At 47.7% G+C, this 57,671-nt stretch carries 42 protein-coding genes and 1 other annotated feature (2 of these 43 cut by a window edge); of the genes, 8 read left to right on the top strand and 34 right to left on the bottom strand.

Going from position 1 to position 57,671, the window contains the following annotated elements; translation table 11 throughout:
- The 5 genes from MKY97_RS13220 to MKY97_RS13200 form a co-directional block, all read right to left on the bottom strand.
- Positions 1 to 686: the 5' portion of a carbohydrate ABC transporter permease gene (locus MKY97_RS13220; RefSeq protein ID WP_342555861.1), read on the bottom strand. The gene continues 97 nt to the left of window position 1, outside the view; only the first 686 of its 783 coding nucleotides appear in the window; it begins with the start codon at positions 684 to 686; its stop codon lies beyond the left edge, outside the window.
- A gap of 162 nt (positions 687 to 848) precedes the next feature.
- Entirely contained in the window at positions 849 to 1,748 is a 900-nt protein-coding gene (locus MKY97_RS13215) for a sugar ABC transporter permease (protein WP_342555860.1), read from the bottom strand.
- A gap of 93 nt (positions 1,749 to 1,841) precedes the next feature.
- Positions 1,842 to 3,224, bottom strand: a complete 1,383-nt coding sequence (locus MKY97_RS13210) for an extracellular solute-binding protein (RefSeq protein WP_342555859.1) — start codon at positions 3,222 to 3,224, stop codon at positions 1,842 to 1,844.
- Positions 3,225 to 3,347: 123 nt separating this feature from the next.
- The gene (locus MKY97_RS13205) at positions 3,348 to 4,979 is read right to left on the bottom strand and encodes a response regulator (protein ID WP_342555858.1); all 1,632 of its coding nucleotides are present in this window, start codon (positions 4,977 to 4,979) and stop codon (positions 3,348 to 3,350) included.
- Entirely contained in the window at positions 4,942 to 6,744 is a 1,803-nt protein-coding gene (locus MKY97_RS13200) for a sensor histidine kinase (protein ID WP_342555857.1), read from the bottom strand. Before MKY97_RS13200 ends, MKY97_RS13205 begins: the two co-directional genes overlap by 38 nt.
- A gap of 544 nt (positions 6,745 to 7,288) precedes the next feature.
- Here MKY97_RS13200 and MKY97_RS13195 point away from each other — a divergent pair.
- Positions 7,289 to 7,480: a transposase gene (locus MKY97_RS13195; protein WP_342556321.1), complete on the top strand. Its 192-nt coding sequence runs from the start codon at positions 7,289 to 7,291 to the stop codon at positions 7,478 to 7,480.
- Positions 7,481 to 7,691: 211 nt separating this feature from the next.
- Here MKY97_RS13195 and MKY97_RS13190 read toward each other — a convergent pair whose 3' ends face one another.
- Positions 7,692 to 8,447 carry an SDR family NAD(P)-dependent oxidoreductase gene (locus MKY97_RS13190; protein ID WP_342555856.1) on the bottom strand — a complete coding sequence of 252 codons (756 nt, stop codon included), beginning with the start codon at positions 8,445 to 8,447 and terminating at the stop codon, positions 7,692 to 7,694.
- 378 nt (positions 8,448 to 8,825) lie between these two features.
- A complete protein-coding gene (locus MKY97_RS13185) occupies positions 8,826 to 9,296 on the bottom strand; it encodes a DUF6376 family protein (protein WP_342555855.1) in 471 nt (156 codons plus the stop codon).
- A gap of 141 nt (positions 9,297 to 9,437) precedes the next feature.
- On the opposite strand from MKY97_RS13185, the gene MKY97_RS13180 reads away from it, so the two are divergent.
- Positions 9,438 to 10,406, top strand: a complete 969-nt coding sequence (locus MKY97_RS13180; protein ID WP_342555854.1) for a bile acid:sodium symporter family protein — start codon at positions 9,438 to 9,440, stop codon at positions 10,404 to 10,406.
- 189 nt (positions 10,407 to 10,595) lie between these two features.
- Here MKY97_RS13180 and asd read toward each other — a convergent pair whose 3' ends face one another.
- From asd to MKY97_RS13160, 4 genes are all read right to left on the bottom strand, one after another.
- A complete protein-coding gene (asd, locus tag MKY97_RS13175; protein ID WP_342555853.1) occupies positions 10,596 to 11,681 on the bottom strand; it encodes an aspartate-semialdehyde dehydrogenase in 1,086 nt (361 codons plus the stop codon).
- 189 nt (positions 11,682 to 11,870) lie between these two features.
- Positions 11,871 to 12,231 (bottom strand) — a binding site (T-box leader).
- A 187-nt stretch (positions 12,232 to 12,418) separates the two neighbouring features.
- Positions 12,419 to 12,718, bottom strand: coding sequence for a hypothetical protein (locus tag MKY97_RS13170; protein WP_342555852.1), 300 nt, complete (start codon positions 12,716 to 12,718; stop codon positions 12,419 to 12,421).
- 131 nt (positions 12,719 to 12,849) lie between these two features.
- Positions 12,850 to 14,700, bottom strand: coding sequence for an ATP-binding cassette domain-containing protein (locus tag MKY97_RS13165; protein WP_342555851.1), 1,851 nt, complete (start codon positions 14,698 to 14,700; stop codon positions 12,850 to 12,852).
- Entirely contained in the window at positions 14,697 to 15,485 is a 789-nt protein-coding gene (locus MKY97_RS13160) for an ATP-binding cassette domain-containing protein (protein WP_342555850.1), read from the bottom strand. Before MKY97_RS13160 ends, MKY97_RS13165 begins: the two co-directional genes overlap by 4 nt.
- A 183-nt stretch (positions 15,486 to 15,668) precedes the next feature.
- Here MKY97_RS13160 and MKY97_RS13155 point away from each other — a divergent pair, with 183 nt between their 5' ends.
- Positions 15,669 to 16,259, top strand: coding sequence for a biotin transporter BioY (locus MKY97_RS13155; protein WP_342555849.1), 591 nt, complete (start codon positions 15,669 to 15,671; stop codon positions 16,257 to 16,259).
- A 118-nt stretch (positions 16,260 to 16,377) separates the two neighbouring features.
- Here the strand turns inward: MKY97_RS13155 and MKY97_RS13150 are convergent, their stop codons facing one another.
- From MKY97_RS13150 to MKY97_RS13135, 4 genes are all read right to left on the bottom strand, one after another.
- Positions 16,378 to 18,312, bottom strand: coding sequence for a beta-glucoside-specific PTS transporter subunit IIABC (locus MKY97_RS13150; protein ID WP_342555848.1), 1,935 nt, complete (start codon positions 18,310 to 18,312; stop codon positions 16,378 to 16,380).
- A gap of 266 nt (positions 18,313 to 18,578) precedes the next feature.
- A complete protein-coding gene (locus MKY97_RS13145; RefSeq protein ID WP_342555847.1) occupies positions 18,579 to 19,409 on the bottom strand; it encodes a PRD domain-containing protein in 831 nt (276 codons plus the stop codon).
- Between the two features lie 293 nt (positions 19,410 to 19,702).
- Positions 19,703 to 21,145, bottom strand: a complete 1,443-nt coding sequence (locus tag MKY97_RS13140; RefSeq protein ID WP_342555846.1) for a 6-phospho-beta-glucosidase — start codon at positions 21,143 to 21,145, stop codon at positions 19,703 to 19,705.
- A gap of 289 nt (positions 21,146 to 21,434) precedes the next feature.
- Complete coding sequence (locus MKY97_RS13135; protein ID WP_342555845.1) at positions 21,435 to 22,262, bottom strand: amidohydrolase family protein; 828 nt, start codon at positions 22,260 to 22,262, stop codon at positions 21,435 to 21,437.
- A gap of 176 nt (positions 22,263 to 22,438) precedes the next feature.
- Between MKY97_RS13135 and MKY97_RS13130 the strand changes: the two genes are divergently transcribed.
- The gene (locus tag MKY97_RS13130) at positions 22,439 to 23,335 is read left to right on the top strand and encodes a manganese catalase family protein (protein WP_342555844.1); all 897 of its coding nucleotides are present in this window, start codon (positions 22,439 to 22,441) and stop codon (positions 23,333 to 23,335) included.
- A gap of 215 nt (positions 23,336 to 23,550) precedes the next feature.
- On the opposite strand, the gene MKY97_RS13125 is transcribed toward MKY97_RS13130, so the two are convergent.
- From MKY97_RS13125 to MKY97_RS13055, 15 genes are all read right to left on the bottom strand, one after another.
- Positions 23,551 to 25,524: a sucrose-specific PTS transporter subunit IIBC gene (locus tag MKY97_RS13125; RefSeq protein WP_342555843.1), complete on the bottom strand. Its 1,974-nt coding sequence runs from the start codon at positions 25,522 to 25,524 to the stop codon at positions 23,551 to 23,553.
- 26 nt (positions 25,525 to 25,550) lie between these two features.
- Positions 25,551 to 27,026 (bottom strand): sucrose-6-phosphate hydrolase, encoded by a 1,476-nt coding sequence (locus MKY97_RS13120; protein ID WP_342555842.1) that lies wholly within the window; start codon positions 27,024 to 27,026, stop codon positions 25,551 to 25,553.
- A 175-nt stretch (positions 27,027 to 27,201) separates the two neighbouring features.
- Positions 27,202 to 28,185 (bottom strand): LacI family DNA-binding transcriptional regulator, encoded by a 984-nt coding sequence (locus MKY97_RS13115; protein ID WP_342555841.1) that lies wholly within the window; start codon positions 28,183 to 28,185, stop codon positions 27,202 to 27,204.
- Positions 28,186 to 28,447: 262 nt separating this feature from the next.
- Complete coding sequence (locus MKY97_RS13110; protein ID WP_342555840.1) at positions 28,448 to 30,121, bottom strand: ribonuclease J; 1,674 nt, start codon at positions 30,119 to 30,121, stop codon at positions 28,448 to 28,450.
- A 316-nt stretch (positions 30,122 to 30,437) separates the two neighbouring features.
- Positions 30,438 to 31,697, bottom strand: a complete 1,260-nt coding sequence (gene rhaA / locus MKY97_RS13105; protein WP_342555839.1) for an L-rhamnose isomerase — start codon at positions 31,695 to 31,697, stop codon at positions 30,438 to 30,440.
- Positions 31,698 to 31,711: 14 nt separating this feature from the next.
- A complete protein-coding gene (locus tag MKY97_RS13100) occupies positions 31,712 to 33,781 on the bottom strand; it encodes a bifunctional aldolase/short-chain dehydrogenase (RefSeq protein WP_342555838.1) in 2,070 nt (689 codons plus the stop codon).
- Between the two features lie 208 nt (positions 33,782 to 33,989).
- Positions 33,990 to 34,700 carry a trehalose operon repressor gene (treR, locus tag MKY97_RS13095; RefSeq protein WP_342555837.1) on the bottom strand — a complete coding sequence of 237 codons (711 nt, stop codon included), beginning with the start codon at positions 34,698 to 34,700 and terminating at the stop codon, positions 33,990 to 33,992.
- A gap of 198 nt (positions 34,701 to 34,898) precedes the next feature.
- Positions 34,899 to 35,921: an SDR family oxidoreductase gene (locus MKY97_RS13090; RefSeq protein WP_342555836.1), complete on the bottom strand. Its 1,023-nt coding sequence runs from the start codon at positions 35,919 to 35,921 to the stop codon at positions 34,899 to 34,901.
- A gap of 139 nt (positions 35,922 to 36,060) precedes the next feature.
- Positions 36,061 to 36,486, bottom strand: a complete 426-nt coding sequence (locus tag MKY97_RS13085; protein ID WP_342555835.1) for a cupredoxin domain-containing protein — start codon at positions 36,484 to 36,486, stop codon at positions 36,061 to 36,063.
- Positions 36,487 to 36,694: 208 nt separating this feature from the next.
- The gene (locus MKY97_RS13080; protein ID WP_342555834.1) at positions 36,695 to 37,651 is read right to left on the bottom strand and encodes a DMT family transporter; all 957 of its coding nucleotides are present in this window, start codon (positions 37,649 to 37,651) and stop codon (positions 36,695 to 36,697) included.
- Between the two features lie 304 nt (positions 37,652 to 37,955).
- Positions 37,956 to 40,166, bottom strand: coding sequence for a DEAD/DEAH box helicase (locus tag MKY97_RS13075; RefSeq protein ID WP_342555833.1), 2,211 nt, complete (start codon positions 40,164 to 40,166; stop codon positions 37,956 to 37,958).
- Positions 40,163 to 41,536 carry an ATP-binding protein gene (locus tag MKY97_RS13070; RefSeq protein ID WP_342555832.1) on the bottom strand — a complete coding sequence of 458 codons (1,374 nt, stop codon included), beginning with the start codon at positions 41,534 to 41,536 and terminating at the stop codon, positions 40,163 to 40,165. Before MKY97_RS13070 ends, MKY97_RS13075 begins: the two co-directional genes overlap by 4 nt.
- 4 nt (positions 41,537 to 41,540) lie before the next feature.
- Positions 41,541 to 43,106 carry a TerB N-terminal domain-containing protein gene (locus MKY97_RS13065; protein WP_342555831.1) on the bottom strand — a complete coding sequence of 522 codons (1,566 nt, stop codon included), beginning with the start codon at positions 43,104 to 43,106 and terminating at the stop codon, positions 41,541 to 41,543.
- A 215-nt stretch (positions 43,107 to 43,321) separates the two neighbouring features.
- Positions 43,322 to 45,862, bottom strand: a complete 2,541-nt coding sequence (locus MKY97_RS13060; protein ID WP_342555830.1) for a diguanylate cyclase — start codon at positions 45,860 to 45,862, stop codon at positions 43,322 to 43,324.
- A gap of 146 nt (positions 45,863 to 46,008) precedes the next feature.
- Positions 46,009 to 46,599: a biliverdin-producing heme oxygenase gene (locus tag MKY97_RS13055; RefSeq protein WP_342555829.1), complete on the bottom strand. Its 591-nt coding sequence runs from the start codon at positions 46,597 to 46,599 to the stop codon at positions 46,009 to 46,011.
- Between the two features lie 466 nt (positions 46,600 to 47,065).
- Between MKY97_RS13055 and MKY97_RS13050 the strand changes: the two genes are divergently transcribed.
- The 4 genes from MKY97_RS13050 to MKY97_RS13035 all read left to right on the top strand — a co-directional run bounded on the left by MKY97_RS13050 (position 47,066) and on the right by MKY97_RS13035 (position 50,823).
- The gene (locus MKY97_RS13050; RefSeq protein WP_342555828.1) at positions 47,066 to 47,890 is read left to right on the top strand and encodes a Nif3-like dinuclear metal center hexameric protein; all 825 of its coding nucleotides are present in this window, start codon (positions 47,066 to 47,068) and stop codon (positions 47,888 to 47,890) included.
- 1,201 nt (positions 47,891 to 49,091) lie between these two features.
- Positions 49,092 to 49,517, top strand: a complete 426-nt coding sequence (locus tag MKY97_RS13045) for a DMT family transporter (RefSeq protein WP_342555827.1) — start codon at positions 49,092 to 49,094, stop codon at positions 49,515 to 49,517.
- A gap of 94 nt (positions 49,518 to 49,611) precedes the next feature.
- Positions 49,612 to 50,310: a cyclic nucleotide-binding domain-containing protein gene (locus MKY97_RS13040; RefSeq protein ID WP_342555826.1), complete on the top strand. Its 699-nt coding sequence runs from the start codon at positions 49,612 to 49,614 to the stop codon at positions 50,308 to 50,310.
- A gap of 18 nt (positions 50,311 to 50,328) precedes the next feature.
- Positions 50,329 to 50,823 (top strand): DMT family transporter, encoded by a 495-nt coding sequence (locus tag MKY97_RS13035; protein ID WP_342556320.1) that lies wholly within the window; start codon positions 50,329 to 50,331, stop codon positions 50,821 to 50,823.
- Between the two features lie 152 nt (positions 50,824 to 50,975).
- Here the strand turns inward: MKY97_RS13035 and MKY97_RS13030 are convergent, their stop codons facing one another.
- The 4 genes from MKY97_RS13030 to MKY97_RS13015 form a co-directional block, all read right to left on the bottom strand.
- Positions 50,976 to 51,692 carry a YebC/PmpR family DNA-binding transcriptional regulator gene (locus tag MKY97_RS13030; protein WP_145403727.1) on the bottom strand — a complete coding sequence of 239 codons (717 nt, stop codon included), beginning with the start codon at positions 51,690 to 51,692 and terminating at the stop codon, positions 50,976 to 50,978.
- Positions 51,693 to 51,876: 184 nt separating this feature from the next.
- A complete protein-coding gene (gene cysI / locus MKY97_RS13025; RefSeq protein ID WP_342555825.1) occupies positions 51,877 to 53,598 on the bottom strand; it encodes an assimilatory sulfite reductase (NADPH) hemoprotein subunit in 1,722 nt (573 codons plus the stop codon).
- 53 nt (positions 53,599 to 53,651) lie between these two features.
- On the bottom strand, positions 53,652 to 55,490 hold the full coding sequence (locus MKY97_RS13020) for an assimilatory sulfite reductase (NADPH) flavoprotein subunit (RefSeq protein WP_342556319.1): 1,839 nt from the start codon (positions 55,488 to 55,490) through the stop codon (positions 53,652 to 53,654).
- Positions 55,491 to 55,929: 439 nt separating this feature from the next.
- Positions 55,930 to 57,671, bottom strand: partial view of a fibronectin type III domain-containing protein gene (locus tag MKY97_RS13015; protein ID WP_342555824.1) — the 3' portion only. The gene runs 1,654 nt beyond the window's last position; the window shows 1,742 of its 3,396 coding nt (coding positions 1,655–3,396); its start codon lies off the right edge, out of view — the gene reads right to left on this strand; its stop codon occupies positions 55,930 to 55,932.

Below are 57,671 nucleotides of genomic sequence, written 5' to 3'. Positions count from 1 at the left end.
ATCATGTAGTGGGTCTGGGAAGCTGCGGATATTCCGTAACGCAGGCTGGCCAGGCCGACAGTGAGCACTTGAAGATTCGGCTGGCTCATCGTGAAGACGAGCGGTAGGATATACTCGTTCCAGGCATGCCGGAAGGTGAACAACCCGGCTACCCCAAGACCCGGAGCCAGCAGAGGTAGGACAATCCGCGAATAGATCCACAGCCGGGAACAGCCGTCAATCATGGCCGCTTCATCCAATTCTCTCGGGATACCCCGCATGAAGCTGACCAGTATAAAGTAGGTTGAAGCGTGCCCGCTGACAAGGATGATGATTACTGCCCACAGCGACGTTTGTAAATTCAGGCCCACCATGAGCTCAAATTGCGGACGCAGTACCACGGCGCCGATGGAAATGAACATCGTGGAGGCTTGCAGGCCCACGTAGAACTTTTTGCCGATAAAATCCATTCGGTCAACCGCATAGGCCGAAAGCGATGCGACAAGAAGTGTGCCAATTGTTGCGAAGACCGAAACGAACACACTGTTCCAGGTATATCTGGAGAAGTTCGCCAGCTTCCAAACATCCGCATAGTTTGAGGGATGCCACGCCTTCGGCAGAAATGTCGCGCCAGCGGTTAATTCGGCATTCGATTTAAACGATCCAAGAAAGGCAATCACAATCGGAAACAGAATCAATACCGCCATGATTACCAGGAACCCCCATAATGCGACTTGGGCCAGTATCGAGACCAGGGAACGGGAAGTTACGGCAGACGTTTCCGATTGTCGAAGCTTTATGGTTTTAGTAGTCATTTGTATACCTCCAATTACACCGCGCACTGTTATAGTAGCTAGCAGCCAAATACATTAATGGACTCGATTCAAGCTTTTCGATAACCTGAAGTAAAACAGAGTTACTGCACCGACGATTAGAGCCGTTGTGAATCCTACCGCACTTCCGTAACCAAGCTGTTGCTCCACAGAATTGCTCGACGTAGAGATCGGGAAAAAGAGCTTGTAGACATACATGAACATAACCTCAGTTTTTCCGATCGGGCCACCTTCAGTAAGTACCATAATACTCTCATAGCCCTTCAAGGAGTTGATAATGGCAAGCATAATGACCATCTGAAGCACTGGACCCAGCATCGGAATCGTCATATAGATGAACTTCTGCCAAGCATTTGCACCATCCAGCGAAGCACTCTCATATATGTCATCCGGGATGCTCTGCAATCCGGCGATTAACAGCAGCATATAGTTGCCTATCGCGCCCCAGGCCGCAATCAGGATCACGGTCAGCATGGCTTTATCGACGCCGAGCCAATCGATATTCCGTTCCACAATTCCGAAACGTACGAGTAATTGATTAAGCACACCGTTGTACGAGTTGAAAACAGTAAAAAATACGACTGACATAACCGAAGCACTTATGATGGTTGGCAGAAAATAAACCGACCTCAAAAAGCCTTTACCTCGAATCCCCCGGTTCAAAATAACCGCCAGGATTAGCGCAAGCGGCAGCGTAATTACCAGTTTGCCGCCCGCATAGACGAATGTATTGACAACTGAGTTCCAATACGCTTCGTCCGACAACAGCCGGACGAAGTTATCGAGCCCGACGAAACGCTCCGTACCGTAACCTTTGTAATCGTAAAACATATATCGCATAGCCCAGACGATCGGATACACGCTAAATATCAACGTAAGCACCAGACTGGGCAGCGAGAACCAGAAACCCGGGAGCTTCTGCTGCAGCTTTCTCACAGGCTTTGCCTCCTAACACGATTCATTTTCGCCATGGCGTTAGCTTTGAACAAATTGGAGCCGCCTGCTTTCCCCCGACCGGCCCCGCATCAATTATTGAGCGAAAGCGCCACCAAGTTTCGCCGGATCAAAGTCCGGATCAGCTTCAATCTTCACGTCCCCAGTCTCGATCGCTTTATCTAGCGCCGCATTGTAGCGCTTATTCAAAGATTCGACGTCCTTGTCCAGATCGCCGCCCTGGAGCATGTACTTAAAGAATGTTTCCTGATAGCCAGATCCCTCTACATTTACCGTTGGCTTGATGGGCCATACGCCGTCATTCTTGTTAGGCAAGAAGCCTTCAATACCTTTGAGATCCGGCTGCTTCGCCTTGTCGATAATGCTGGACACCATCGAGATGCCATAGCCCTGTTCATGATAGTCCTGCAGGATCTGATCTCCGTACATATAATTGATAAATTTCCAGGCAGCGTCTTTTTTGTCGGAAGCCGCGCTAATCGCCAGCCACTGTCCGCCCAGGAAGCCCGAGGCCCCTTTCACTGTGCCGTCGATCGTCGGAGCAGGTGCCGCAGCCCAATCGATCTTGGCAGGGAATTGTGTCTTGTAAACGCCCGGTTCGGAAGAGTAGGATAGATACATGCCGATCTTGCCTTCCGCGAATTGTGCACGCAGCGGGTCAATATCCAGTGCTTCCATTCCCGGGATAGTGCTTCCGTCGTCGTACATCTGCTTGAAAGCCTTGGCGATTTCCTTAAAGCCGGCGAAATCGTAGCGGGCTGTCTTGAAGTCGAAACCGAAGCCGCCGAAGCCGCTCATTTCTGCGATCACTCTCGCCGAACGATCCCAGGCACTGTTTGGACTCTTAAAAGGCAGCGCAAAACCATATGCACCAATATCCTTCCCGGCTTCCGTCAGCAGCTTTGCGTCTTCTACCATCTCCGCGAGCGATGTCGGCGGGTTCTGAATACCCGCCTTTTCAAAGAGATCCTTGTTATAGATAAGGCGCATCGTATTTCCGTAGTTTGGAAGACTGTACATTTTGCCGTCAAATTGATTCAAGTCGGCCATGGCCATAAACTCCTGTTTCTGTTCTTCCGTCAAATACTTGTCGATCGGGGCCATGTAGCCTTTTTTGTAGTACATCTGAATCGTGCCTTCTTTGACCCGGAATACATCGGGAGCCTGATTAGCCGTAAAGGATAAATCGAGCGCTTGCGCGTAATCATCCGCTTTCACCACATACTCAACTTCGATATTGTCCTTATTGGTGGCATTGAATTCATCGATCTTTTGCTTGATATAATCCGAGTCATGACGATCAACTGTCCAATACGAAATCTTCGTCTTCTCCTCGGACCCAGCTCCCGCACTCTGAGATGGCTGATCTGAACTCGCCCCATTGGAAGCGCTGCTGCTGCAGGCGGTAAGGCCAACCAATAATACCAACCCCAGGAACATTGCCATACTTTTCTTCATATGAGATAACCTCCTCTTATTCTTGCGCCCCTATGTGATTTCTAGGTGTCTGCTATTATTGTAAATAAATAAAGGGACGCTCAACATGGGGCAAAACAAAGATAAAGGGCAGAAATTCGCCCTTTATCTCTGTCCCATGTAAACATCCCTAAATTCGGAGGGGGTCTGCCCCGTCACTCGTTTGAACACGTCGCTGAAGTAACGCCTATGCTCATAGCCAAGCGACAGCGCAATTTCCTGCACTTGATAATTCTCGATCAGCAGCAGCTTGGCCCGCTCAATCCGCTCATTCGTCACAAATTGGTTGAAGGTTAGACCTGTATGCTTTTTGAACTGACTGGCAAAGTAGCCCCCGCTCAGACTCACCTGTCTGGCGCAATACTCGACCGTAAGGTCCAGATGCAGATGGGCCCGGATATACTCCGTCGACCGATAGATCAGCCTCTCGGTATCGCTCGTCCGCTCCCGTTCGATCCAGTCGCAGCCTGCGCTGCACATGTCCTTAAGCAGCTGTTGAAAATACTTAATGGTTAACTCTCCCTGGCCGTCCCGGCCTCGAATCGCCTGATGGAATGGCTGCATGACTGTTTGCGGTACCCACTCGTACAGGGCACGCAGAACAACAAACGCCAGTTCAAAATACAAGCTTCTGAGGTACATGGGACCCGGCAGCGGGTGGATCCGGTGCATATCGTTAAAGATGTGCTCCAGCACACTCAAAGACTGCTCTATGTTTCCCGAGCGCAATGCAAGGAGCAGCTTCTGCTCCAGTTCTACCGCGTATCGCGGATAAACCTCCCCCTGCTGTGGGGTATTCAGATCATCAAAGACCGTGTTTCCCTCCTCATGAATATGACTAGCAAGCGCTCTCATCGCCGACTTGTATGACTCAGGAAGCTCATGAAGCTCGCTAACAGCCTTCCCGATACCAATCGAAATTGAGAACTTGGTGCCGGACGCGATGTTGGCACAGCATTCCTCGGCAAGCTGCCTTAGCTCCATCAGCTCCGCACAGCGTATAATACCTGCATAGCAGTTCGGGCCATCTCGGCAGACAAGTCCTTGATTTCCCTGGCCGATGGTATCCATGAGAATCTGCTGCAACGTATATCGGGAAACTTCGATATCATGGTGAGGCTGCGACAGGTACTGGAAGCTATCGCTCTCGATGAGGAAAACGGTGAGCAGTTCCGGCTTGTCTCCCGCCTGCATTTCCTCCCAATACCGCTTGGCATCCTCCGGCTTAGTCTCATGTCTGAGCAGTCTGCCCATATATTCCTGACGGAGCAGCGGTAGGCTCTCATCCACCTTGCGTTCCATACACTGAATCTGCAGCTTCCGTTCAATTTCTCGCTCAAGCAACGCCTTGGCGTCGAGCACAGCCTTCGTAATATCCTGAATGGAGAAAGGCTTCTTCACGAAGTCGAACGCCCCAAGCCGAATAGCCTGTTTGGCATATTCAAAGTCCGTATAAGCGCTCAGAATGATAATCTTGCAATGCGGGTGAATCTCCAGAATCCTGCGCGTCATCTCCAAGCCATCCATTTTGGGCATCCGGATATCGGTAATGATAATATCCGGACGTGTCTGTTCGATGAGCCTGATGCCTTCGTCCCCATTTTTCGCAGTACCTGTGACCTTAATGCTGTAACGATCCCATGGAATCTTTGCGGCGATCACCTCTACGGTACTTGGGATGTCATCAATCACACACAGCTCATACAGCGCGGGTACCGTCCGGTCCAATGTAGCCATCAGTCATCTCCTCCTTGTGCATCGAGATCATTAATTCCACTCTGCAGCCCTGGCCCTGCTTGCTGACGAATTGAACGGATGCAACCTGTCCATAATACAGCCGAAGCCTGTCCTTGATGTTGCGTAATGCGTACCCTTTATGAGACATCGGCGGCTCCGGCAGCAATGGCCTCTGTCTCTCCGAATCCATACCGACCCCATTGTCCTCTACCGCGATGCGCAGCATATCTCTATCACTAGAATGACCTAACTCGATCAGAATGAATCCACCCTCCTCGATATCCCGGAAGCCGTGCAGAATCGTGTTCTCCACTAACGGCTGCAGCGTCAGCTTCGGGATGGAGTACGACAGGATTGTCTCATCCTCCACATCAATCCGGAATTCAAAGCGTCCCTCGTAGCATTGTTGCTGCAGCATCAGATAGTAGCGGACATGAGACAATTCATCCTCTATCCGTACAATATCCCGGCCCTGGCTGAGTCCAAGCTGGAACATCGAGGACAACGCCAGAATCATCTCATTCACATCATCGTTATTTCCAAGAATCGACTTGCAGTAGATCGTATTTAGCGTATTGTACAGGAAATGCGGCTCCATCTGGGCTGACAAGGCCTTGATCTCTGCCCTACGCTTCTCCTCTTCGCGATCCTTGACTTCCTTGATCAGCTTTTTAATCTCGTCCAGCATGAAATTGAACCGCATGCCGACCTGCGACACCTCATCCTTGTATTTACTGTGAAACCTTACATTCAGATCGTTGTTCTCTACCCGTGCCATCAGCTTCTGCAGACGGCCGAGCGGACGCAACAGGAGCTTGGTGATTACATTTGAAGTTAAAAGAACGAGAAACATAGAACCAAGGATGAGGAGAAGCGTCGTCCACTTGATCCATTCAACCTGTTTTAGCACCTCCCGCTTCGATTGCATATCGTACAACAGCCAATTCTTGCCCATCTCAAGCCGGGCGTAATTGACCAAATATTCATCACGGTTCAACTCGCTGACGAAGTTCCCCTTCTTGTCAGCAGTGAATTGGGTAAGAAAATCCGAGGAATTCCCTGTAGAACCCGAGGTATATGAAGCGCTTCCAAATACCGAATTGCCCCTGTCATCAATTAAGGAGAATCCTGTAGGGCGGCTAATCTCGCTGACAATTAAATTCAGCAAATCCTTCACCTTGATATTGACCACGATGTACACGTTATCCAGCGGTGAAGAGCCGGAACCATCCAGCACCAAAGAAATGACCTGATCATTACCGTAAAATAAACGATCTTCATGTCCTGTAACCCAGATATCGCGATTGCTCGCCTGGATCTGCCTGTATATATCAGATTCATAAAAAGAGTATTCGCTATGCCGCATGTAATTAGTGGGATAAAAATCGCCGATTGGCGTAACCAGGAGGATCGACTGAATAAAGTTGTCATTGAACTTGAGTTGTGCCAAAATCGGCTGGAGGGCAGTAAGACGGGCATAGTAGCGTCTTGAATCATTGGAAGATACATCTCGAAGGATGGCTTGATAGGCATCGCTCATCTTTAGCGACAAGATCGACAGGACGATCTTCTTCAGTTTCTCGTCAAGAACCTGAGCCGACTTGTTGATCGTATCCTGGCGCAGCTGAAGCGCATTCTGTTCAACAACCCGGGAGGAAATAGTATACGAAATCCATCCGGTCGCGGCAATAGCCATAGTCATAAGTGTTACGAAAGAGTACCATATCCGTTGCTTGAAGGATAACCGATGAAGCAACCTGTTCATATCCCATTCCCCCGTATTTGATTTCTGATGTCGCTATGAACGAGCCAGCTTGTTACGAATTATAGCATTATTATAGTTGACATAAAAAAACCTGTATAGAACGAAATATTCAAGCGTCAGACCCGTGAAGTATATTAAAGAGACCGGTCAGTCGGTGGGGGTAGGTTGAGTTAAAACTTACCCTATTAAATCCATTAATCCCCCCCATTCATCGCCCCGCAAATCGGGCTGTAGGCCCGGTCTTCAATTGATACATCTTTGAATGCTGACTTGGCATGCACTCCCTCAGCTCGTCCTGTAACATTAAAACCGAAAAAACAATTAACACACCAGCATCAACTAAGTTCTGACGATATAATTATCTATAAGAGTGAGGGGTTGAGTTGTTGAATTATAGATGTGCGACGACTACTGAATACATAATCACCGTCTACAACTTTTTCATATGACGGATCGTCAAACGAAAGCGGAAGTTCCTCTACTCACTAACAGATAAAAAAGTTGACGAAAAAAGTTCTTCCGTCCAACTTGCAGCCAGTGCCCACTGAAAGCCACATGCACCAAGGCAAAAGGCGACCGGGAGATTGCGATCAGCCTGACCTGCATGCGGCAAAAAAAGGAGATGAGGGAACACCAGTGCAGTGAGGAAGGATATATGCTTTCCGTTCGGCGCATGATCGAGCCTGAAATCGTGTTTGGACAGATCAAAAAAATCGGGGATTTCGAAGATTCCTGATTCGTGGCTTGCAAAAAGTAAGCCTGGAGGTCGGGTGGCTTTGTCTTGCCCACAATCCGCTCAAAAAAGCAACAATGGCAGAAAAACGTAAACGGGACCAAGCAGGATAAACCTCTGCTTGGTCCCGTTTGGACGGATCGGTGTTAATTCTCTGCACCTATGTTCGTTTTTAAAGGCTTTTGAGACAGCCCCTTTTTATATTTTGACGCATTTATTTTGTTTTGAAGCTGAGAAAACCATCATCAACCGCCACCGTTGTGCCATTCATTGCGCTCGCAGCATCACTGAACAAAAACGTAACTACACTTGCCACTTTTTCCGGCTGGATCAACTCTCCGCGCATATGTTGAGTGGCCAATGCATCCTTCATGGCTTTGTCATTCCCCAGAATCGGAGTTTCAATGAAGCCAGGCGCAACCCCGAGAACACGAATGCCGTGCTCAGCCAATTCGAGTGCACCCGATTTGGACATCATCACTACTGCTGCTTTCGCCGCATTGTAGTTGAAGCTGCCGACAGCTGCCACGCTTCCATAGATCGAAGCTGTATTAACAATCGTGCCTTGCACGTTTAATTCAACCATTTTCTTCGCACCGTAATACATGCCGTAGTATACGCTATGTTGATCCACATCAATAACCTTGTGATAGGATTCCGGGTCCATTTCCAGAAACGGCTTTACAAGACCGATACCGGCATTGTTGAAAATACCGCTGAATGTTCCATATTTTTCGACAGTCCAGTCAATCAAAGCTTTAATCTCATCCCCTTTGGACACATCGACTTTATAAGCTCCGGCTTTGCCACCCGCTGCTTCAATCTCAGTCGCAACCTGGTTGGCTCCCTCTTCGTTAAAATCCGCGACAACGATCGCTGCTCCCTGTGCGGACAGCTGCAGTGCTGTTTCTTTTCCGATTCCGCTTGCTCCACCTGTGATAACAATGACTTTTCCCGCATGCTCGGACATAACGCAGATCTCCTTCGCTGAATAGATTTGGTGCTAGGTAAATAAAAGTTAGTTACTATAATTTAAACACAACATAATCATACTAATCTGGTACTCTTTTGTCAAACCGGTGGGATTAGCAGATGTCTGCATGAAATGTTATTGAATCGTTACAGCAGCCTGCCATCCATTTGAGGAGTAATCTATTGAATGAATGAACGTAACAATTCAATTAAATGCGTGTAACGCACGATATGTAGTTTTTCTTATTTAGGATTAAATATGCAAAAAGACGAGCAGTCTTGTCAAAGAGTACCCGTCTTATGAATCCCTTGCTTTTTAATTCTTCAATTCTTCTCAAGGAAACGGAAGGCTGCACTTATTATATAAATTAAACGATTATTCCTGCTGCAAACCACTCAGCGGGTCCTTCAAACTGTTGATGTTGTTGATCAATTCAGGAATTCCGGTTTGCTCCCAATTCTCTGCAGTAATGCCCTGCTCAGCAATCGTTGTCTCGAATTGATTAACGACCTCTGTCAGCTGGTTGTTATAACCAACCAGATTCTCATGGATATTTTCTCCGATCGCAGGTGCACTCATCTCGGAAAACGCTGCAGCTTCCGCCTGAATCTGATCGATTTTCTCTTGAATCTGACCCGTCAGATCCGGGTTATTGACTGCGTCCGCTGCGAGCTGCTGCAGCTCGTTTCCAGCACTCGATACTTGTTCGATATAATCCGTCGCACCGCTTACGTAATTCAAACTTTGATTCGCCTGCTCTACAATAGAACAAGCCGACAACAGCAGCAGACTGGATGCCATCATTACTGGCAGCATAATCTTGTGAGTTCTTTTTCGCCTGGGCATGATCATCTCCCTTTCTTCATTCAGAATAATGATTCATTATTTTATGATACTTGTTCTTAAAGCGAGATTGCAAATCAGCCTGCATGCCCGCGCATTACGATGTATAATAGGAGAATCACACAATAAAGGGATGTCACCATTATGCTTCAGGCCTTAAATCAACGCTTGAACCGCATTATGCCACTGATCACCCCCGTCAGTATTATCATTGGTGTTTTATGCGGCAGTTTTTTATCATCTTACACGTACTTGTCGCCTTGGCTATTTGCCTTCATGACTTTTGCGGGCAGTATTAGTCTGAGCGTACGAGACTTTGTTAATGTCTTAAAAAAGCCTTTTCCGCTGTTTGTTTGCCTTCTGATCTTACATTTGGCAATGCCTCTTATTGCGCTGGGCATGGGTCATCTCGTGTTTCCAACCGATTCTTATACCATCACAGGACTTGTTCTCGCTGCGGTGATTCCAACAGGCATTAGCAGTTTTATATGGGTAAGTATCTACCGGGGGAATATTGCGCTTACGCTTTCCATTATTTTAATCGATACCTTGCTGGCTCCTTTTGTTGTGCCAGGCGTGTTATCCCTGCTTGTTGGCACAAGCGTCACACTCGATACGGCAGCTATGATGAGCAGTCTGTTCTGGATGATTGTTTTCCCTTCTCTGCTGGGTATGCTCCTTAATGAATGGACTAAAGGCGGCATCGTGCCTGTATGGGGGCCTCGGCTTAATCCCTTGTCCAAACTGTTTATGGCTTCGGTTGTTGCCATTAATGGTTCAGTTGTCGCCCCTTATCTAGCCGATTTCAATTGGCGACTGGCTGGGCTGGCGGTCATTATTGTATTTCTGGCCTCCTTCGGCTACGCACTCAGTTATTTCATTGCAAAATGGCTAGGCTGGAATGAAGCCGATCAGGTGGCTCTTGTCTTTAACGGGGGCATGCGTAACATTAGCGCAGGTGCCGTTCTTGCGGTTACCTATTTTCCACCGCCTGTTGCGGTTCCGGTTGTCCTAGGTATGGTATTTCAGCAAATGCTCGCGTCCCTCTCAGGGTACTTGCTCGGCAAGCGTTCACAGCTCCTGCGTAATTCAGATAAAACATCGGCAGCATGACAACTGGGTGCAGATTTCCGAGCAGCTTGGCCACTTCCTGATCATCCAAGTTCATAAACAAACTCCCGCCCGTATCCAGTGCAGCCAACCCACTAACAGGCAAAAAACGCCGACAAAATGTCGGCGTTTCTCATGCTGATGCTTCACTGCAGCTGTAATATACGTTTAAATTTATTTCGGTTATTTCGGTTATTTCGGTTGAATGTACCCTTCGGCTTTGAGCAGTTCGGCAATCAGGACAGCTCCACCTGCTGCTCCGCGCAGTGTATTGTGGGACAGTCCCACGAATTTGTAGTCATACAGGGTGTCTTCACGCAAACGACCAGTGGATACGCCCATGCCGCGCTCGATATCACGATCCAGCTTCGTCTGTGGTCTGTTCTCTTCTTCAAAGTACGTAATAAACTGTTTCGGAGCACTAGGCAGCGCCAGCTCCTGCGGACGGCCTTTGAACTGCAGCCAGCGTTCAAGAATTTCATCTTTGCTCGGTTTTTTCTCAAAATTCACAAATACCGTTGCCAGATGTCCATCCGTAACCGGTACACGGATACATTGCGTCGTAATGAGTGGTGCGGATGCTTTAACGATCTGGTTGTTCTCTACACTCCCCCAGATGCGAAGCGGTTCCTGCTCACTTTTTTCTTCCTCTCCGCCAATGTACGGGATAACGTTATCGAGCATCTCTGGCCAGTCCGTGAAGTTTTTACCTGCTCCAGAGATCGCTTGATATGTTGAGGCAACAACCTGTGTCGGGTTAAACTCACGCAGAGCATGCAGTGCTGGCACATAACTCTGAATGGAGCAGTTTGGTTTGACAGCGATGAATCCTGTCGCTGTACCCAGACGTTTTCTCTGAGCTTCGATGACAGCCAGGTGACCCGGATTAATCTCAGGCACTACCATCGGCACGTCAGCGGTCCAGCGGTGAGCGGAGTTGTTCGATACGACAGGTGTACCCGTTTTGGCGTAAGCCTCTTCAAGTGCCTGAATTTCATTCTTTTTCATATCTACAGCACAGAAAATAAAATCAACCTGACTCGCAAAAGCTTCAACCTGAGATGCATCCTGCACTACAATGTTTTTCACCGGCTCAGGAATCGGAACTGCCAGCTTCCATCGTCCCTGCACGGATTCTTCGTACGTTTTGCCTGCCGAATTGGCACTTGCTGAAATTGCTGTTACTTCAAACCAAGGATGCTGATCCAGCAGGTCTACAAAGCGCTGACCCACCATTCCTGTTCCTCCGACAATACCGACTTTTAATTTTGCTGACATGGAATCATCATTTCCTTTCGATTTAAGTTAGATCATCTGTTTTGTGTCTTGGTTCTGTCTTTGTTTTGTCATCGTACATGGGATTCTGGAAGCTTACATTCCCCTTATCATTCACACTATTCAAGCTGTTTCAAAGCGTGTAAGTCACAGCTCTGAAAAAACCAAAAAATCCCATCCCCAAGACATTGTCTCAGGGACGAGATTGAACACTCGTGGTACCACCCAGATTCGCAAATATGTCACCATATTCACCTCTTCGAGTATGTGAAGGATGACCAAGCTGTCTTGTATAAGTTGAGATCATTATCATTTACACGAGTACTCCGTGGTTGTGTAAAATAAAAGTTCAACTAATCGAGATGCTGTCTTCATCCGTTTTATACTCCAGCTCTATAACAGGAGCTCCTGTCACAACATCCTCCAGCGTAGCCGGATTCCGATGTGCTGCTCAGAGTCTTTCTTCGATAAAAGTTTCTCTGCCCTTTTTCAGCTACCGGGGCTCTCTGATGAAAGAATGATTTTTATCTACTCGTCTCGTCAATGCATTTGATATTGCGACTATAATATCAAAATTTCGGTACGGAAGTAAACAACTTTTTTCAAAATTGCTGTGCCAGCGAACGCATTCATCCATTATTTGTCCATCCAATGATAACCAATACGCTTCAAAACTAAACAGCCCCTGTCCGAGAGGATCTCGTCAGAGGCTTTATTAAGGCGGAAGTAAAGAAACTTCATTACATTTTGCCAGGGTACTGGGGCTCGTGCACGTCATCGGGTATCGTTTCATCAAAGACATCCTGTCCAGGGTAGTCCCGAACCTCACCCTCATGCAGCTCATGATTCTCATAATCAAAACGGTGCGCAGTCCTCTGATCCACCCGCCACGGGGAGCTTTTCCCAAGTGACTCGGACAGCAAAGACGAACCGTAAGGGCCTTCCGGAAACTCTTCAAGCGTAATGTCATTTCGCTGCGACTCTACGGTGGACACGTCGGTATACTCCCGTCTGTCTTCCTGCAAAAACTTTTCCTCCATCACTCGTCCCTCCTGATCGTCATGAGATGATCAATGCATCATTAAGGTGAGCGTTTCAGGATGATTTTATGCATTTTCCTTGGAAAACACTGCGTTTCATCTGCCGATTCTTCCTTGAATCTGCACCTTTATCAGCGCGATCCCCACCAGCGCACCGATACAAGCAGAGCAAAAACAAATAGGCCCATGATGCCAATCCGGGTATCCCGCCTGCTCCATGCCAGAAGAGAGGAACGAACACCAAATGCGGCGTTCTCTCTTACTTTTCGCATCTCCATCGCAATCGTCATATCTTCCGCACGCTGGAACAGAGCCATGAGCAGCGGAATAACCATCGGTCCCAGATCGCGTATACGTACTGAATTAGGTTTCAAAGCCGCTTTTCCCCGAGCCCGGACGATCAGTGAGAATCGCTGCCATTCGCTCCAGAGCAGCGGGATAAACCGGAAAATGAGTGATACAGCAAGGGCAAACGAGGTGATCGGCAGCCTGATTTTCTGACCATAAGACAGCACCCAGTTCAGCCCTTCGACCATACGCCCGTATGGGGTCGTGAGCGAGAACCACAAACTTGCAAGAGTTACAATGAACAAGCGATAAAGGTTCAGTATAGTTCCCTCAGCCTGAGTCAGGGAAAATCCCAATTGGAAACCTGCTTCCCCCGTAGTTAAAGTACTGCCCGATAACAAGGTAGACAGAACAAAAAACAGGAGAAGTGGTTTCATCAGTTTGATACACCCCATCAGCTTCTGACGGGGAAGTACACCCAAAGCAATGGTCACCGGGATCAAAGTTAATGTTAAGCCGCCCCAATGCTGCTGCAGCATCGCCGCTGTAACGAGAAGCATATACAGAACCCATTTTAGACGAGGGTCCATTACACTTTCATTCGAACTTTTGTGTTTGCTGTCTTTACGTGCTTGCAGAGCAGGGTCTGATACTAATGGTAACGGGACATCTCCAAATGATGTTGTTGAAGCAGCGTTGGCGGGTCCTGATAATAATGACCTGTCTATTTCTGTAGTAATTGTATCTTTATCTTTATTTTTATTTTTTTCTGAATCATGATCTGCATCTGGCTTATTAACATCCTCCACTTCGGCGGGAACAAACGTCCGTTCCTCTCCGCAGCTTTGACTGCTTATAACAGCTTCTGCCATATCTTCCGGTGTCATTGCTGTAGAAATGAAGTTTATTCCCGCTCCCCGGAGCTGTTCGGCAAGCTGCATCGATGGAGGCAGACCAATCCCGGCCTGCATCAGCAGCTTCGGCTGGTTATGCAGCTGATGCGGAGTAAGGTCGGCGGCGACACGACCCAGTCGTAACAGGAGTACCCGGTCTGCGTGCGGCAGAAATGTATCCAGATCATGCGCGGCAATAACCGCCCCGCCGCCCGCCTCACGATGGTCAAGCAGCGCATCCAGCAGCAGCCTGCCGCTCTGAGCCTCAAGACCTGCGCTGGGCTCATCCAGCAGCAGCCAGTTTGGCTGGGTGACAGTGCCAAGCGCAAGCCCCAGCCTGCGCTTTTCTCCGCCGCTGAGAGCAAAAGGTGAGCTGTCCAGTTGAAAACGCCGCTCTTTCCCCTCTCCCCGATCCGGGTCCCAATGTGCCAGGGTTTCTGCGATCTGCTGCTGCTGCTCAGCCTCATTCAAACGATAAGGACGAAGGGAATACAGCAGTTCCCTCCTGATATTACGTGCAAACAGCTGCTGCTCAGGAAACTGAAATACAAGTCCCGCCTGGAGCAGCATGGATTTAGGTACCCTGCCATTACGCCACATCGACTCGCCTGCAAGCCGGATATCACCGGAATCTGGCGGCCTGAGCCCGGCAATCGTCTGGAGCAGTGTCGTTTTGCCAGAACCGGTACAGCCCAGAAGCAGCGTAATCTCGCCGCGGTTCAGCGTTAGAGAAATGTCGTCAAGTAAAATCCGCTTGCTCTCATCTGAAGCCCGGATGCAGATGTTATTCAATTCAATCACCAGCGCGCAGCCTCCTTTGCAAGCTGTTCAGGCCGAAGCGGCATAACATGCTGCAGCTTCCCCCGCTGCTTCAGGATCCGGCTGGTCTGCACTGTAAAAGGAGGTTCCAGACCCAACTGCTCGCAAGGAGATTGAAGATGCTGTTCTTCTTCTGCATTTGAAGCTGCCTTTGTTCCAGCTGTCGACGGATAATAAAAAGACTGCGGTATTCCATCATATACACATCGTCCATGATTCATCGCCATAATACGATCACATAATGTGGCTTCCTCAAGATGATGGGTGATCCAGACCACTGCCGTACCCTTCCTTGTAACAGACTGAACAATATCTTCTATGCGCCCTCTCGCATCAGGGTCGAGCATCGCTGTAGGTTCGTCCATAATCAGAACATCCGGCTTCGCTGCAAGAGCTGTCGCAATGTTAAGCAGCTGCTTCTGTCCCCCGGATAACTGCGCAATCACAGTACCCGGAGAGTGATGAAGTCCCACAAGCTGCAGCGCCTCCTGAGTGCGCTTCTTTTTTTCAAGATTTGATATATGTAAATGCGACAGCGCAAAATGAAATTCTTCTTCAATGGTATCGCCCAGCACCTGAGCATCTGGCTGCTGCAGCACACCTCGAATGGTCAGATTCGCAGGGATATTCCGTTCTCCGCCGGATATAGGAATGAAGCCCAGCAGGACTCCGGCAAGAGTACTTTTACCGCTGCCGTTGGGACCTGCAACGCTTAACCACTCACCTGCCTGGAGTGTAAGTGACACGCCATTGACTGCTTTTTTCACTACGCTTCCTTCTCCAGCGTAGTGTACATGAATATCTGTTAAAGAAATGATAGGCAGCTTGTTTCGCATGATAAAAATAAGTCCTTTCACATTTTGCGATTATATGATAACATGCTAATCGTTAACCTAAATAATAAATATGGTTAACAATAATTCTACCAAAATCGAAAGGATTGTACAAACATGAAATTATCTCTACGCGGCATCGTGTTCAGTGCACTGATGGCTGCCATTCTCGTACTTTTTGGATACATAAGCATTCCTATTGGTTTCTCACCTGTGCCCATTACTTTGCAAACGTTAGCCGTGATGTTAGCTGGCGGATTGCTGGGTCCCCTCTACGGTTTCTTAAGTATTGCCCTTGTCGTTGTACTTACTGCGCTTGGTTTCCCACTGCTGCATGGTACTGGCGGCCTCGCCGTACTGCTTGGGCCTACCGGGGGGTACGTTATCATGTGGCCATTCGCCGCACTGCTCATGGGCCTGCTGCTCTCCAAAGTTAAAATTCGGGGCGTTAAAGGTTATGTTCTGGCTTTTATTGTTCTCGAAATATTCGGGTCTCTGTTAATCTATGTCACAGGGGTGCCCTGGCTCGCTTACCAATACAGCATGACTTTATCCAATGCGATGATTCAGGGATTCTATCCTTATATTATCGGAGATCTGATCAAAGCTGTGTTTGCCGCAATCATCATTGCCCCGGTCCGCGCAGTGTACCCGCCTCAGCGCCTGACGAGCAGTACGCATTCCAACGTAGTGAAGGCAGACATATAACAATGCATCTCAAAGAATCATCTAATGATGGTTCCTCTCAACAACAAACAACCGCCAAATCTTTCTTCGCGGTTGTTTGTTTTATTATGAAATGAATAATACCATGAATCCTATAACCTTAAGCTTTGCCTGCTTCAGTTCCTACAATTTTCAGCAGCATATCCTTACTGCTTACCTGACCTGCAGCTTGCGGAATGACATCCGTGTAGTCTGCTGAATTGGTTACGATAATTGGTGTTACCGTGTGATAACCCGCAGCTTTAATCTGCTCAATATCAAATTCCAGAAGCAGATCGCCTGCCTTCACTCTGTCCCCTTCCTCAATGTAAGAGATAAAATGCTGCCCATCCAGTTTGACTGTATCCACACCTACATGTACCAGAATCTCAGCACCTGAATCCGATACAACAGCAAGTGCATGCTTCTTTTTGAAGGCTACCGTTACTGTACCATCAAAAGGAGCCACTACCCGTCCTGTCGTTGGTTCAATCGCGATCCCTTTACCCATAGCACCGGAAGCAAATGCCGGATCGGGAACTTCAGCTAAATCGACAATTTTACCTTCGATCGGACTGTATACCTCTTGGCTGGCAGCAGCTGTAACATGAGCAGAAGGGTTAGATGAAGCATCTTTGCCTTTTGCATTAGCATTAGCAGCAGCTCCAGCAGACTGTTCTGCTTCCGTCTTGATCTGTTCATCTTCAACAGGATCTTTAAAGCCCATAATGTACGTTAATACTGCGGAAACAACAAACGATGCGGCAATACCCATGATCAATCCCGGGAAACCTTGACCACCTGGTCCATAGAAAATCGGCAGTGTCAGCAGGCCTGGTGCACCCGAAGCGAACGCCTGAGTTCCCGCTTGACCAATGATCGCTCCGCCAACTGCGCCGCCGATAACACCGGCGATAAATGGACGTTTGAGCGGGAGTGTTACGCCGTAAATGGCGGGTTCAGTAATCCCGAACAGCGCTGTAAGTGTAGATGATCCAGCAAGTGTTTTTAATTTTCTGTTTTTGGTTTTGAGCATGACACCGAATGCCGCACCCGTTTGAGCAAATACAGAAGCCGTTGCTGCCGGTTTCACACCGTCTTTGCCGTATACAGCAATGTTATTGATGAATACAGGCACCAAGCCCCAGTGTACACCGAATATAACGAGCAGCTGCCAGCTTGCGCCCATGACCGCTCCGGCAAGCAGCGGGCTGAATCCAAAGGCAGCAACCATCGCCGACGCAATACCATTACCAACGTATACACCGAATGGTCCAAAGACAAGCAGCGTAAGCGGAACCATAATAACAAGCAGAAATAGAGGTGTGACAAAGTTTTTGATACTTTCGTGAAGAAGCTTGTTGAACAATTTCTCCAGTTTGCTCATCACAATGACGGCTAGAATAATCGGAATTACAGTAGAGGAATAGTTCATCAGAACAACGGGAATACCGAAGAAATCTGCTTGAACGCCATCTGTTTTCAACTGAATAATGGTTGGATAGATTAGCGCTCCAGCAACCGTTAATGCAACAAACATATTTGCTTGGAATTTACGTGCTGTTGTAACCGCTAACAGCAGTGGCAGGAAATAGAACAGACTGTCGGCAGCTGCATACAGAATGATATATGTGGATTCTGTCTTTTCCAGCCAGCCCACATTGTTTGCAATGAGCAGCAAACCTTTTAAAATACCAGCCCCCGCCATAACGCCCAGTAGTGGTGCGAAAATACTGGAGATGACGTCAATGATACCGCCCAACCCTTTTATTTTTTTGCCGCTTTTTTCTTTGCTGGATGAATCGTCCAGAATACTGCTGATCTGACCGATGGCTTGATAGACCTCGGGAACCTTATTGCCCACAACAACCTGGAATTGGCCGCCGTTTTCCTTAACGGCAATAACACCTTCTGTTTTCTCCAGGGCCGTTTTGTCAGCCTTGGAATCATCCTTCAATACAAATCGTAACCGTGTTGCACAGTGAACCAGGGATTCTACGTTTTTCTCACCGCCGACCCGTTCTACGATCTCTCTGGCCAGTTTCTCTTGACTCATGATATGCCCTCCTACGTTTTGTCAATAAAATTGAATTAATAATCGTGTACACGGACACTCCGATGATAATTCAATTTATATAACAGGCTCTCTACCGATTTTTTTGCACACAAAAAACCTAAGCCTTGCGTAAGTGGACATAAATTCCGAAATACACATGACTTAGGTTTTGCCTGCATAACCAGTAACAATCCCAGTTAAATCGTATTTAATTCCTGTTACAAACATAATATTATAATATAACCATTTATGTCAATAATTAAATTTTAGCGATTAACGACACGTTCAATGTGAACGGTAAGATATAACTTTTCCTCATTGGTCAGCTCATGATCGTATTCCTTCTTCACAAACAAGGCGATCTTCTCAACGCACGCTGCCGCTTCGGGATGCTTCTCCTTAATCATGTCGTAGAAATGATCATAATTGTTATCATAGTGCGTCCCGCTCAGCACGCGCTGCGAGAAGAATTTCAGATGTGTAATGAAGCGGAAGTAACTGAGTGACTCCTCGTCAAACTCCATTTTAAAATGGTACTTGGCGATATTAATAATCTGCTGGATAAACTTCGTAATATTCATCGTTGTAATGACTTCTTCGTTCATTTCGGCATTCACAATATGCAGCGCAATAAACGCGGCTTCATCCGGTGGAAGCTCAATATTCATTCGGCTGTTAATCTGCTCCAGCGTGCGCAGTCCCAGCCCGAATTCAACTTTGTATAACTGCTTGATCTCCCACATTAAGGCGTTTTTGATCTCAATCCCCTCATGATAACGCTCGATGGCAAAATGAATATGATCTGTAAGCGAAACATAAATGTTCTCGTTCAGTTTACGTCCCAGATTGTCACGTGCATGAGCAATCATCTCCTCCACAATTTCAACAAGTTCCATCGGAACTTCACGCAGCAGTGTTTTGAAATTATCGGATGTCTGTTTGTTTTTCAAGGCAAATACTTTCTGGATGCGGGTCTCGTCTACTTTATCTCCCGGCTTTTTCTTAAAGGCAATCCCACGTCCCATCACCACAAGCTCTTCTCCGTCGGCCTGATAGATGCTGATCACGTTATTGTTGATAACCTTTGCTATTTTCACTTCAATCCCCCCGTCACGTTCCACTCTCTAGTCGCAGTGATATATCCAATTATGGGCATACAAAAAAAACCTGGAGCATCACAAAATAAACGAGACGTGGCAGTCTGCTTTTTTGGTGCTCAGGTTTTGCCTACGTGTGATGTAGTAACAATCCCAGAAATGATATATTTGCGTCAAGTATAGCGTGAACTGCGTTATATGTCAACGCTTTCAAGGCGAAGACATTCGGAAGTTACATGAATTCATGCAGCTTCCGATGTTTGGAGGTGATTCGTTTTCAGCTTATCACGAAACTACTTGTCTCCCAGATCCGTTCCGCCGGATGCAATAACATTTTTATACCATTCGAAGCTTTTCTTTTTGATACGAGTCAATTCGCCTCTGCCTTCATTGTCCCGATCCACATAGATGTAACCGTAACGTTTTCTCATTTCGCCCGAGGATGCACTAACGATGTCGATCGGCCCCCAGCTGGTATAACCGATGATATTGCAGCCATCCTGGATGGCTTCACCCATCTCCGCCACATGGCGTTTCAAATAATCGATTCGGTACGAATCATCGATTTCACCCTCAGCGTTAACCTCATCGTGCGCACCAAAGCCGTTTTCCACCACAAACAGCGGTTTCTGATACCGGTCATGCAGCTGGTTGGCGGTAATGCGGAAACCTTTGGGATCAACGGTCCATCCCCATTCCGACTTCGCCAGATATGGATTGGCAATGGAGCCAAACACGTTACCACTCGTCATATTTTTGTTCACTTCAGGGTCTGTACTGGTTGTCCGACTGGAATAGTAGCTGAAGCCAATATAATCCACCGTGTGGTTACGCAAAATGTCTGCATCCTGCGGCTCCATTACAATGTTCAGGTTGTGATCCCTGAAGAAACGTTTGGCGTAACCCGGGTATTCCCCGCGTGACTGTACATCGATAAAGAAGTAGGATTCTCTGTCCTTCTCCATTCCCTGAAACACATCTTCCGGATTGCATGTGTACGGGTAGAAACTGCCCGCTGCCAGCATACAGCCAATCATGGCGTCAGGGATGATCTCATGGCAGGCTTTAACGGCAAGCGCACTTGCAACGAGTTGGTGATGTGCCGCTTGATATTGAATTTCTTTGACGTTGTCACCTTCGTTAAACGCCAGTCCTGCTCCGAGGAAAGGAAGATGAAGCAGCATGTTGATCTCGTTGAACGTCATCCAGTATTTCACTTTATCTTTGTAACGAGTAAATACCGTTTTGGCATAAGTCTCAAACAAATCAACAAGTTTGCGGCTTCTCCAGCTGCCATATTTCTCAATCAGATGTACAGGCACATCGAAGTGAGCCAGCGTAACCACCGGCTGGATGCCATGTTTCAAGAGTTCATCAAACAGATCATCATAAAACTGCAGCCCAGCTTCATTCGGCTCCGCGTCCTCTCCTGTTGGGAAGATGCGTGCCCAGGCAATCGAAACTCGCAGCGCTTTGAAACCCATTTCCGCAAAAAGGGCAATATCCTGCGGGTATCTATGATAGAAATCAATGGCTTCATGGGAAGGGTAAAACTCACTCGCGAGTGGTGTATATGCCGGGACATTTCCTTTCATAATGCTTCTCCGATTTTCTCCGGTTGGAAGTAAATCCACAATACTTAATCCTTTGCCATCTTCCAGATAAGCTCCCTCTGCCTGATTGGCAGCAATCGCTCCACCCCATAGAAAGTTTTCAGGAAATTTAAATGCTGTCATTCGTATTCTCCTTTCAAATATGCAGTTCAATGATCCGCCCCGTTTCTGCTTCCAGGCTTGCCGCGAGGCAAATAGAAAAAACCCGAACCAGCCTGTATACACAATAACGTGTATCCCAAGCCAGCTCAGGTTATGCCCTTATTCGGTAACATTCCCAGAAAACATTATGCGGATTAGATAAAAGATTACCAAGAAACAGGAAATATGTCAACGAGCGCGAGTCGTTGATATGCACCTCATGCAGATTTACAGGCCTTTGTTGTCCAGCGAAGCGCTAATTTACCAATGATCACAAGTTGTAAAATGCGGCACAGTTATCGCCAAAAATCAGCTGCTGTTCTGCTTCTGGTAAGCGCTTTACATGCGTTTGCAGCAAATTAATCACCTCGGCATATGTACCCGCTACGGTGCATACAGGCCAGTCCGAACCATACATCACCCGCTCTGATCCAAACGCTTGAAGCACCGTATCCAGATAAAAGGTGAAATCTTCCTGTTTCCAATGGTTCCAGTCTGCTTCGGTGACCATCCCAGACAATTTGCAATAAACATTGGGATATGCCGCAATCGCTTCCATTGTTTCCTTCCAGGGAGAACCGACTCCTGCCTTAATATCCGGTTTGGCCAGATGGTCAATGACAAAACGCTGCTTAGGAAACTTCTGAACCAACTCCACGGCATGAGGCAGCTGCTCCTTGGATACAAGCAAATCATAGGCCAGATTATACTGCTCCAGCAAAGCAATACCTCGTTGGAAGTCCTCCCGCAGCACAAACTTTACATCCGGTTCATCCTGTATGACATGACGGACACCTTTCAGCCATGGGTTAGCGGCATATCCCGCCAGTTGTGAGGCAGCTTCCTCAGAGCACAGATCTACCCAGCCAACAACGCCTTTGATGAATTCGTGCTTGTCCGCAAGTTCGAGCAGCCACTCGGTTTCTTCAAGGCTTTGCCGGGCCTGTACAGCTACACAGCCTGATATGCCGGAATCCGTGAGGATTGGCTGCAGGTCTTCCGGTAGAAAGGAACGCCGAATCACGCTCATCTCTTCACCGATCCATCCGTAATCACGGGTGTTATAATTCCAGAAATGTTGATGTGCATCGAGTTTCATAATAAGTGTCCCCCTGTGTTGTCCATGTTAAATCAATGTACTACGATTCATTTAAATATAAATCAAATCGATCAGATAAGCACTAGGCACTGACCACCAGTTTCACGCAAATGATTGAATAACGTACAAGTCAGCGTTCATACCTTTATTGTAATGAGAATCGAGGAGGAATTGACATGTTTAAACGTGTAGATCGTCTTGCCATTGAACTGCCCATGTCCAAAAATCCGGACCCCAATGGAGCCAGTGCGGTGCAGGAGCTGCTGGGCGGAAAATATGGCGAGATGTCCACGCTGAACAATTACATGTATCAGTCATTTAACTTTAGAGGCAAATCCAAGTTGCGTCCCTTCTATGATATTGTCGCCAGTATTACGGCTGAAGAATTTGGCCATGTGGAACTCGTCGCCAATACGATTAACCTGATGCTTGAAGGCACGACATCCCCGGGCGCACCTGACTCCACACCGCTTCGTGCAGGCAAGGATGCACGCATGACTTCACATTTTATTGAATCCGCGCAAACGGCACTGCCTTATGACTCCATGGGCAGGCCTTGGAACGGCTCGTATGTCTTCAGCAGCGGTAATCTGATATTGGATTTGCTGCATAACTTTTTTCTCGAATGCGGAGCAAGAACCCACAAGATGCGGGTTTACGAGATGACCGACAACAATACAGCTCGTGAGATGACAGGTTATCTGCTTGTACGGGGTGGTGTGCATATTCTCGCTTATGCCAAAGCGTTGGAGATTGCAACAGGCGTGGATGTGACCAAGCTGATTCCGATCCCTTCTCTGGATAACAAAGCGTTTGAAACCACACGCAAATGGGAAGCCATGGGTGAGCAGCGCCGCTTGTACACGTTCAGTGACAAGGATTATCAGCAGATTGCCCAGATCTGGAAAGGCGTACACCCGGACGGCGGCAAACTGGAAGCCTTTGCGGGTTTGCCGGGATACGGAGGGCCGATCCCCGAACTTCCCGACCTGCCGGAGGAATTCGCTCCAGGAATATCCCCGGAAGACTTTTTACAGATTGCTGAACGGCTGAAACGCAATGCCGGATTATAACAGAAGAAAATGATGACAAAAAAATCATGACAAAGAAAAAGGAAAGCGGGTGGGCAGTATTCCCGTCCGTTTTCCTATATTTTTTGATGATGTTTTATTTATATTGGTTTTATTTCGATGCATTCCTGTGTTCTTATTGTTTGATTGAATTTCTCGTGATGATCGTGATGATCTGAATCGCTCCGATATTGCTGGCGTATGCTCTTATGCATGGGTTACTGAGGCTGCGTAAACTCTATTCTCAGCACCTTTTCCGCATTCGCCTGCACATGTCCGCGTTCTATCGTTTTTACAGAAGCAATTGTTTCGTTACCGCTTGGGATCAGTACAGGTGTAATTACCGGTAAACCAGCGGCCTCAATTGTATTCCTATCAAATTCAATGAGCAGCTGTCCGGCACGCACGGTATCTCCGCTTTTGACATGAGTGACAAAACCACTGCCTTTCAAGCCGACCGTATTAATACCGATATGAACGAGCAGTTGAAGCCCTGTTTCATGCTCCAAAATGACAGCATGTTTACTCTTATCCATCACATGAGCAGCGACACCGTCAAATGGAGCATACACTTTACCCTCGGAAGGCTCAATCGCGATGCCCTCACCCATATGTTTTCCCGAAAACGCCGGGTCAGGCACCTGGTCCAGTTCAACAACTGTACCCTGGATCGGAGATGCGATCTCAAGCAGCTTCACTTGTGGACGAGCCGCTGCGCTGCCCGATGCCGAAACCGAAACGGCTGTTTTCGAACCGGATGTCGTATTCGCTGTATCCACAGACGAATCGCTGCCGGATACGACTTCAAAAGGCTGATCTTTATAACCAAAGAACCAGGTCAGCGCAAAGGCAATGGCCATGGCCGTTACGTTGGACAGGATATACAATGGCAGCTGACTATTCAGATACAGAAGCGTTCCCGGGATAACCGTAACTGCCATTCCAGTACCCTGCAGGTGGAAGAGCGATGCGATGAAACCTCCAACTGCACCCCCGATCAGCCCCATAACAAACGGCTTCATGTAACGCAGGTTCACACCAAAGATCGCTGGTTCAGTAATACCCAGGAATGCGGACAGAGATGAAGGAAGCGCGAGTGCTTTGAGCTTCATATTTTTGGTTTTCAATCCAACGGCAAGACAGGCCGCACCCTGGGCAGCCATTGCACATGTAATGATAGCGTTAAACGGATTAAATCCGGTTTTCTCCAGCAGTTGAATCTCCAGAAAGTTGAAGATGTGATGCACACCCGTAACCACAATAATCTGATGAAAGAACCCGATAATCATACCTGCGATACCAAAAGGCAGATCCAGCACAGCTGTAGTTCCGTGCAGTACCCACTCTTCAAGCGAGTGAAATACCGGACCGATGGCGAATAGTCCAAGCGTGATCATAACCGTTAGCGTAATAAATGGAGTGAGAATCAAATCCAGCGCTTCTGGCACACGTCTGCGCAGCACTTTTTCAAATTTGGCACCGATTAAACCTACAAAAAACGCGGGTAACACCGAGCCCTGATAACCCACAACCGGAATAAAACCAAACATATGCAGAGGCTGCGCCGATCCATCCGCTACAGCGTAAGCATTCGGCAGTGCTGGATTCACCAGCATCAGCCCGAGCACAATCCCGAGAACCGGACTGCCGCCAAATACGCGGAATGCCGACCAGGCTACAAGAGCAGGCAGGAATGCAAAAGCCGTATCCGTTAGAATTTGTGTGAACAGCAAGAAGTTTGGCGATATGTCGTCAGGCGCCGCACCGAACCATGCCAGAATTTCATTTTGTGTAAGCAGTCCGCGCAGCCCCATGAACAGCCCTGTTGCCACAAGCACAGGAATAATGGGAACAAAGACGTCACCAAACGTGCGAACAGCCCGCTGGAATGCATTGCCTTCCTTTTTTCCCTGATTTTTCACATCTTCCTTCGATGATCCTTCAATGCCAAGCTTCTCGACCTCTTCAAAAATTCGATTAACCGTACCTGTGCCGAAAATGATCTGATACTGACCTGAGTTAAAAAAGGCACCTTTGACTTTGTCGATACTCTCGACCTGCTTCTGATCAATCTGCTCCTTATCCTTGACCATAATGCGAAGTCGTGTTGCACAGTGTGCAAAAGAGGTGATATTGTCTTTTCCCCCAATGGCCCGAATAACCTCTTGAGCGATACGCTGATTGTCGGACATGCTGTCTCATTCCTCTCTCATTCAAACTAATAGTTCCACAGCACTGCTTGGAAATCTGCCCTGCCTCCATGTGCAAAAAAACGGATATCTATACTGTCACGGCTTGGGAATATACGGCTGGTGAACACTTCCAGCCCCTCATTGACAAAAATCTCAACAGACGACGAATCCACAAACATCCGTAATTGGATTACATCCGTATCCAGACTGCACTGACGGATTGTGCCATTGATTTCTGGTAATGCCGCACCCGATTGGCTGCGATCCAGTATCAGTTTGCGCTGCAGCCGATCATACTGAATGACCGTTTTCTCTGTATCATTCGCACGGAATTCAATGCCTGCAAAGTGTGCATCATCCAGGCTGATTTCACATTCCAATTCGTAAGCAGTGCCTTGGAAACCGGCAAAAGATCGGCATTCGCTGCTCAGCGTACCCTGAGCCCGGAGTCCTTTTTCTACCCGGCGCAGCTGTGCCATTTCCGAAACTGGCTGCTGTATAACTCTGCTGCCTTGAATCGATAATTGCCTTGGAATCGTTAAACAATGAGCCCAGCCGCTGTCATCTGTGGGATACGCCAAGTCAGGAAGTCCCATCCACGCAACCAGTATTCTTCTTCCGTCCGGTGAATCCATCGTCTGCGGCGCATAGAAATCAAAGCCCCGATCCAGTTCATGAAAGCCGCCATGGTCGAACTGCCTCGTTTCCAGATCCAGAAGCTTACCCAAGAGATAACCACATTGAAAGATGTTTTGATACCGATCTTCCTCAGCCTGAATTCCTTGCGGTGAGAACATCAGCACACCCTGACCATCCAGTTCGAAATAGTCCGGGCATTCCCACATATAACCAAACGTGGGCAAGCCAGTCCCGATCTCACCTAGAAACTGCCAGTGCAGGAGGTCGCTCGACTGGTACAGCACTGCACATCCGGTCTCATCCGTGCGTTGGGCTCCAATGACACAATAATACAGTTCCTGATGCTTCCACACCTTGGGGTCCCGAAAATGCTCGGTATATCCTGGGGGTACATCCGAAATAACAGGATGTTCGTACTTCGTTACTTTATGATGCTTATCCATAACCGCCAGGCACTGATAAGGATGTCTGATCCAGTTCTCGTCCCGCGTATTTCCCGTGTAGATCAGGTATAACTGCCCTTCCTTCTCCAGCGCACTTCCTGAATAAGCTCCATGCGAGTCATACGGGCTTCCGGGTTCAATCGCTATGCCAACATTCTCCCAATCCACGAGATTGTCCGAGCGAGTGTGGTACCAGTACTTCATACCATGCTCTGTCCCCAGAGGAAACCATTGATAAAACAGATGATAATAGCCTTGATAAAAGGAAAAACCGTTCGGATCATTAAGCAGTCCGGTTACGGGTTGAATATGATAAGTTTGTCTCCATGGACACACCGTAATTTTTGCTTCCAGCTTGGCCATCTCGCCAGGTTCAGCCTGCTGAATCCGCCGATAGAGCTGTTCTCTTGTCATTTTCATAGCTGTCTCCATCTCCATTCTGCTGCAGCAATCAGAAACTCCCTCTAAGAGGAACCGGTTCCATTCCAAGCAAAAAAATAATTCCATACAGCCATACGCTGCCTGACTGCCTTCCCATTTCCAAAAAAGACCTCGGAATGGAACCGGTTCGATGGAATTATCATAAAGGAACAGTTTATATTTTGTCAACGCTTTCTCGGGGAATTAATTCGACATCAAGGATCGTCTGCTGCTTCACTTTTTGTCCTTCGACCAGTCGGCTAATGTGATTTGCCGCAAGCCTTCCTGCCTGCAGATAATGATATTTCACTGTCGTCAGCGTGGGGTGAATCATCTCTGTAATATCGTAACCGCCGAATCCCGATACCGATAAATCCTGTGGAATCTGAATCTTTTGAGAAAAAGCCGTTTTCATCACTCCCATCGCAATATTATCTGTTGCTGCTACAATAAGCGATGGGCTGTGTTCTTCCAGAATTGCTTTGGCGGTAACCACTGCCTCAGACATCTTGAAGCTGGTCTCATAATACTTGACATGACAATCGCTGCATTCGGCAGCCGCGCGTCTAAATCCTTGTTTGCGCTGTATCCCTACAGCCCGGTCCTTCTCGTTAACTCCCAAGTAAACGATGTTTCGATGTCCCTGTTCCACAACGTATTTACCCATGATATATCCAGCCTGATCGTCGTTGTGAATCAGACTGTGAAGCTGCTCATGCTGCTGTCCCACCAGCAGCACAGGAATCCGAATTTCTTCAATGGCTTTCAGATGGGCATCCGTAACCTCAGCAGCCAGCAGAATGATCCCCGACACCTTTTGTCTCGCGAAGTCGTATATCGCATCGATCTCGCGCTGCAGATCCTGACTCGTATTGGCAATCAGCATCTGATAGTGAAGCCCTCTTAACTCTTCGTCGATACCGATTAGCGTCTGTGATGACGCATAGGAATCCAGCCGTGGAACAACCGTGCCGATAATACTCGTTTTTTTCGCTTTCAAACTCTGTGCAAAGGTATTCGGAACATAATTATATTGTTTAATAATACGCTCAATTTTCTGACGCGTATCCTCACTGACCGAACCGCCGTTCAGGTAACGGGACACGGTGCTCTTCGCTACACCTGCCATTTGAGCAATATCTGCAATGGTTTTATTCATAAAGAAACTCCTTCTGGTCTGTATGTAACGGATTAGTCCAACATATCTGTAAAATTGTCATTATATTATTATAACGCGATTAGCTGGGCTCAGCGAATACAAACCAGAATGACATATCAAAAAGCCCGATGCACGCAGCGACTCACACCGAAGTGTGTGTCCTATCAGCACCGAGCCGGTTTGATTATTTCAGGAAAGGATATGTCCATTAAGGACTCAGACATAGTTGGTCATGAGCGCATTATGCTTTCATACCATGTGTTTACACCTCAATTATGATTGGCAAAATCATCGGTCTGCGCTTGGTCTGGGCATAGATATAGTGACCGATCTCGTCTTTCAGCTTACGTTTGATTACATTCCACTGATTCACACCGGCCCCTGTCAGTTCATCCATCCGGCTGACAACCCGTTCATGAAGTTCCTTCATAAATTGTTCTGAATCCTTCACAAAGACAAAACCTCTCGAAATAATTTCCGGGGAAGCCGCCAATTGTTTCTCGGTTTTACTTAGTGTTGTCACAATGACCAGCATACCATCAGAAGACAGCTGCCTGCGATCACGCAGTACAATGTTACCCACATCTCCGACAATCAATCCATCCACAAGGCTGTTGCCCGAAGCAATTTTAGGCCCTAATGATGCAGCTCCGTCCTTATATTCCACCATATCGCCGTTATTTACGATGAACACATGACTCTGTTCAATGCCAACCGATTCGGCAAGCAGCCTGTGCTGATACAGCATACGAAATTCCCCGTGAATCGGGATCAAGTAATCGGGTTTCATCAGCGTGAGCATCAGTTTCAGTTCTTCCTGACTGCCGTGCCCGGATACATGCATACCCGCTGCCCCGCTGGAACCGTAAATCACACGCGCACCCAGAACATACAGATTATCAATCACATGGGCCAGATTTCTTTCGTTCCCAGGTATCGCACCGGCTGCGATGATCACGGTATCACCGGATTCTATGCTGACTTGAGGATGTTTACCCGAAGCAAGGCGGGATAACGCGGCCATCGCTTCCCCTTGGCTTCCTGTACATAACACCACGATCTGCTCGCGCGGGAACTGTCCTGAATCCGCTGCCTCGATCAGCAGCCCGTCTGGGATATCAAGATATCCAAGTTCGCTTGCAACGTTCACCACGTTGATCATGCTTCGGCCAAGCAGGGCCAGTTTACGTCCGGTCTGAAACGCAGCATTCACAATCTGCTGTACTCTGCTGATATTGGATGCAAAGGTCGAGATGAACACTTTTTGTTTAGCCCGAATAAAAGCATCAAGAATGTGATCCCCAACCACACGTTCCGAAGGAGTGAATCCGGGTCTTTCGGCATTGGTACTCTCGGAGAGAAGTACGTGAACCCCCTGCTTGCCGATCTCTGCCATACGATGTAAGTCAGGGAACGGACCATTCACAGGAGACATGTCAAATTTGAAATCTCCCGTATGTACAACATTGCCGGCTGGTGTTTGAAAAAAAATCCCCAGACAGTCTGGAATACTGTGACTCGTTGCAAAAAAAGAGACTTCAATACTTCCCAGCGTGATTCGGGAATTTGCATCAATCGTGTGGAGATCGGATTGGCGCAGCAATTGGTGCTCTCTCAGTTTCAATTCAATCAGTCCGCGTGTCAGACGGGAAGCGTAGACAGGAATGTTCATCTGTTTAAGAAGATAAGGTATGCCGCCAATATGATCTTCATGTCCGTGCGTGACAACCAAAGCTTTAACAAGATCGAGATTGTCGAGCAGATACGTTACATCCGGAACAATAAGATCGATACCCGGCATAGTCTCATCCGGGAACTTGGAACCACAATCAATGACAACGATATCCTGATCATATTGAATAAAATACATGTTCTTCCCGATTTCGTTCACGCCGCCAAGTGCAGCAATGTACAGTTTGTTATGGGCCAGCTTCAAAATGCATCCATCCTCCTCGGCACTTTCATCCTTTGTGCTTCTTCTAGTCCTAGTATGGAATGAATCGCCTTGGTTATGCATACATGAGGTTGTACGCCAAAAAACCACATACGGAACTTTCATTCCGCAGTGGTTTACCGACACTCCAATATAACAGAATAACCTTCCAATCGGCTGTTATCCTTAGATTTTTTGGATTTACCTTTTCCAAAGGGGAAGATCCCGTGATAAAGGCGAAGCCTATGCTTCCGATGCAGCTTTCTTTCAGAAAGCTTTTAGCTCCGCTTTTTCAGGTTTTTTCAACCTATAACAATATCTATGATCGCTGCAGAAGAACGTCTTGTTCATAGGACTTGACTTCCTTAATCCACTGTTCACGGACAGGCACACCCTGCTGGGCACAATAGTAATCCCAGACCGCACCAAACGGATAGGATTTGAACTCCTCCGTCAGCGCAAGGCGTGTCGTATAATCGCCTTCCAGTTCTGCCTGCTTTAATGCATCCACCGGCTCAAGCATCGCTCGCAGAAGGGCTTTAATCGTGTTACGTGTCCCAACAACCCATGCTGCAACCCGATTAATGCTGGCATCGAAGAAATCCAGTCCGATATGTGTTGTGCCGAGCAGCTCATGACGCACCAATTCGCGGGCAATCTCAAGCAGTTCATCGTCCATAATCACGACGTGATCACTGTCCCAGCGCATTGGACGGCTGACATGAAGCAGAATACCGCTTGTGAACAAGGCCAGGGAGGACAGCTTGCCCGAAATCACTTCCGTAGGATGAAAATGCCCTGCATCCAGGCAGATGAGCGTATCGTTTTGCAAACCATACCCCATATAGAATTCATGTGAACCTACGACGTATGCCTCCGAACCCAGACCAAACAGCTTGCTCTCTACTGCATCAAGGTTATGCAGGGGATTCAGCGGTTCCGCAAATACTTCATCCAGCGACTCCTTCAGACGTTTGCGCGGGGACATCCGGTCCACCGGGTTATCCTTGAATCCGTCCGGGATCCATACATTGGTTACGCAGGTTTGCCCGAGCTGTTCACCGAAGTAAGCACCAATTCGCCGTGAGGCTTTGCAGTGATCGATCCAGAACTTGCGTATCTCCGGGTCTGGATGACTGAGAGTGAAGCCATCGCTTGATTTTTCATGGGAAAAACAAGTCGGATTGAAGTCCAGTCCAAGTCCCTGCTCTCTGGCCCACTTCACCCAATTTTCGTAATGCCTTGGTTCTAGCTGATCCAGTTCTACCTGTTCGTCTGTATCGGTGTAAATCGCGTGCAGATTGACTTTGTGTTTGCCCGGAATCAGCGCAAAAGCCTGTTCCAGATCCGCTCGAAGCTCCGCAGGTGTTGAGGCTGCTCCAGGATATTGACCTGTAACGGATATACCGCCTGTCAGCTCGCCTTCTTGGTTCAGGAAACCTCTCACATCGTCTCCCTGCCAGCAGTGCACGGAGACTTTAATATCAGCCAGCTTGGTCAGTACTTCATCTGTATCCAGACCATGCTGCGCGTATAAAACCTTCGCTGCCTCATATGCTTGTTTTACCTGATTCTCCATTCGCTAAACCTCCCTTAACGTGTGAATGCGGCAGGTACACCACCATCAATGGTCATCATGCAGCCCGTCGTTTTTTCTGATTTCGATGAAGCGAAAAAAGCGATCCCTTCCGCAATATCTTTGGGATAGATATTGACAAGCAGCGTTGTACGTTTGCGATAATGTTCTTCCAGCTGATCCGGCTCAATACCATATGCCGCGGCACGTTCATTTCTCCACGAACCGTTCCAGATCGCAGAACCCTGCAGAATCGCATCCGGCAGAATCGTATTGACACGAATACCGAATTCTCCACCTTCTGCTGCAATGCAGCGGGCCAGATGTGCTTCGAGCGCCTTGGCGGAACTGTACGCAGAAGCACTTTTACCGGCATACACCGAATTTTTGGAACCGATGAAGACCATGCTTCCACCGATGCCCTGTTCTTTCATTAATTTGAATGCTTCACGTGCAACGAGGAAATAACCTGTGCCAAGCACGCTGATGTTCAGATTCCATTCTTTCAATGATGTTTCGTCAAACGGACTGGAAGTTGCCAGCCCCGCATTGTTCACGATGATGTCCACGCCGCCGTATTGCAAAGCTGACTCTGCATAGGCTGCCTGTACCGCTTCTTCATCTGTTACGTCCATCTTAAGTGCATACGCACGATTAGCACCATATTGATCGTTAATCTCCTGTGCGACCTTCTGCGCACCCTCCAGATTAAGATCTGCAAGCACGACATGTGCACCTTCCGATACCAGTCTGCGTGCCGTTTCACTGCCGATCCCGCCTGCGCCGCCTGTAATAAACGCCACTTTGCGGGAAAATTCGGTTTCCGCAGGCGCCAGCGACAATTTGTACAGCTCCAGCGGCCAGTATTCAACATTGTAAGATTCATTCGCACTAAGCGAAACAAATTGACCAAGGCTCGTCGCTCCGCGCATGACAGCAATGGCCCGGTGATACAAAGCACCGCTTACTTGGGACAGCGCCCAGCTTTTTCCGGTATTGATCATCCCTACGCCTGGAATAAGAATAACGCGAGGAGCCGCTTCGAACATGACATCGCCTTCGTTTTTATTGTCCTCAAAATACTGTTTATACTGGTCTTTATACGCAGCAATGCCTTCCGTCAGCTTTGCCTTTAGTCCATCCAAATCATCCGCATTTGGCGTCCAGTCAATAAACAGCGGCACTACTTTGGTATGCACCAGATGGTCTGGGCAAGCCGCTCCAACCTGGGACAGCTGCTTGGAATCTGCTCCGCCTGCAAAAGTAAGTACATCGTCCTGATCGTCAAAGGACAAAATCATTTTTTTGCTGTCCGACACCGCCCCGCGAATGACAGGCATCACGCGAGATGCGATCTGACGACGAACTTCAGGAGGAAGTGCAGCATGTTTAACACCACCGAACAGCTCGGCTTCATTTACCCGTGCTTCAATGAAGGCTTCGGCTTCATTAATAATTTTGATTGTCTGTGCGTAACATTCCTCGGAGGTTTCACCCCAAGTAACCAGACCATGCTTCTCCATAAGCACGAGTTCGGCGTTCGGATTCGCGAATACGCTTTCAGCAATCATTTTGGAGAGTGTAAAACCCGGACGCACATAAGGAACCCATACGAAACGATCGCCATATATTTCACGAGCGAGCTCTTTCCCATTATCCGCGCAGCAGAGGCTGATGATGGCATCCGGATGAGTGTGATCCACGTGTTTGTACGGAAGGAAAGCGTGCAGCAGCGTTTCAATGGAAGCACGCGGATGTCTGGCATCAATCATACAGTGTCCCAAGTATTCCACCATTTCTTCATCGGACATGGTGTCACGTTCCATAAGAGGTCCAATCGGCTCAAGTGCCAAACCCGTAAAATGTTTTGCTTCCATCGATCCTAGATCCGAACCGCTTCCCTTCACATACATCACTTCGATATCACGCCCGCGAAAATCCTTTACAATAGTTTTGGCTGACGTATTGCCGCCGTAAATATTGCATACCCGGCGATCGGTTCCGATCAGATTGGAGCGGTAAACCAACTGCTCAAGTCCTGTTGTTTTCTCTGATGCCTGCGCTGCATTCCATAAACTCTGTACCATTCGTTTCCCTCCGATAATGTTTGTTTTCTTCCTTATTCGAGTTTAACATCTTTGTTTTGTTTTGAAAACAAAAATTTTTAAAAACAAACAAATAAATTCAAAAGAAGAATATACCCGTTAAACAACATGACAAAAAGAGCACCTGATCACTTCTGAATTCAGTGACCTGATACTCTTTTGGTTGGCCCGCTTCATTTCAATATTTCACTTATTTACGTCTTGCAAAATCCACAAATATAAACTTGTCCGGTCGATGGCGAGATTCCGTATACTGGAACTGGCTGGTGTCCTCCAGATATACCTGGCTTCTTACAACCACGACATTGTGAAAACCTTCAAGGTCCAGCAGCTCGCGATCCTCTGCCGTAGGCTCTTCCACCAAAATTTCTTTTCTCGCATAGGAAATGGACAGCCCCAATGACTGTTCAACATACTCATAGATGGAGTCGTTACAAATTTCCTTGGTTAGCCCCGGAATCAACCGCCGACTGATATAGTCTTTATCGAGAATGACATGCTCCTCATCCACTTTACGGACACGATTGATCTGCCAGACTTCTTCATTCAACGCAAAGCTGGTTTTTTGGCTTAATGCCTGATCCACCACACGTTCCTCAAACCGTTTAACTACGGTTTGTGCACGATGTCCCATTTTTTGTGCCAATTCTTTAAAGCTGACCAATCCCGAGACAGGGAAGTCAATTTTGCGTATATCCAGCACAATGGAACCTTTGCCTTGAATTTTCTGGATATAACCTTCTTCATACAGCATCTTCAGTGCTTTTCGTATCGTTTCTCTGGATGTTTGATACCGTTCCGACAGATCCAGTTCAGATTGAAGCATCGTGCCTGCCTCAATGTTCCCATTCCGAATACGCCCAGCAATATCTTCATATATTCGGATAAACTTATTGTTCATTTTTCATCACCATAGCTCATTACCCTTTTTGTCATATTGGCAACCTGTTATTATCTAACCCATAATACCATCAAAGCAATTCAGAGGGAATCTCACAGATGGACCTGTCTTTTTTCCAGCAAAAAAAGAGGCCCCGAACCAAGGCAAGCTGTCCTAGGTTGGAACCTTCAGATGAAAATTTAAATTCTTCGTCATGCCTTACTTTTCATCTCTGACTTTGACTAACGCTTCGTCCAAAACACGTATAACTTTGTCACACCACTGATCAAATTCGGGGTCTTCGATCTGTAATTCGGGATGCTTCAGGATGTGCTCAATGGTGCTGCGAATTCCCTGATCCGCCCGGGTCACCGCTGTAAATTCAGGCACCAGCCGCTTTACCTTGCTGTTATCAAAGACAACCGTATTGGCTTTATCTCCAAGCAAACCTCCCCGCAAATCCAGATCACTGCTGGCTGCCAGAAAATCCGAAGGTACATGAACCGCTTTAAGCTGAACCCCAAGCACATCTGCAATAATCTCATGAATCTGGTTCCATGTGACAGATTCATCCGAGGTGATATGTACGGCTTCACCAATCGCATGAATATTGCCCATTAATCCAATAAAACCTTTGGCAAAATCACTATTGTGCGTGATTGTCCATAACGAAGTTCCGTCACCGTGAATGATTACCGGTTTATTTTCTATCATACGCTTCAGAACCTGCCAGCTTCCTTTCGCACCGTGCACACCAAGGGGTACCGATTTATGACCATAGGTATGACTTGGCCTAACGATCGTTACAGGGAAACCTTCGTCCCGATATAATTTCATCAGATAGTCTTCACATGCAATTTTGTTACGGGAATACTCCCAAAATGGATTGGATAAAGGCGTTCCTTCCGTAATTCTGTAGTCGGACAGTGGTGTCTGATATGCGGATGCAGAACTGATGAAGATGAACTGCTTGGTTTTCCCTTTAAATAAACGATAATCTCTCTCCAGCTGGGATGGGACAAAAGCAATAAAGTCTGCCACAACATCAAATTCCAGATCGGCAATCAGCTCAGCAACCCGCTTCTCATCATTAATGTCAGCTTGAAGCACCTGTACTTCTGCAGGCAGTTCATCGTTATGGTTCCCTCGATTAATCAAGTAGAGTTCACAGCCCTGTTTCGCAAGCATCTCGGTAATCGCCGTACTAATCGTGCCTGTCCCTCCAATAAATAGCGCTTTCATGACTGCACCTCCAGATCGATTTGCTTCCCCGTCCATGATATCATGCAGCTGAAAAAGGAGCAAAGTTCGAATAATCGAACCCTGCCCCTTCCACGTATGTCTCCAAGTTAAAATTGTATATTAACGCTTCGCGGAACGATCAGACCACCTTGATGGTACCGTAGATCATGTACATACCGCAGTGAATTTCGTATTCACCCGGTGCCAGGTCTTGATCAACCGTGTAATAGTTGTCTCCCTTTTGCATATACAGATCCATGCCGAGCTGCTGAGAACCGACCGATTTAACGTGTGTCACGCTCCGGGTCAAGATAAAATTAATTTTCGTTGGAACCCCCGCTTTCACTTCAATGACATTAGGCTCGAATCCGTCATTGCTCACGTTGACATCAACGACCTCATATCCTTTCAAATCCTCCGGTGTCTGGGCTTGAGCAGTTGCTGCACTTTCTGATCCCGGGGATACGTCTTTGCCCATGAAATATACATAAAATCCTCCAAGCAGTGCAATCACGGCCACACCAAGCGTTAAGAAAGGCCATGCTTTTTTAAACCAGCTATTCATGTGAACACTCCTTATTCCGTTGTCCCATCATCATATTGTTGTGGATGGATGTACTTTACAAGCATACCCGATTCTAAGTCCTATGAAAATGACCCCTCTGGGCTATTCCTGACTAACCTGTGAACGCTATGAAAAAAAGCCTGATTTCTCAGGCTTAATATGATTCCAATTAGAATACATCACGGGTAATACATAAGTTCAAAATCATTCAGGAATATAAAGGTCCGCTCTGACTTCGCCGCACCCGCATTTTATACAGTTCCGGCAGGGCGACACCAATCAATACGATGATTACGCCTATCCACTGTAAACCGCTAACATGCTCATGCAGTACGATGGAGGATAGCAGTACGGCAACCGGCAGCTCCACCGCACCCAGAATACCTGCCATATCTCCACCGATATGAGGCACTCCGATTGCAAACAGCACCGGAGGGATAAATGCACCGAAGAATCCAAGCAGCAGTCCAAACACAAGCAGCTGACTCCAGATCAGTCCGTTAAACAGGAATGTCGGCGGAAACAGAATGCAGAGCAGAATCAGTCCGCCTGTAACCATCCATGCACTGCGAAAGGCCGGATGCGCGGAAGGAACCGCTTTGCCGCTGAATAGTACAAACAAGGAATAACTGACCGCTGCCATCAAACCAAAAGCAATGCCCAGACCGCTGATTTCACTAAGCCCCTGTTCCAGGAAACCCGCTGCAAGCAGTGTGCCGCCAAAAAGAATAATAAGCGTCAGGAACGTAACTTTATTCGGACGCTGGCGTTTGCTGATCGCCTGAATCAGCACACTGATCCACGTGAATTGAAAGAGCAGAATAATGGCAAGTGATGCCGGAATGTAGCGCAGCGATTGATAATAAACAAGCCCCGTAATGACAGTTGGCGTTCCAGCCGCCATCAGCAGCAGACGTTGTTTCCAGCTTAAACGTGAGAACACCTTGGAAGCCGCTGCGGTTACCTGTTTTCCATTAGGCTGCATTCTCCGTTTAGATCTGAAACGAGTGTATAATGCCAGCATCCAGGTCAGGATAAAGCCGGTAATCAGCTGTGTTCCTACAACCTCGCCAAGCTGATATCCCTGACCATATGCCAATACAACAATGGTGGATAGAATACCGTAACTCATCGCTCCTGCAAGGACAGATAGATAATATTTCATGTAATAAACCTCCTGTTGATCCATATGCGCCCCTGATTCGGGTCCATGTAAGGTCACAACCGCGTATTTAAATGCAAAAAATCCTAACTCCGAGCAGAGAATACGTTGATTCCCTGGCATCGTAGTTAGGAAGTATAGGCTTCCCGTAGAGACCCTCGCCCTGTGTACACTTTCGGCCTGCGAGGTTATACGAATTAAAGTATGCATTTTAAAATATCGCTCATGTGTGACGACTTTTCATATATTACATCGGGGGTGAGGTGGTGTCAACCCATTTTATTTTTTAAGTTAAATTTTAAGTTTTTTACTTCGTTACGTTGTCCCACTCCAGCGTTTGCTGCAGCCCGGATTTCAACCCTTCCAGATCCAGTCCGTCCATGGCAAAGGCTTCCCGAATTAAAGGCGGCGCCACGAACTCATCGTATTTACCGAGATAGGGCGCTTCATCTTCTGCAAGCAGTGCAGATGCATCCTGTGCCATCCGACATTCACTCATCATCTCGGCTAACAGTGTCCGTTCATCGACTTTGCCTGAAACTACAAAATAATACGGCTCCATCGGCACGACAGAACGTAAAGCCAGCCTTTTGGACAGATTGTGTTTCATCAACCGCTCCAGCGTACGAAAAGCTTTGCTTCCCACCCAGGGCAGTACGTACATGGAATCCCCTCCAGCAGGAATAACAACCTGCTTCAGCAGCCCACTCTCACGGACCAGCCGGCGTGCACGCTCCAGACGGTTAACGGCTTGGGGTGACAAATACGGGTAGATGACCGATTCGGACAGAACCTCGCGCATCTTCTGCACTACAGCGGTATGGATATCCCCGCCTGCTCCAAGCCATAATGTATCGACTTTGCCTTTTGCCGACTTCACGTATACGGCCTTGTGTTTGTGATCGACCTCTTCCACTTTCCACAGCTTGCCTGCGAGCGAGAAACAATAACCCGGCGGCGGCACGGTTGTTATAGATCCGATCTCTTCCGAGCCATGCAGCACTTTATGCTCTTCATCGTCCTTGAACACAGCATAGAAGCGATAGTTATTCACAATTTTCTCACCCGTAAGTCCGATCAGCAGCGTCTGCTCTTCGGTCCACTGCAGATGATCCGTCTCGATCAGATAATTGAGAAAGGTTTGATACTGATCTGGTGTAATCTCTGAAAAAGGCGCCAGTGAGAGAATTGCGGCGGCAAGCTCTCTCGGCTCCGCCTCCCCCATACTTTTCAGCATGCTCATCGTCTGATGATAAAGTACACCGATAGGCATTTTACGGGCCTCCAGCGGTTCCACCCATTTGGTTCTGACATACAGCTCAATAACGGCTATAGCGCGCATTAACGTCCACGGCATTCGGGCTGGCAGTTGAGCTTCTTCATCCTCTTCCTCTGGACATACAAAAAGCATCTCTGATGCCATGTCATCCCGGCGCCCTGAGCGGCCGAGCCGCTGCACAAAGCTTGAAGCGCTGTATGGCGCTCCAAGCTGAACGACCCTCTCCAACTCTCCCAGGTCAATGCCAAGTTCAAGAGTAACCGTGGCCGCCGCCACAGCAGGTCCTGTACCTGTTCGGAGGGCAGCTTCTGTCTCCTCTCTAAGCATGGCCGAGATGCTTCCATGATGCACATGGAACACATCGCGCTCCTCTCTGCGCGCCGCGACACGGCGCATCTCCAGAATCGTAACTTCCGCATCCGTGCGGCTGTTGGTGAAGATGAGCGCTTTTTTGCGATGTGTGCTTTCGTAAATAAAGTCGTAATAGGCTTTACGCGCATGATGGAGCTGCTCGGCCTGCTCTTCGTTCTGTGCATCTGGAAACGAAAAATGCTCCACTCGAAGCCGCAGCTTGCGCCCGCCCGGGGAAGATACCACATCTACTCCTTGCCGTGTTCCCGCAGCAAGCCAGGCTGTAGCTGCATCATAATCACTGAGTGTAGCTGATAACCCGACTCTTCGAGGAATACAGCCTGCCATCCGTTCAATACGAGCCAGCTGACTCAGTACTTGAATCCCCCGGTCTGCACCCATAAATGCATGCACCTCATCAATAATGATGTAACGCAGATCGTGGAACAGAGCAGGGATGGCATTCGGTCGATTCATCAGCAGACCTTCCAGCGACTCGGGTGTAATCTGCAGCACGCCTGAAGGGTTTTTCATCAGCTTGGTTTTCTCCGCCTGCGGTACATCTCCGTGCCAATGCCAAACGGGAATATGACCTTCGGACAGCAGGTCTTTGAGGCGTTCAAACTGGTCGTTAATCAGTGCTTTTAAAGGTCCTATATAGAGAATGCCTACCGATTTGGAAGGCTGGTCGTACAGCTCGGTCAGTGCAGGGAAAAAGGCAGCCTCCGTCTTGCCAGAGGCTGTCCCTGCCGCAATCAGCATGTGATGTGACGTGTTAAAACAGATACTGCATGCTTCAATCTGCGCTGGTCGCAGCGATTCCCATCTTTTTTTGTAGATAAATTCCTGTACAAACGGAGTCAGCTTGTAGAAAGGATTGTCACTCATAGCTCTAACTCCGCCAGGAAATCATCCAGCTCATCGGCCTCCGTTGATCCAGCCGTACCCTGGACCGCTGCTTTCGCTTGTGCAGCACGGTCACCAAGCAGCTGCTCAAAAGTCACTTCGGGATTCTGATGCAGCGTATGCAGCACATCCATAAAATCGCGCACTACCTCCCGTGTGGTCAGCAGCTCATCAGCACCAAGCCGGTTCACCGCCATTTGCATAAAATCAACTAATTGTTCATCCGTTAACTTCACTGTATATGCGAAATGAAGGGCATGAATCTGACGCAGCTTCTGCAGTAAGATTAGAATTTCTTCATGTGACAGCATCGCCAGCTTCAGAATAGGCCCCGTGTAATTCGCATACGCTCTTGCAGCGTATCGACCGTCAATTAGCCTAGAGCGCAGCGCTTCATAGCTGTATAGTCCACGACGTTCATCCTCCACAAACTGCGGGGTTCCTCCCACAAAAATACCCAAGTGCTCTGCCTTGCCCTGCATCGTATCATTGAACATGGTCAGCAGCTTTTCGTAATTGCTTTGGCGAGAGATGCTGTTTGTAATTTTATACAGATTCACCGCCTCATCAATAAAAAGCAGCAGCCCTTTGTAACCGATACGAGCCATAAATTCAGACCACAATTTGAAATAATCATACCAGTTATCATCGTCAATAATTACACCAACGGACAGCTCCTTCTTCGCCTCCGTTTTGGTGGCATATTCTCCTCGAAGCCATCGTAATGCGGCCTGCTTCCGGTCATCATCCGCATGTTTATATCCATTCCAGTAGGCTGCCAGTACTTTCGCAAAATCAAACCCGTGAACCAGATTCTGCATCTCTCCTGTCACCATGTAGATCTGATTCTCTACTTCCAGCGGCAGTGCAGGATCATCCGGGCGAATATTCAGATTATTCATCGCCGTTTGCTGCAGCCCTGCGATCCATTTTTGCAAAATAGGTTCCAATGCACCGCCATCCGGGCGTGTACGTGTAGACAGTCGTGTCATGAGTTCACGATATGCCGCCAGCCCTTGTCCTTTCGTACCGACAAGTCTGCGCTCGGGGGATAAATCCGCATCGGCAGTAACAAAGTCACGATCCATCGCATAATTACGAATCATCTGCAGGAGAAAGCTTTTACCACTGCCATACCGGCCCGTAATCAGCTTGAATGCGGCCCCCCCTTCAGCAATGTTGTCCAGATCTCGCAGGATGGCCTCTACTTCCGGCTTCCGTCCTACGGCAATCTGCTCCAGACCAATGCGCGGAACAACTCCTGCCGTTAAAGAATTCACAAGTGCGGTCGTTAAACGTTTTGGAATTTTAAGCTCATTTCTTTTAGATTCACTTGGTTTCTGTTCCGTCATGCTATCACCTCTTCACATGTTCAAATATATCGATATAATCTGGAGAGATTCGGTCCCCGTCAATCAGCAGGTCTCCGATAGTCTCCACAGCAGCATTATTAATCTCATCCAGCAAAAGTGCAGGCATCGTGCCCGTCTCTTCCGCCAGACGCATGAGTTCATCATCCGGATGATCTCCAAGCAGGGCATAAATGGCACTTACGTGCCTGGATTCCAGACGCTCGGCGAACTCGTACCATTCCTCCTGCACATCGGCTGCCGCAGCCTCGTCCCACTGTAATTTCACTTCAGCTGGGACACATTCTTCCCGTATCGAATCAACCAGCGCCGGTTCTTCATGCTCGTCCTTTTCTTCAACATTATGTCCGCATGTCACATTGCTCTGAGAGCGTTCCAGCGGACTAAAAACAGCCGTATCAGCTGGAGATTGTCCATTCTCATCAATAGTCAGTGCTTGGCGCACATACTCGCTGTCCTTCTGCAGGGAAGCCAGTTTGGACGCATCAATATGAATGACTGGCGCAGTTACGGCCTCCTCTTGTTCAAAAGCATAAGCTTTGTCTACATACCGCTCAATCACACGGGCAAGCTCAGGCTCCAGCATTTTGCCGCGCAGACGGCCTCGGAAACCTAATCGTTCTCGAAGCTTATTTTCCGTACAGCGATATATTCGGGTTAACCTCTGTACAAACTCCGCCTGCATGCCAATAGGAAAATACGTAAAGGAAACGGACCGCCCATAGATGGATTCGTCGTAAACCGCTTTGTGAAACAGCGTGCGTTCCACGGTCTGCTCAGCGTCCGGTCCGAGCTCTGGCAGCAGACCCGTTCCATGGGTCCGCTTGAGATATGAATCTGCCACAGCCATCACTTTAGGAATGTACCGTTCCAGCATTTCTTTGCCGCCATCCCGGTAAAAAGTATTCAGCGTAACATCATAGTCATAATATCTTCGCAGCATATCCAAGGTAAGTTCAGCAGGATTTTCCTGCAGTATCCGCTTTAGTTCCCTGTCCATCAAAGGCGCAGGCAGATAACCACCAGACAGCATCATGACTTCAGGCAGACATGAATGCAGTTCATGAACAAGGGTGTAATCAACCATCCACTCCTGCATATATACATGAAGTTGAGGCAGCCTCTCCCCGTAGTTCAACCATAATTGTTTTAATTGATTGTACCCTTCCTCGGCACTCTTCCAGCCAATGCCATTAATCAATTCATAGATATGGACGAACAGATACGAGAGATCGACATCCAGGTATCTCCCCTGCCGCGCCTCCGTTCTCCAGTACAGATACCACTTCAGCTGCGCGTCATTCATCACGCCATACGTTGGCCAGTAGCTCATAAATGGAACAGGGGATACTTCTTCCCCGGTCATTGCTGTAAGCCTTTCGGCCTCCTCCACAAATCGCTTCTCTGAAGACAATACTGCTCCCTGCTGCATATGCCGGTGCCGATTCTGGTTCATCACAGATGAACGATCGGGTATTTCAATTGAAGCCGTCTCTGTATCTTCACTCATATCAATCTCCATAAATTCCAGCTGTTCGGAATGATCCCTCATCGTAATGGACCCCCTCTTCCCAAACAAAATACGAACACGTGTATCCATACGCACCATTATAACACTTGTACAGCCTCTGTGGGCGGCAAAATAACACTTTCTTTGAACACAAAAAAGAAGGCATGATTGCCCTCTTTTCCGTTGTATATTCGATCTCTGATTATACAGTCCATCAATCTGCTTTTCTTGATATTCCGTGCGGACCTGCCTTCCCATTAAATGACCCGCGTGCGGTTTCTGCCTTCCTCCTTAGCCTGGAACAGAGCTTGAGTGGCCAGTTCAATCAAATCACCGGCAGCCGATTGTTCATCAGGCGTCAGAACCGCGCCACCGACGCTTACCGTAACGACACCGCTCTGACCCGTGAGCTCACGCTGAATCTGGAGAGCCAGCACATGCTGCCTGATCTCTTCAGCCAATGCCGATAAATATGCCGACGTCGTTCCTTTTAATTTCAGCATGAACGTACCGCCCCGCAGACGGGAAATAACAGCATCATGCTGTCCGCTGACCACTGTCAGCACCTCGCCAATCCACTGCAGACACAAGTCGCCACCCTGCAGTCCATAAGCTGTGTTGTAAGAACGAAAATCATCAATATCGATGATGAGAAGCCCCAGGCTGCATTTTTCCTCTAGGCAATCATTCCAGTTCCCTTCCAGCTGCTGCTTAAACACCGTTTGAATCGGCATATCTGTCAACGGATCAGTGGTCAGGTAATTGTGAAGCTGGGTTGTTGTCTCACTGTAGTCATCCTGCTCCTGATGGGATGTTCTGCTGCGAAGCAGCAGCATGACCGAAGGTTTGCCTGCATGGATGACAGAAGCCATCGTAATTTCAAGCAGCAGAGACATGCCCGAAGCAGTTGTAAAGTATAACTGATTGTTCATCAAACTTGTCGTATCCAGCCGCAGTTTTTCGAATTCCAGCTGCAGCACATCCCTTGTATTGTCGGGCATGAATTCTCTAAAATTTTTCCCGATGAGACTGCCCGCGTTCTCGTACCCAAGCAGTGCTGCAGCCATCGTATTACAATAGATGATTCGACCTTCAGTGAGTGTAAAGAAGGCAACGGGTGAGAAATCCATCAACTGTAAATAACGCTGCTCGTTCCGCTTCAAAATGCGAGCGTTCTGGAAAGCATGCTCCTCCGCCTGAGCGAGTTGATTTTCAGTCTGACTGCGTACAATAGACTTTAGCAAAGGCAGAATGCTCAGCTCTCTCGTTGTCCAAGGATACGAAGTGGACTGTACAACTTCTCTCCATTTTTCGAATGATTTTCGCGGAGACAGCCGCATACCATCATCCGTCTTCAGCACAGCTTTCGCCGGATCCCCAGCCCAATCCACAACCTGAATCACCTCCGGACGAAACCACAGCATATAGTTATGATGACCCGGTGAGATCGCAACATAAATTACTCCGGAAGCGGTGTCCTTATAACGTTTGGCTGTTTCATATTCGAGACTCAGCCTGGACGTATGATAACTGTGATCCTCCGCTTGACCGGCGAGCCACCCCGCCAGTTCACGAATCTGCCCATTCGTTGGAGTATCCCCGAACAGCAGCAGCTTGTCCTGATAACAAACAGCCGCGCCGGATGCATTCATCAGCTGGAGAACAGTCTCCTGCTCCCCCTGCAGCTCTTCCATCACCCGTGCCGGACTTGTATTCCCGATAAAAATGTTAACAATGCGGGCAGCAGCCTCGCGCGACTTAATCTCGGCCTGATATTCATCAAGCTGCTGACGCTGGAACAATTCATTGGAGAAAAAGGCACCCAAAAAATTGCACAGATTACGCACACGATGAGGAACATATCTCGCAGCATAATGATGGCATGTGATTAGTCCCCATAACTGATTATCGTGGATCAGTGAGATCGTAACCGTCGCTCCAACCCCCATGTTTTGCAGATATTCAATATGAAGTGGAGACACACTCCGAAGCACAGACAGACTTAGATTCAGCGGTTTGCCTGTCAGAGGCTGCAGGAGAGGTACAATTTCAACAGGAGTATAATCAACGTTTACAATGGTTCGCAGCCAGTTGCGAAGATAAAGCTCTCTGGCCTGCTTGGGAATGTCCGAGGCCGGGTAGTGGTGCCCGAGAAAAGGTTCAAGCCCGGGTTCACACGCTTCTGCGATTACCTTTCCGTTCCACTGCTCGTCAAATTCATAGATCATGACTCTGTCATATCCAAGCATCTCTTTCACCTGTTCAGCGGCGATCTGGCTTGCCTCCACGCGGCTGTCCGTGCTCTTGATTCTTCCGAAGAAACGGGATATCCATTCAAAATCGTTGGATTCGATGTTCTCTTTTTCATAATAAGGCTCCATTTCGAGAATAAGCAGACCTTCACTCTCGTGCAGGACTGACGAAAATACTTTCTCTTGCCCTCCGACAGATAGAATCAAATCCATGTAATGTAAATCGGATGTCACCGCTGCGTTCGAACGGTGGTTCAGGAGCTTGTCTGCATCTTGTTCTGTTATCAGCTCATGCAAAGGCATACCTAAAATATCTGAACAGTGGATGCCCAGATGATCATACGTATTCTGACTGCACTGTACGATCGTTGGTGCACCTGCCGGATCAATGGCCAGAAGCACACCATGCGGCTGGATAAAACCCGGAATATGAATGGGCTCCTTATCACAGTTATTCAGGTCGACAGGATCATTCGTGTAACTACCTTGCGGGAGCAAAGTACGGTTAAGCATACTCAATTCTTGCCTCGACCTAGGTTCAGCCATGGACCTTAATATCCCCTTCCAGCGGGTATCGTTTTTCTTAGCAGCATTTACGTCGGGAAACGAATCGTGCTTATATTATTCGACTGTATTTATTAGCAATAGCGTCTTATGATTGTATTTATCAGATCGTTTAACAGGCACCCTTTTTACGCATTGATCCATTGATCCAGCAGCCTGAAGGTCTCCGAGGCCGTATACACGATGATATCATGATCTTCCGATGTATGGATGGACTCCTGCAGCAGCTGCATAAACTCGCTCCATCTTGTTCGCGTCTCCGTGCCATAGGCATTGAAATACTGCAGTCCATGGTCCGCATCAATGGGCAAAAATTGTGACAAACGTTTAGTGATCATCTGCCCGCCATTAGTCGAGCCCTCAATAACATAGAGATATCCGAACAACCGCGCCGGTGTAGAAATATCCGGAAGCGCCGTGCAGCGGGGAATTTGTTTCATCTGTTCTTGGGTCATACCCAGATTTTTCAAATCCTGCTCCAGCAAGTCGGCCTTGCCTCTTACACCCATATCCAGTCCTGTAGTTTCCCAGAAAGGCAGTTCTACAGCTTGATCTTCCAGCGGCTTCAGGAATCCATAAAATTTCTCCAAGTACGCTCTGTATTGGTCCATCGTAACGGTCTTATCCATGATTGCTTTGGCGTAGGGATTCTGTTCTACTTGTCTGTGGTAATGTGCTGTCTCACTCTTCAGGCGTTCCATAATATTTACTGCCGTCATGTAGATAACCCCTTTCATCTGATGATGTTTATATTTGTTCCTCTATCGTGTCTGTCCATGAAATATACCTCAAGGGAACGTGAACCGAAGTTCGGAAGCAGCATCCGAATCTATATTGAATATAGAAAATGTTCCTAACTCAGAAAAGACCCTATGTAAGTATACTTTTTCTTGTACCAGAAAACTACTTGATTTCAATGAGCCTAATCATGGGTTATCGAGTTTCGTTGTTAAGATAACTAGAGGGCCTCCCGTACTCGTCATCTTAGGTAGGTTCATAACTTCTGTCTTTCAGTTGATACCCATATCGTGTATTTATTTAGGACAAGCCGTGTGATGAACTTTGTCCAGGTTTGCTGCATTCTTATATAGAACCAGCGGTGATAGAGTATAGGGTGCATGGCTGGTTTTTAAACTTAAAGATGGTACACTAACACTATATCCTTATACTGGGGGAATGAATCCGATGGAACTTACAGACTTGACGAAACCAAAAGAACTGAAGGTACAAGATATCGTGCACCATCTTAGCCATGGTATAGAACTGCCGGACAACACTGTGGATCAGCTGATTACCGGATCAATGGACCAGACCGTCACGGGCATTGTCGTTTCTTTCATGCCTACACAGCAGGTCATTGAACAGGCTGTCCAGCTGGGAGCGAGCATGATCATTGCCCATGAATCTCCTTTTTACAACCATCATAGTACCACCGATTGGCTTAAAAACGACTCCGTCTATACATACAAAAGAAACTTGATTGATCAATCTGGCATTGCCTTATTTCGCTGCCATGATATTATTCATCGCTTTGAGCCGGATGGTATAACCGACGGACTCATCCAGGATCTCGCATGGGACACATACGTCAGTCACCAAACAGCTGAATTCGATATCATTACATTTCCGGAGGGTGTTACGGTTCGTTCCATTACCCAGCAGTTGAAAGAGCGCCTTGGTATGGAATATGTCCGTATTGCGGGAGACACAGAAACTCTTTGCAGACGCGCTGCCATTCTGGTTGGATTCCGTGGTAACGGTCATACGACGATTCCTCTTGTGCAGAACGAGCAGGTTGATCTGATTATCGCCGGGGAAGGATTTGAATGGGAGACACCTGAATACATCCGTGACGCGGTGCAGCAGGGTAAATCCAAAGCGCTCATTATGATTGGACATGCCGAGAGTGAGGCTCCAGGCATGAAACTTTTGACGCACAAGCTGGCCGAGTCCTTTCCACAGATTCAAGTTACTTATGTGAAGGAGCAGCCCGTGTTTAAAATATTCTGAGGCTTCATATGATGGCTGTCTTCAAACTTCAGGAGTATATAAGTATACGTGTGTGATGTATGGTTTAGTTTGGATAGTGAGTCAGAGTTACGGGGCGAGATTGCTGGAATTAAAGAGATAATCAAATAGAAAAACTAAATTGATCATAAGTGTATTGTATGTTTGGCAATCTCGGTCTCCGCAACTAAAACACGCACTCTTTCGGCTAACGATCTCCAGAGACGCTATTTTACAAGTTTTGAAGCCTTCAAAAATGTAACGATCCCCACAAAGCTTATTTTGGTAAAAACACAAGCTTAACGCCCATTTTCACATCGATTACCCTGAATAAGGTTTCCTGAGATCGTTAGGAATTAAAAACATGAAATCTGGGCCAAATAGCGTTTCTGGGGATCGTTTGAGAAATATCCAGTCAAATTAGGATGCTTTGCAGTTAAAACTACTGCACTGCTGTCTCTTTCAGTCCACTCCCCTCACTTTTTCTCATATGTATCCTCTCTTCACTCCGTTCTACACTCGCCTACTGCCTAATTGCCACTTGCTCACATACATACATTCCTGATCCCTTGTTCACTTACTTACTTACTTACTTACTTACACACATAGCCGCCTGCTTACCTCCTCACTTACTTACTGATTCACACACACTTACGTCCGTACTTTACATGCCTATCGACTTCCCTACTTAGCTGCCTGCTTAATCACTACTCACTTACTATTTCCACATTCACTCACTAATTCCATACTTACTCACGACTTACTTGCCCACTACTCGCTCGCTTGCTTCAATTCTATTTACAGTTCCCCCTCCTCTCTCTTGCAATCTGTTCATCACTTTCCCACATCTTTTTTGCTTATTCAAATTCCTTTTCCTGCCCTCGTTCTGGCTCTTACTATGCCGCCCCTGCCATGTTTTACCTTCTTATCTCGCCATTCTCTACCTATCAATGTGAAAAGCGGTCATCTTGTGCTTATATATGAAGCTGATTAACTTCTCTCGATGCAGGATACTGTGTGCTGAAATCCACCTGCAGGAACTGCATGCGGTACAATACCACGCTCCATATCTGGATTTAGCCGAGCCTGTGTTATACACTAAATGCTGTGAATTTCAGGCTCAGGACATTTGTCCTTGGCGAAAATGATCCATTTATCATTTAATAGAAGTCGAAGTCATGCAGTAAAGGAGCTATGAAGAAAGATGAGAGGAATTATTTTTGCTCTGCTGGGCGGAGCCTGCATTACCCTGCAGGGGGTTGCCAATGCCCGAATCAGTACGGATATGGGCACATGGCAGGCCGCTGCGATCACGCAATTGACGGGATTTATACTCGCGGCGCTTATTCTCGCGTTTGTACGGGATGCGAATCTTCAGGGGATTAAACAAGTAAAACCGATGTATCTTGCTGGAGGGGCATTTGGTGCAGTTATTATTTTCAGCGAAGTTACAGCGATTCAACAGATCGGTATAACTTTTACAATCTCGGCTCTTCTGATTGCACAATTGTTTTTAACCTTTTTGATCGACAGCAATGGTTGGTTTGGCGTGCTGAAACAAAAAATGAAACTACCGCAGTTTTTAGGCATTGCCATAATGATCAGCGGCGTTATCATTATGAAGCTGTAACTTCGTTATCTACTACAGCAGCAATATCCAGCTGATTAATATCTGAAATGATTAGATTTTCCGAAATCCGAATGAACGCAGGGGTGGGAACCATATGGAAGAAATTCATAATGCACAGCAAATGATGAACTATTTGGAGCAGTATCAATTGGAAACGATCTTTCACGAGCACCTGCGTCCACATATGACCCTATGTCAATTCGAAAAATGTGAGCTGATCTGCCGCGAAGGCGAGGCTTCTGAATACTTATACGTACTGGTTGAGGGAAAGATCAAAATCTTTACCACCTCCCCGCAGGACAAAACACTGGTGCTGTGCTTCAAAACTCCGCTCGAAGTGGTTGGAGACATCGAATATGTTCGTGAGAGTAAAACCGTAAATACCGTTCAAGCGGTATCTTCGGTTGTGATGATTCGTGTCCATTACCGCTGGCTTAAGGAGCTTGCCAGTGATTACGCACCTTTACTGAAGTTTTTGCTGAAAATTATCTCACACAAATTCTACATTGATTCGAACTTTTCCAATTTTAATCTGATGTATCCCGTAGAGGTCCGTTTAGCCAGTTATCTGCTCTCCATCTCTACGGATGAAGGCGGTACCGTTATGCATGAGGAACTCGACGCATTTAATCTCACCGACATAGCTAACCTGATCGGTACAAGTTATCGCCATTTGAATCGGGTTATTCAGAAGCTTTGTGCCGACGGTTTCATTGAACGACATCAAGGATTAATCCGAATTACGAATCGTGTCGGCCTGCGAAATATTGCCGGTCATAACATTTATGAATAAGGAGTCAGGATACGCATGATAATTACAGGTGTTTTGCTTGCGCTGCTGGCCGGTTCACTGGTGAGCCTGCAGACGATTTTTAACAGTAAAGTGAATGAACGCACCGGTTCATGGTCTACAACAACGATGGTGCTTTTTACCGGATTTATCGCTTCATTTCTAATCTCCCTGCTTGTTGAAGGTCAAAATACATTCAGCTTCCAGCATATGCAGCCGTGGTATTGGCTGAGCGGTGCGATTGGTGTTGGTGTAGTCTTCTGTCTTGTTCAAGGGATGAGGCTGCTTGGCCCCACTTATGCGATTTCGATCGTGCTGACCTCTCAGCTGAGCTTTGCTTTATTATTCGATTCCATGGGCTGGCTCGGTCTGGAGCAGATTCCGTTCTCATGGAACCAGCTGATTGGTGTGCTGGTCATTGTAGGCGGAATTGTGGTGTTTAAGTTTGGCGGATTGAATAAAGAGACGTCCGACTCATCGGATAAATCGCCTAGCACCGCGCCGAACAATTCTTAACGATAACAAAAAGAGTGTCCATTCCATCCTTTCGGATGGGATCGACACTCTTTTTCTATTCAAACTCTTTCAAACATACATACGTAAGTTAATGAAACTGCTTGAAATACGTTCTGATATTCAAAGTACAGCTTGAATTCATATCTGCTCGCTTACACAAACTCCACGTTATGATATACCTGCTGCACATCTTCCAAATCTTCGAGCGCATCAATCAGCTTCTCGAACTGAACTTGGGCATCCGCAGGCAGTTCAATGTGGTTTTGCGCCAGCATCGTCAGCTCGGCTACCGTGAACTCGGTAACACCAGCGGCTTTGAATGCTTCCTGTACCGCGTGGAATTGATCCGGTTCTGCATATACGATAACAGCTTCGTCTTCATCCACGATATCCCGTACGTCTACATCTGCTTCCAGCATAATCTCCAGCACTTCTTCCGCATTTTTGCCTTCTACGCCAATGACTGCTGTTGGATCAAACATATACGCAACGGAACCGCTGACACCCATATTGCCGCCGTTTTTGTTAAACGCCGAACGCACTTCAGGTGCTGTACGGTTTACGTTATTCGTGAGCGCGTCTACAATCACCATTGCACCGTTCGGCCCGAAGCCTTCGTAACGCAGCTCTTCGTAGTTCTCGTCCCCGCTGCCTTTTGCTTTTTCCATCGCACGGTCAATAATGGCTTTGGGTACGTTATACGTTTTGGCACGTTCCAGAACAACCTTCAACGCACGGTTCGCTTCCGGGTCCGGTTCGCCCTTCTTCGCTGCTACATAGATCTCAACGCCGAATTTGGCATAGACCCGGCTTGTATTTGCGTCTTTTGAAGCTTTCTTTTCCTTAATATTATTCCATTTACGACCCATATCGTTTCCGCTCACTTTCAACATGTAATCTGCATTCTACTAAGTCATTATATCGTGTTGCGTCTGGTTCAACAAGTTTATAACCACGAAATAATAGGCGCCGTCACTATAATTCCCTCGTCCTTTACGCGTTCTGTCGAGACAAAAAGCACTCCTTAAAGGAATGCTTTTAGAAAATTTCGAATTATGCGTGGAATTGTCTTCCGTCCAGCACTTCAGGTACGTAACCCGCACGGATTACGAAGTCTCCGAAATGCTCGCCTTCATTACGTTCTTTTGCATATTGGTTAATCATCGGTGTCAGTGTATTCAAAATCTCATCTTCCCCGATATTTTCACGGTACAGCTTGTTCAGACGATGTCCTGTGAAGCTGCCGCCGAGGTAGAAATTGTACTTGCCTGGAGCTTTCCCGATAAAAGCAATCTCTGCCAGCATCGGTCTGGCACATCCATTTGGACAGCCCGTCATGCGAATGACGATCTCTTCATCCCTCAACCCGGCTTCATCCAATACAGGCTCCAGTTTGTCAATCAAGGATGGCAGGTAGCGTTCAGACTCGGCCATAGCCAGACCACAGGTTGGGAGTGCAACACAAGCCATGGAGCTTCTGCGGAGAGCAGAATAATGAGCCCCATCCGTCAGATTATACTGCTGCATCAATGCTTCAATCTTTTTCTTTTTCTGACTGCTGATATTACCAATAATCAGGTTTTGGTTCGCCGTCAGGCGGAAATCTCCGGTATGAACTTTGGCAATTTCACGAAGCCCTGTCATCAGCGGATAACCGTCTACATCCTTTACCCGTCCGTTCTGAATAAACAGCGTGTAATGCCATTTCCCGTTACTGCCTTTCACCCAGCCATAACGATCTCCGTTATGATCGAAATGATAAGAACGCGCTGCTTCCAGGCTCCAGCCAAGACGCTGGGTCAGCTCATTTACGAACCATTCCAGACCGTGATCATCGATCGTGTATTTAAAACGCGCATGTTTACGAACCGCACGATCTCCATAGTCACGCTGAATCATGACCGTTTTTTCTGCCACATCAATCATCTGCTCCGGCGTACAGAAACCAATCACTTTGGACACTTGAGGATACGTCTTCGAATCTCCGTGAGACATCCCCATACCTCCGCCGACAGATACGTTAAAACCCTGCAGTTTGCCATTCTCAACGATTGCGATAAAGCCCAAATCCTGTGAAAATACATCTACATCATTGGATGGAGGCACCGCAATACCGATTTTGAACTTACGCGGCAAGTAAACCTTGCCATAGATTGGTTCAACCTCTTCATCCGATTCCTGGGAGTCAATCACTTTCTCCCCATCCAGCCACAGCTCATGGTAAGCACGAGTGCGCGGGTCCAGATGATTACTCACCTGACAAGCCCACTCATATACTTCTGCATGTACTTCAGACTGATTCGGATTCGGGTTGCACATCACGTTGCGGTTAACGTCCCCACATGCAGCCAAGGTGCTGAGCAAAGAGTCATTGACTTCACGGATCGTATTTTTGAGATCCCATTTCAATACTCCGTGCAGCTGAAACGATTGGCGAGTCGTCAGACGGATCGTCTGATTCGCATATTTATGAGCAACACGGTCCATCATCAGCCACTGCTCCGGCGTTACAATCCCCCCGGAGGCACGTACGCGCAGCATGAACTGATATGCAGGCTCCAACTTGGATTTGTTACGCTCGTTGCGCAGGTCACGGTCATCCTGCATGTAGCTGCCGTGATGTTTCATTAGACGGTTGTCGTCTTCAGGAATAGCACCAGTAATCCGATCTGCCAGTGTCTCGGTGAGACTTCCGCGTAAATAATTGCTCTTGATCTTGATATCTTCCACATCACTGTTGGTGCGCTGCGGATTAAGTAAATTGTTATAAGCCATGCCGCTTTCTCCTCTCGTCTCTGCGGAATATAACCCTTCGGCTCAGCCTTGGATTAATACACATCCCGCTGATAACGTTTCTCCTGCTGCAGCCGTGTCATATATTCTGCAGCCTGTTCAGGCGACAAGCCGCCTTCCTGCTGTAGAATGGTAATCAGCGCAGCATGCACATCATGAGCCATTTTTTTCTCATCGCCGCAGATATATACGCTTGCTCCCTCCTGGAGCCATTGGTACAATTCCTTACTGTGTTCCAGCATACGATGCTGCACGTAAACTTTCTGTTCCGTATCCCGGGAGAAGGCAACATCCATCTTCGTAAGGACTCCGTCTTTGAGCCAACGCTGCCACTCGGTCTGGTATAAGAAGTCTGTAGAGAAGTGCTGATCTCCGTAGAAAAGCCATGTTTTGCCTTCCGCACCCGTTTCTTCCCGTTCGCCAAGGAATGAGCGGAATGGGGCCACCCCCGTTCCAGGTCCAACCATAATGATCGGTGTATCCGGATTTTCGGGTAATTTGAAATTGGGATTATGCTGAATATATATTGGCAAAGCGTCACCCGGCTCGATTCGTTCGGCGAGATGTACAGAACATACACCGTAACGCTGTCTGCCGCGTGCTTCATAACGCACCGTTCGAACCGTCAGATGAACCTCGTCCGGGTAAGACTTGGAACTGCTCGCAATGGAATACAGACGTGCCGGTATTTTACGAAGAACCGTCAGAAATTGCGCTGCCGGAATACCTTTCAGTCCATAGTCCTGAACCAGATCCAGCAGATCGCAGCTGTTCATAACGTTCCGAAATTCAGAGCCGTCTGCCAGCAGTGCCGCTAACCCGCTCCCTTCATTTAGCTTCGCAAGCTGTTCCACCACGGGTTTCGTTACCGCTGTAATTTCGTAATGACGCAGCAGTGCTTCATAAACGGATACCTGATCTCCATTCTTGTTCACCGTAACTTGTTCGTCCGCATTCCAACCCATCGCAGCAATCAGCTCATCGACAAGACGCGGGTGATTCTCTGGAAAAACACCCAGGCTGTCACCCGGCTCATAATCTAGATTGGAACCTTCCAAAGACAGCTCAATATGACGTGTCTCACGGTCTGATCCGCGACCATTCAGATTGAGATTTTCGAGGACCTCTGCCTTGAAAGGATTGGTGCGGTTGAATTCGGATTCTCCGCTGCTAACTGCAGCCGTGATCGCTTCACTAGTTACTGTACCCGCATGAGCGGTACTGCTGCTGAGCGAAGTCAGAACATCGTTCATCCACGCTGCTGCCGGTTCATCAAAATCAACATCACAGTCTACGCGTGGAACCAGCGCTGTGCCGCCTAATTCCTGGAGCCTCTTGTCAAAATCTTTACCGGTCTGACAGAAAAATTCATAAGAGGTATCGCCCAGGGCCAATACGGAATAACGAAGTCCGTCCAGCTTAGGAGCTCGTTTACTGTTCAGAAACTGATGGAACGGAATGGCATTATCCGGCGGTTCACCTTCTCCATGTGTGCTGACCACGATCAGGAGATTTTCAATTTTTTTCAGCCCGTTCGGTTTAAAATCTCCCATGGATGACAAGGTTACCTGCAGTCCCTGCTCTTCCAGCTTTTTAGCAAGTTTTTTGGACAATCCAATCGAATTGCCTGTCTGTGAACCGTACAGTACCGTGACCTCACGAGACACAGGAGCAGCACTTACGGGTAACGCAGCCGCATTTTGTCCATTCTGTTGGGTCACCCCCGGCTGAACTGCCTGCGCAGTTCCCGCCTGAAGCGCTGTAATGTATCCGCTGAGCCAAAGTCTCTGTCCGTCCGTTAATGTAGGAATAAGACGATTGAGCAAATCTACCTGCTCTTGATTAAAAGGACTATTTGTCACTTGAAGTTCCACCATCTGCCACCTCACGCATTGCTTCGATTTTAATTCCTACTAAAGTGATCATATTAATTTCTTCTCTCTAGAACCTAACACACCGCGGGTTGAGGGTCAATTTCAATGATTTTATACCATTTATCAGTTTCTCTAATAAAGGAATAAAACGTCCCAATATGTAGATTTTCAAGCATCGCTATTTTCTGATAATTGAAGCATCACAGAACACAGCAAAAAAGCCTGCTTAACCTGAAGTTCAGGTCAAACAAGCCTTTTTTTAGAAATGGATCAGCGTTCTTGTTATGCAAAAGAGAGGCAAGATGTATCACTTTTCCCGGACAGTCTAACTCGTCACAGCCTAGGTCACGATAGCAGATTCAGCACGATTGGCCTAAACCGCAGGTTTCACTTTAGCATTACAGCGGCTGTACAAGCTTAGCTTACAAACTGTAACGGGTTACTTGTCACGGAGCAATCTCCCATTGCCGTGCACAGGAGACGTTTCACTTGATTTTACAATCATAATCCAGCTGATTAACGGGTCCTGAGATGCCGTATTACGTACCGTAAGATCCAGCTTACCACTCGAAACCTCTACGCCTTTATGGGCCCTGATACTTGCTGGTGTATACGTAACCGCCCCCGTATTCGTGCCGTTAATTAGAAAATCGGCACGGCGTGAAGTATTTGTCCACGGATCATGGAATCCAGCATACACATCGTACTCACCGTTTGGCACATCAAAGCTGTACGTCAGATCCCTGCCTTTGGGTGAGCCGCTGATATTTCCGGCATTCAGATATCGCACGGTTGAGAATATATCTCCGCCGTCCGTACCGGAAGGCAGTGCATCCGCGCTGACATATCCCCATGAACGCCCTGCAGCCGGAGCGTACATCTGATCCACGACTCCCGGATGCAGCAGCGAATCCTGCATATAATTACTCATCAGCTCGTAATCCGCCGTCTGGTATCCACCGCTGTTCACAAAATATAATGTATTCTCGGGAATGACAAACACACGTACTGCTTGTGTTTTATTGTGATACTCCGGTGTCGTGACCTGCAGCGTGAGCGGCCCGGGTTTGGCAAAATCAGCTGCGGTCAGCGCCCGATGATCAATCGTCCACACCGCTGTCGTAGATACCAGCTGATCACCATCACGCACGCTCACTGTCGAAGGCAGCGCTGGCACTTCTCCCAGCTTCACCGCTTCCGGCAGCTGATCCGCTATATCTACCCTGCCCATCGAATCCAGCAGATCAGGTGTCCAGCTGTTATACCACTTGATCGCAATATCTGATCCTATGCCAAATTCGATCGGCAAAAACACGTACTTGGCCCCATCGTTAGCAAAGTTTCCTCCGGTCCAGGTATCGCCCACGTATATAAACTTGCCCTTTTCCGGATCAACCGGAATAACTGCAGTCGTCTGTGTACCAAAAGCTTTGCCAGGATCAGGATCACTCGGCAGCGTGCGCACAAACGGATTCGTCATGGTCGACCAAGGCCCAAAAATATGGTCCGCAACCGTAACTTTATTCTCGTTGGGAGCCCAGCCAGAAGCCCCTGAAGTTAAGATGTAGTATTTACCCTGGTATTTGAACATGGCCGGTGCTTCACGCTGTCCACCTGGAAATACCCGAACATAGTCTACACCGTATTCTGCCTGATACACCGTATCACGAACCGGGTTTCCTTTATCGTCCGTACGCCCTTCCTTGTGCCAGCCTGTAACGTCACTGTAATCCTCGGTGAGCCTCGAAATGTACAGCGTCAGATTTTCCTCGCTGGAGTAGATCAGATAAGCGGTTCCGTCTTCGTCCTTGAATAGTGTCATGTCACGGGCCATACCCCGGTCATTCGGGAAATAATCCTTCTCCCCTTCGGGGGCCAGGTCCATCCGATAACTTTTCTGATACACAAATGGTCCTGTTGGTGAGTCACTGATGGCATAACCTGCCTTGGCTTTACCATAGTTGGCATTATTGTTATAAGGGTCTTTATCTCCGTCCATATGGGCCCACATGACATACTTTTTTGTTATGTCGTTGTAGATGACCTTCGGGCGCTCGATGATCCGTCCTTTGCGAATATCTGCCCAGATGTCCACACGATCCTCACGTCCAGCATACAGCTCTTGAATGAGCGGATCATGATCAAAATCGTCCATCGACTGCAGCATCGTCAGTGCCATGC

Source organism: Paenibacillus sp. FSL R7-0652 (assembly GCF_038595045.1).
GTDB lineage: Bacteria > Bacillota > Bacilli > Paenibacillales > Paenibacillaceae > Paenibacillus.
The sequence above is the reverse complement of the archived record's forward strand: the minus strand, read 5'-3'. Positions and strand labels throughout refer to the sequence as shown.

What these genes read in the sequence shown, in the direction of transcription:
- MKY97_RS13210 (WP_342555859.1), bottom strand. Translation starts at nt 3,224, where the DNA reads ATGAAGAAAAGTATGGCAATGTTCCTGGGGTTGGTATTATTGGTTGGC.
- MKY97_RS13205 (WP_342555858.1), bottom strand. Translation starts at nt 4,979, where the DNA reads ATGGCTACATTGGACCGGACGGTACCCGCGCTGTATGAGCTGTGTGTG.
- MKY97_RS13200 (WP_342555857.1), bottom strand. Translation starts at nt 6,744, where the DNA reads ATGAACAGGTTGCTTCATCGGTTATCCTTCAAGCAACGGATATGGTAC.
- MKY97_RS13190 (WP_342555856.1), bottom strand. Translation starts at nt 8,447, where the DNA reads ATGTCCGAGCATGCGGGAAAAGTCATTGTTATCACAGGTGGAGCAAGC.
- MKY97_RS13185 (WP_342555855.1), bottom strand. Translation starts at nt 9,296, where the DNA reads ATGCCCAGGCGAAAAAGAACTCACAAGATTATGCTGCCAGTAATGATG.
- MKY97_RS13180 (WP_342555854.1), top strand. Translation starts at nt 9,438, where the DNA reads ATGCTTCAGGCCTTAAATCAACGCTTGAACCGCATTATGCCACTGATC.
- asd (WP_342555853.1), bottom strand. Translation starts at nt 11,681, where the DNA reads ATGTCAGCAAAATTAAAAGTCGGTATTGTCGGAGGAACAGGAATGGTG.
- MKY97_RS13170 (WP_342555852.1), bottom strand. Translation starts at nt 12,718, where the DNA reads ATGGAGGAAAAGTTTTTGCAGGAAGACAGACGGGAGTATACCGACGTG.
- MKY97_RS13155 (WP_342555849.1), top strand. Translation starts at nt 15,669, where the DNA reads ATGAAATTATCTCTACGCGGCATCGTGTTCAGTGCACTGATGGCTGCC.
- MKY97_RS13150 (WP_342555848.1), bottom strand. Translation starts at nt 18,312, where the DNA reads ATGAGTCAAGAGAAACTGGCCAGAGAGATCGTAGAACGGGTCGGCGGT.
- MKY97_RS13140 (WP_342555846.1), bottom strand. Translation starts at nt 21,145, where the DNA reads ATGACAGCATTTAAATTTCCTGAAAACTTTCTATGGGGTGGAGCGATT.
- MKY97_RS13135 (WP_342555845.1), bottom strand. Translation starts at nt 22,262, where the DNA reads ATGAAACTCGATGCACATCAACATTTCTGGAATTATAACACCCGTGAT.
- MKY97_RS13130 (WP_342555844.1), top strand. Translation starts at nt 22,439, where the DNA reads ATGTTTAAACGTGTAGATCGTCTTGCCATTGAACTGCCCATGTCCAAA.
- MKY97_RS13125 (WP_342555843.1), bottom strand. Translation starts at nt 25,524, where the DNA reads ATGTCCGACAATCAGCGTATCGCTCAAGAGGTTATTCGGGCCATTGGG.
- MKY97_RS13120 (WP_342555842.1), bottom strand. Translation starts at nt 27,026, where the DNA reads ATGAAAATGACAAGAGAACAGCTCTATCGGCGGATTCAGCAGGCTGAA.
- MKY97_RS13115 (WP_342555841.1), bottom strand. Translation starts at nt 28,185, where the DNA reads ATGAATAAAACCATTGCAGATATTGCTCAAATGGCAGGTGTAGCGAAG.
- rhaA (WP_342555839.1), bottom strand. Translation starts at nt 31,697, where the DNA reads ATGGAGAATCAGGTAAAACAAGCATATGAGGCAGCGAAGGTTTTATAC.
- MKY97_RS13100 (WP_342555838.1), bottom strand. Translation starts at nt 33,781, where the DNA reads ATGGTACAGAGTTTATGGAATGCAGCGCAGGCATCAGAGAAAACAACA.
- treR (WP_342555837.1), bottom strand. Translation starts at nt 34,700, where the DNA reads ATGAACAATAAGTTTATCCGAATATATGAAGATATTGCTGGGCGTATT.
- MKY97_RS13090 (WP_342555836.1), bottom strand. Translation starts at nt 35,921, where the DNA reads ATGAAAGCGCTATTTATTGGAGGGACAGGCACGATTAGTACGGCGATT.
- MKY97_RS13085 (WP_342555835.1), bottom strand. Translation starts at nt 36,486, where the DNA reads ATGAATAGCTGGTTTAAAAAAGCATGGCCTTTCTTAACGCTTGGTGTG.
- MKY97_RS13080 (WP_342555834.1), bottom strand. Translation starts at nt 37,651, where the DNA reads ATGAAATATTATCTATCTGTCCTTGCAGGAGCGATGAGTTACGGTATT.
- MKY97_RS13075 (WP_342555833.1), bottom strand. Translation starts at nt 40,166, where the DNA reads ATGAGTGACAATCCTTTCTACAAGCTGACTCCGTTTGTACAGGAATTT.
- MKY97_RS13070 (WP_342555832.1), bottom strand. Translation starts at nt 41,536, where the DNA reads ATGACGGAACAGAAACCAAGTGAATCTAAAAGAAATGAGCTTAAAATT.
- MKY97_RS13065 (WP_342555831.1), bottom strand. Translation starts at nt 43,106, where the DNA reads ATGAGGGATCATTCCGAACAGCTGGAATTTATGGAGATTGATATGAGT.
- MKY97_RS13060 (WP_342555830.1), bottom strand. Translation starts at nt 45,862, where the DNA reads ATGGCTGAACCTAGGTCGAGGCAAGAATTGAGTATGCTTAACCGTACT.
- MKY97_RS13055 (WP_342555829.1), bottom strand. Translation starts at nt 46,599, where the DNA reads ATGACGGCAGTAAATATTATGGAACGCCTGAAGAGTGAGACAGCACAT.
- MKY97_RS13050 (WP_342555828.1), top strand. Translation starts at nt 47,066, where the DNA reads ATGGAACTTACAGACTTGACGAAACCAAAAGAACTGAAGGTACAAGAT.
- MKY97_RS13045 (WP_342555827.1), top strand. Translation starts at nt 49,092, where the DNA reads ATGAGAGGAATTATTTTTGCTCTGCTGGGCGGAGCCTGCATTACCCTG.
- MKY97_RS13040 (WP_342555826.1), top strand. Translation starts at nt 49,612, where the DNA reads ATGGAAGAAATTCATAATGCACAGCAAATGATGAACTATTTGGAGCAG.
- MKY97_RS13030 (WP_145403727.1), bottom strand. Translation starts at nt 51,692, where the DNA reads ATGGGTCGTAAATGGAATAATATTAAGGAAAAGAAAGCTTCAAAAGAC.
- cysI (WP_342555825.1), bottom strand. Translation starts at nt 53,598, where the DNA reads ATGGCTTATAACAATTTACTTAATCCGCAGCGCACCAACAGTGATGTG.